Origin of the sequence: Brevibacterium sp. ACRRH, from assembly GCF_022346365.1 — a bacterium.
In the GTDB taxonomy this organism is placed as follows: domain Bacteria; phylum Actinomycetota; class Actinomycetes; order Actinomycetales; family Brevibacteriaceae; genus Brevibacterium; species Brevibacterium paucivorans.
Map to the genome: position 1 here is coordinate 345826 of NZ_JAKRMN010000001.1, position 57671 is coordinate 403496.

Genomic DNA, 57671 nt, shown 5'->3' on the forward strand with positions numbered 1-57671 from the left:
TTTCGGAACAGGCGAAACAGATGCTGGGAATGAAGAACCTTTCCGACTGGCACCCGCCTATCGTCGCTATTCTGTGGCGGGGTCTATATGCAGTAACGGGTAAGCTCGGTTCGCTCCTAGCCTTCCAGCTTGGTATCTATTTCCTGGCGGTGTTTCTGCTCGCCGTGTTTGCGCACCGCATTCTAAAAAGTAAGTGGGCGTCTTTGGCGATGATTGCGATTTCGGTTTCACCTTGGGCATACAGCCAACTGAATACGTTGTGGAAAGACACAATCATGGCGGCGGCTCTGCTTCTGGCGACTGGATGTTTGGCTCTGCTTGTTCCCAAGAAAAAGAAAACGTACTGGTTCGTTCTTCCCGCAGTTGCCCTTCTAATTTTTGCCACTTTGGTTAGGAAGAATGCTTTTGTTGCGGTTGTACCCATGTGTGTGTTTCTCGCATGGCGACTTGTGCCAGGAATACGGTGGCGTGTTGAACGAATAAGTCGACAAAAGTTGAATAGAAAAATCCGAGTTCGAAAAAGCGTTCTTGCCACTCTGATTTGTGTCGTTGCTATTGCTTCTGTCACGTCTGCGGCGCTCTGTGTCGATGCCGGTATTGCTCGCCACTGGAAGGTTCAACCGATGCATCAGGTCTACCAGGTCATTCTTGACGACGTTATGTTCTCGGTTCCTGAAAGTGAACTTAATGGATCAGCGGTGCCCCAGGAGCTTAAGGACAAAATTAATGAGGCCCGCCCCAAGTGTTATGAGAAAGGGGAGCCGTATGACGCTTACTGGAACTGTTACGGGAAAGGAATCGGGGGCGGAGCATACTCACCAATAGCTAACAGAGACGAGCTAAAACACCTGTGGCTTAATCACGTTATTACCCATCCCATGCGTTATCTCGAATACCGCTGGTCGGTCTACAAGTTCTATCTCACGACCTCGCAGCTGGAATATAACCCGAACCGCTTGTTCGGCACCGCAAAGAAGGTGGGCTTCGTAAAAGGGAACAAGAGATTCGAAAGCATCGTGTTTTCGTATATCCACGAGTGGGCTAAGAAAGATATCGCGTTTGTTTTCAAACCGTGGTTTTGGCTTCTGGCAGGAGCTCTCGTATCTATCTGTGCATGGTGGTCGGGCCGTAGCCGGGCGTTTGCCCTCATGCTGACAGGCTCAGCGTTCCTGTATGTTTTTGCGTACTTCCCGGTAGTCCCTGCAAACCACTTCCGGTATACGTATTGGCCCGCTTTGGCGGTTTCAGTTGCGTTTATAGCGGTCGTTGCGGGCGCAGTTAAAGCTTGGAAAGACCGTCACGAACGCGCTGGGGCACTTCACGCCGCACGAGACGATAAACCTGAACGACGGGTTTTGGAGTCCTCGAGCGCACGGTAGCGCGTAGCCCACGGTAATTCTGCTGAAGCGCGCCCCTCCGAATATCGGGAAGCTGTTGAGCGTGTGCTCGCTCCGCTAAAAGGCGCAGGGCGCGTGGCAAATCGTCGGTGAACTGCTGGAAATAATTGGATGCGAGCCAATCTTCAGACGGGAACCCAAAGTCCGACCGCTCTAGATCGCTCAACGGCTGCGCGATCCCAGAATCGGCGAACGCCTCATTGAGCATGTTTTCGTTGACCCCAAAGTCAGAAATAATGAGTGTTGCCAGGCCTCGGTCCAAGCTTTCAAGGGCTGCCGTCGACGATACTGTCGCCAGAGCTGTTCCTGGCTCAAGGAAATCTGACATGGGACCGACCTCAACTGACAGGTTCCCCGGTGTCACCTTTCCTTCACGCTCCAAATTCTCCAAGAGCGCGGTGTAGGAGTGTTCTTCGTGATGAGTCTCTTGTTCACCTGGCCGGCTACGCACCTTCACAACAACTGATGACTCCGGGAAATTACATGCGAAGCGGTTTAGAGACAACAAAATCTGCTCGCGTTCGTCCTTTTCTACGGGCACCTTTGCCTGTGGAGCAAAAACCAAGCGGGTCGGTATGTCACCGGGAGTGAACTCAGCACGAGGCGGTTGCTTCGATTTCAGCATGGGCAGACGAGCGACCACCACTTCGACAGGGAAGCGGCATTTGTCTAACACCTGCTCATATCGTTCCTTTTCAAATGCGGAATGCGTGATGAACATGTCACCAAGTCGCCTGTAACGTTGCCCCTTCGAGGTCGCCGGAAGTCCCACCCCTGGGAGCCCGGAAACGAGCCCCGGGCGGTGCGAGAGAAAGGCGGCAGTTGAATATATGACCTGCACAATGGGCCCAGTAGCAGCCGCGAGAATCACATCGGGCCGAAGGTTCTCTAGAGCGACTTTGAGCTCTGAATTCTTCACAACAGGGACATGCGCACTGCTGAAACCGCTTCCGGCCAACGCGTTTGCGATCTGCTCGCCAGTGGGCAGGATCGGGTTGTCAACCAGCCACACGTGGACATCAAAATCCTCACGTAGCTGGTCGAGGAGCGAAGCCGACCATTTCAGATAGGACTCTGAGTCGGAAATGGAAACGAGAACGGGTTTCTTGGTCGTACGTTCTGCTGTCTTGTTGAGCTCCATTTTCGTTTTCATCGTGACGATAGGCTTCCACCAGTCGTCAGGGACAAACGTGCTAGTAATCTTGGGTGCGCTCATCGTTAACGGCAACGTTTCGGCCGCGGTCGTGGGAAGCGAATAGACCTCAGAACCGGTATCTGCCTGCGAAAGGCGAATTTCCACCGGTAGTCCCGCTTCATAAACCGTAGCGCCCGGGATACTTCTGACACGATTCAGAAACGCAGAGCTTTCACGACGGTGTGCAATATAAGCGAACTGATCTAACCCGAGGTTTTCGAGCCAGCAAAAGTATGATTCCTCATCGATGAGACCGTCGGCGACCATTGCTGAACCAATGACAAACGGGCCCGAGGTGGGCAAGTCGTCCCAAGGAAAGGATCGGATCTTAGAGAAGCTGTGTGATTCGATGCGTACACCAGCGTTTTCTACTCGGGTATGGAGCGAATCGTTGAGGGAGAACGCTGTGAACCACGTGATATGGCCACGCTGTGCGTGTCTGTAGAGCACTCGAGAGGCTAAATGGCCCAGCGCGACGCGGGCGGCGGAATTTGAGACGCGCGAACGAACGAGTGGTGCCTTAGAAACCACATTTTCGAACGCTGTGACCGTCGCACGTCCATCGTCAACAACGGTCAGGTCAGGTATCTTTCCGCGAGAGCGGACCAGAAGCTGCTGAAACGATCCTGAGTTGAGGTCTCCCACGACCACGTTCCGAGCGGCAGTGAATGTCCGTGTGGGAGGGAGCCCCCACTTCACCGTGGTGTCTGAGAGAAATGACAAAGGCAACTTTTCAACGAAGTCACGCATAGTCGCGGAGTCGTAACAGAAAAGCGTCGAGGCTGTGTGGGTCTCCAGGGCCGCCAGAAACTGGAGCGGTGACTCAACAATCGCAATCATGTCAGTCCTTCGCTGTGGCCCGTTCGGCTTTTCGCCTCTTCTGGAAAGATTTGTAGGTTTCACGTGCGAGAGCTTTTCCAGCAGACAACGATTTGCGAAGTACCGTGCGAGGACGGTTGCGTTTCGGAAGTCCGCCAGGCAAGCCGAGCGCAGTGAGGCGACGTTTCTTAAAGTACTTCATCGTATTCGATCCGCGTCGCTTGCTTATGAAATCGTGGGCTGTCTCTCGCAGACGGAACGCAATTTTTGGTTGCATTGCGTAGGAAACGGAGTCGACGAGTGCTTGTAGCTCCTTGACCTGTTCAGCTGAGAGCTCCGCATTCGAGCCGTCGAGTGTCGCATCGGCAATCGTCACTGGAATGCGGTTGGAGTTCTGATAAGGCGTGATGCGCTCTAAGAGCAGGTCTGTCTGTACTGCCTTTGCCGGGATTCCGTACAAAGCGCGGGCGGTGACCAGTGCCGTTGAGAAACATCCGATCACTAAAGCCGGTTTGAGTACTGCGACAGCAACTTCGGCAATGACTGGGGAGTTGTACACAAAAAAGCCGATTCCCAACTCGTGGGCATGGGCGCTCAGTGCTTGCACCATGTCGGGTGGCGAAGCTGGATGCGGCTTGAACACCACGGCCGTCATCCCTGCCTCATGGGCAGCAGATACAAAATCACGGTGCAGGTCGTGTTCTTCTTGGGGCGTCAAGATTCCTAACGCAGAAAGATACTGGCCAAACGCCATGGCCGTAGTTGACGGGTCAAGCGCCTTGATTTCATCGCTGAGACCCAGATCAGTGTCACGCACGATCTCGTCAACGACATTGACAAACGCCTGGCGATCGAGCGCAATCGGAGTGATCTCATACTCGTTTAAGAGACGTGGTACGAGCCCTTCAACAAGTGGCAGATAATGCAACGACGACATTCGCTGTCCGTTAGTCAGCGGGATAAAGTTACGGGTTGGGCCGTAGCTCATGAGACCGTCCGAATGTACGCGAATCATTGCTGTGTGAAAGATACGGCCAAGCGCGATTGCAGGATTCACTTGGGGAGATTCCACAACAAGTTCAATGGTTTCGTCGCCAAGCTGCCAACGCGAGCGTAGCTCAGTTTCCCACAACGGCAGGTCTTCGTGCCGAGGTGCCCATGTGTTTGGGTGGTTAGGCGAAAGGAAGTCGTTCAGGTGGATCACACGGTCGAAGCGTGCCAGTAGTGAGGCAGCACCGGGTGCCTCATCGATAGGTGTCGCAGCTTCAAGGACCACGGCGTTGTTCGACAGGAGGAGAATGCGCTCGCTTGGGGTCTCAAAAAATGTGTCGGGAGCTCCGGGGCCTTCGAGCGATGCTGCTGGAGTTACCGCCGAGTCATACACGCCTGAGTCGATTCCGGCTGCAAGCCCTGCGACCTGAAAGAGGGTAGAGGCAAGGAAGATCTGCTTCACTTGATGAGCTCCTTAAGCGCGTCTTTTGTCACTCCGAGAGCAGGGAGCACTGCACGCTGTCGGTTGGGTTTGGACTGAGCGAACTCACGGAGAAGTACGTCTTTGGGAACCATGGCTGATACTGATCGGCTCTTCTCGTAGAGCTTGTTCTTCATCGCCTGCGGTGACAGGGAGAACCTATCGACTTGAGCTTGCACAATGGCGAGCCAGTTGCGGGCTGCTTTCTGCCACCACAAACTCGCGTCACGGTCGGCTTGCACGAGTCGGAAGATTCCTTCGAAAGCATCGGCGAACATTAACTGACGCTCATCAACGATCTGGGTAAGCGACCCTGCAACATTTCGTCGATACAGAATGCCTGGAGCGTCAACGGTGGCAAAAGAGTCGGCGTTCAGGTGCAGGTTCCAAATCCACTCGCGGTCTTCTGCCGTCATGAAGTCCTTGGGGAAATACAACATTCCTGAGTCTTTGACTCGGCGGTGGAAAATCCCGGCCCACGCATACGGATAGTCCACCATGGTGGAGTCGTGTACCGGCAAGATTCCATAACGGGGGTTGAGTGGCCGGTTGCGTAACGCCATGGGAGCGCGCTTCAAAGCACGCTTGTTGCCCGTGACAGTGGTGTGGTCGCATCGAATGAAATCGACGTCGAGTGCTTTTGCAGCGTCGAGAAGTGTGGGGAGATGATTGTCGGCTAGCCAATCGTCACCGTCGAGGAAAACGATGTAGTCTCCTTTTGCACGGTCAAGCCCCTGGTTGCGCCCATTCGCGAGTCCCACATTGGTTGCGTTTGTGACGACTTCAAAGTGGGGAAATTGCGAGCCGTATTCGTCCAACAACAGTGGGGTCTCATCCGAGGACCCGTCGTTAATGAAAATAATCTGTACTTTGCTCATATCGCCCTGTTTGTGGAGCGAAGTAAAGAGCGTACTCAGATATGGGGCCGCATTCATCGCGGGGATGATGAGCGAAAGTTCAGGTGTTGCCACGGTTCTCCTCGACATAGAAAGGTGCGGTCGGTAGAACCGACCGCACCTCATTCGTCATTTACTTGACGACGCGCAGGGAAGCAATCTTGGATTCTTCTCCTGGCATAACGCGCTTCTTACCGTCACCTAGAGCAGTGGTGACTTCGCGGATTTCTTCGCCCAACTTGATGAACTCGTCAGGCTCCATGGATGCCTTCTGGTCGGATCCCCACATTTCGTTGTCCAGGGTGATGTGACGCTCAACAGTCACAGCGCCCAGAGCAACGGCTGCAACGGAAATTGCCGTACCAATTTCGTGACCGGAGTATCCAACAGGAACACCGTAACGTTCACGCAGAGCAGGGATTGCCAGCAAGTTCACTTCCTCAGGAGGAAGCGGGTATGTGGAAGTTGCGTGCATGAGCACCAGGTTGTCCTTGCCCATGACCTCAACAGCCTTGTCGATCTGTTCCAACGTGGACATTCCGGTAGACATGATGACGGGCTTACCGGTGTCGCGAACAGCCTCGAGCAATGGAATGTCGGTAATGGAAGCCGACGCGATCTTGTAGGTCACCGCGTCGAACTTTTCCAAGAAGTTCACCGAGTCAATGTCCCACGGCGATGCGAACCACTGGAGGCCGAGTTCTTTTGCGTATGCGTCGATCTCTGCGTACTCAGCGTCTTCGAACTCCACCCGGAACTTGTATTCGAGGTAGGTCATTTCGCCCCAGGGGGTGCTCCGTGGCTTAGACTTCTGGTCTTCAGGCACAGCGACATCCGGGTTGCGCTTCTGGAACTTAACAGCCTGAGCGCCGGCCTTTTTGGCAACGTCCATGAGCTGCTTAGCGATTTCGACATCACCGTTGTGGTTGATGCCAATTTCACCAATGAGGTATACGGGGTGACCGGCGCCTACGGTGTGTTCGCCGATCGATACTGGTGTAATTTCAGCGGTCATTTCAGACTCTCGCTTCCTTTTGTGTTCAAGAACCGTGGGTTCCCAGTACAACTGTCATTGAGTGGCCTCAGGAATGCTCACCAAGTCGCAGACTTCGCGAACAGCCCCGTGACCGCCGTTCTTCTTGAGGATAAACCTGGCAGCAGCCAATACCTTGGGGTGCGCATCTGCTACTGCGATGGGCCACCCTACAGCACTAAAAGCTTCCAAGTCGTTAATGTCATTTCCTACATAGGCAACACGTTCAGGATTCAGACCCTTGTCCGCCATCCATTCCGAGATTACCTGAGCTTTGTTGTCAATTCCCTGTGCCACCTCGACACGCAGTTTTTCTGCGCGCTTGGTGACCACGGGATTGCGTTCTTTGGAAAGAATCAGGAACGGGAACTCAGCCTTGACGAGCCGGCTGACACCCATGCCATCGCCTCGGTGGACACGAACTGATTCGACACCGTTTTGATCCACATGCACGGCGTCATCAGTGTGTACCCCGTCAAAGTCGGTGACCAAAGCGTCGATGTCTAGGTGAGTCGTTTCCGTGCGCCCGGCTGCCATCGCGCGCAAAAGCGTCAGGTCAGACATGGTGTCGATTTCACGCGCGTCTTCTGGCGGAACTTCCTCGATCTCGACACGGCCAAAGAAGCGGTGGTTGCGTTCGATGAACCCTGCGGTGCGCATGACATAGAAAGCGCCGGTTTCGTTGAAGTGCTTTTGACGGTCTTGGCGCCGTGGACGGTAATCCATGCTGTGGCCCACAGCGACTGCATGGTGTGCTTCGTCCAAGGTCCAGAGGAAACTGTGGTCTTCAACAGCCGAGAACACAACGTCTGCAGCATTGCGCTGAACGCGAGCGATCGCGTTGTCCATGTTCTGTGGGTTGATGAACGGGGAAGTACACTGCATGAACACGGTGATGTCGAACTGCGTGCCCCGAAGCTTCTCCAGTTGCTCCAATGTGTAAATGAGCGCGGATTCACTGGTGGCAGTGTCACCCGAAATTGCGTCCGGGCGCCTGACTACAGTTGCGCCGTGACGTTCAGCTTCTGCAGCAATTCCGTCGTGATCAGTCGACACCACGACCAAATCGATTCCGTGGGTAGCGTGCGCAGACTCGATTGCACGTGCGAGCAAAGACTTGCCTGCAATCTTTTGCAGGTTCTTGAGCGGAACCCCCTTTGAGCCACCTCGGGCAGGGATAATCGCTACGGTACTAGGCGTTTTCTGTTGAGTAGTCACAGGCCTCCATTATGCGCAGAGTTTCCTTCACCATACAAGACCGCCGGCGCGCTCTATGGTCATGACATGGCCTTTTGCCCATTGCTCGGTCAAATCCACGACGGGTTGAACATGTGCTGTCGCCAGCTTTCATACGGCACGGTAGTGCCCGTGTACAACGGCCAAAAGTAAGCGAAAAGTAGCACGGCAACTGCGAGGAAAACGCCCACGAGGATGCGCCGGACGCGCAAAGAGACGGTGAGACGACCTCGGCCCCACACAAGCCCTGCACAGTACGTCACTGCCAGAACTACGAATGGCACCATGACGATTGTGTAGAAGGTAAAAATGGTGCGGTCTTGATACGTAAACCAGGGTGCCCACGTGGCGATCATGCCCGCAATAATGCCTCCGGCACGCCAGTCTTGACGGACTAACCACGCAAGAATGACGATCACCAACGCGATCGCGGCAACTCCCCACAGGGCAGGGTTGCCCACCGAGGTGATGGCCGCCGAGCACTTGTCCCAATCACAACCGTTCTGGCCGGGTTCGGGGGAGCGGTAATAGAAACTGGTGGGTCGCCATTGGACAATCCAGCCCCACGGGTTTGACGCGTACGGGTGTTCTGAACTCAAGCCCACGTGAAACTTGTACGCCGAATGGTGGTAGTGCGCCAGGGAAGGGATCCAGTCGGGGAGCCAGCTCCACCAGCCCTGATGCTCTTGTGCCCAGTGTCTGTCGTAGCCCTTGTTGGTAAAGATCCACCCCGACCAACACAGGACATACGTGACGAATGCCACGGGAACGAGCGACATGAAGGCAGGAACTGAGTCGCGTACCAGCATGCCACGCAACGGATACTTGACGCGGGCCAGGTAACGGTTCCGCACATCCCACACCACGATCATGATGCCGAACACGGCAAGTGCGTAGAGTCCGGACCACTTGACGCCCATCGCGCACCCCAGTGCCAAACCGGCGGCCAAACGCCACGGACGCCACCCCAGGTGAGGGCCGAAAGTCGAGAGATCTGCGGATTTCTTCTGCGAATTGCCGGTTGTCAGCTTCACCATGCGGGTTCGGGCGTAGTCACGGTCGATTACCAGCAGCCAAAACCCCAGGAGTACGAAGAACATGAGGAACAGGTCCAACAGCGCGGTGCGTGAGTGAACGAAATGTTCTCCGTCGGTCATGAGGAGGAGCCCCGCAATAAAGCCCATCCAAATGGAGCCGAATAAACGGATCGCTAAGCGCACAATGATGAAGACTGTCAGAGCGCCTACTATCGCTGCTGAAAATCGCCACCCGAATGACGAGTCCTGGCCAAAAATCATCTGCCCTACGGACAGCATCCACTTACCTAAAGGCGGGTGAACGACGTATCCGGGATCGTCCAAAGGCATGGGGTTGCCTGCGACGAAGTTGGGGTTTGGTTCCTCTGGCCACGCGCGCTCTGTGCCGTACTTCCACAGCGAGTACGCATCCTTGACGTAGTAGGTTTCGTCGAAGATCAGTTCCTTGGGGTGCCCCAGGCCAATCATGCGCAAGATTGCCGCAATGACAGCAAGACCCGTGGCAGTCGCCCAGCCAATAGGGTTGCGGAGCGCGTCATGCGAAAGCACGTGTTTAGTAGGAATTCGCTTAGAAGAAACCACGCGCCTAGTTTACGCATGTCACTTCCACTAGTCTTGGTTTTAGTAGTCTTAGGAAGGAAACTATGTCGTCGAACACTACCGGTTCTAGCGGGGGCTCGAGCCGCCCGTACAACGACCTCCCCTCGTACGATTCTGGCCCTTCGTCCAGCGGTCAGGGTCCCGCCAGCTTCAAGCCCGGGGCTTCGCACGGTTCAGGCGGTTCGGCGTACGGATCTGCGACTCCAGGGGCAGCGTCCTCTGGTTCACCGGCATACGGTTCTTCTTCCTACGGTTCGTCGCCCAGCGACTACGGCAGTAGCCAAAGCAGTACGTACGGTGGTGGCGACTACTCCTCGGGCAATTACGGGTCCTCGACAAGCGAACCAGCTAACCCCACTCCGGCTTACAACCCTACGCCCACGTATAACGCGCAACCAGCTCCCTACGGGGCGCCCGGGTACCCCGTGCGTCGCCCAACAAACGGTTTAGCTATTGCTGCCTTGGTCTTGGGGATCATCAGCATTTTGAGCACATATCCCATCGGAATCATTGGTATCGCTCCCGTCATCATGGGACATATTGCGCTTAAACAGTGCAAAGAACGTGACCAAGAAGGTAAGGGACTAGCAATCGCTGGACTCATCACCGGTTACCTTGCAATCGCCGGCTTTATTGTGATCGTTCTGTTCGTCATTTTGATGATTGGTCTAGCTGGCTTGTCGACCTACTGAAGTGTGAGAAACAGAAGACTACGAGTGACGACTCGCCAGACCTATATCTCACGGGTATGCACATGACTGACCCGGCTTTGGTGCTTGTGGGGACACCGATTGGCAATCTCGACGATGCCAGCCCACGGATGCGGGCAGAGATCGAAACAGCTGACGTCATCGCGGCTGAAGACACCCGTCGCTTTATGGGGTTGGCTTCCCGCTTAGGGATTACGTACTCCGGTACGTTAGTGAGCCTTTTTGATCACAACGAACGTTCCAAAGCCGGTGAGATTGCTCAGCAGGTGGAGAACGGCGCCAGGGTTGTGCTACTCACCGATGCGGGAATGCCAGCAGTGTCAGACCCCGGCTACCACGTGGTCAAAGAAGTCGTGTCACGTGATCTGCCCGTGACGGCGGTTCCGGGCCCGTCGGCAGTGTTTACCGCTATCGCCCTGTCCGGTCTACCGTCCGACCGCTTCACGTTCGAAGGGTTTGTGCCTCGCAAGGCCGGGGAACGCGGGCGCTTGCTAACAGATCTTGCCAGCGAACGGCGCACCATGGTCTTCTTCGAAAGCCCGCACCGGATCCAAACTACCCTGGCGGACTTTGTCACCTACTTTGGGGCAGACCGGCCCATGACCTTGAGCCGGGAGCTCACCAAAACATACGAAGAAACCCTGCGGGGAACAATCCAGAGTATCCATGAGCAAGTGGTTGCCAGGGACGGTCTGAAAGGTGAGCTCACGCTGGTGGTGGCAGGCGCGCCCGAGGTGAGTGCCACCTCGGCGGCAGACCTCACCGAAGACGTTGCCCAGTTAGTGGAGTCTGGCATGCGGGCAAAGGACGCGGCCGCCCACATTGCGAAGATCCACGGACTGAAATCCCGCGACGTGTACGAGGAATACATCCACACAAAGTGAGTGCATAGACTAGAAACCATGACGTTCTACATGACCACCGCAATTGCATACCCCAATGGTTCGCCACACATTGGGCACGCGTACGAATACATCGCGTCTGATACGATCGCTCGTTTTAAACGCCTGAGTGGTGAAGACGTGTTCATGCTGACTGGAACAGATGAGCACGGGCTGAAAATGCAGCAGTCGGCGCAGAAGGCTGGAATTACGCCACGGGAACTTGCAGATCAGAACGCGGCAGGCTTCCGCGCACTGCATGATGCACTGGGGTCGTCATATGACAGGTTCATCCGCACAACCGACGCTGACCACTACACAGCCAGCCAAGCGCTGTGGAAGAGAATGGAAGAGGCCGGGGACATTTACCTCGATGCCTACGCAGGCTGGTACTCCGTGCGCGATGAGGCTTACTACACAGAAGACGAAACCGAAGTGCGGGAAGACGGCGAACGCTACGCGATTTCCACCGGCACTCCCGTGGAATGGACGGAAGAAGAGTCGTACTTCTTTAAGCTTTCCGCTTACGAAGATCGGTTGTTGGAATGGCTGGACACGGTCGATGATTCAGGCAGGCACCCGGTGGGCCCCGATGTGCGCCGCAACGAAGTCGTGTCATTTATCAAAGGTGGCCTGAAAGACCTGTCGATTTCACGCACCACCTTCGACTGGGGTGTGCCGGTACCCGGCAACGACAAGCACGTGATGTATGTGTGGGTCGACGCTTTGACCAACTACCTCACGGGTGCGGGGTACCCGCAGGTGGATTCGGCTGAGTTTCAGAAGCGCTGGCCGGCCGAGTTGCATGTTGTGGGTAAGGACATTCTGCGATTCCACACCGTGTACTGGCCAGCCTTCCTGATGAGCGCAGGGCTGGAACTGCCCAAGCGCGTTCACGCACACGGGTTCTTGTTTAACAAGGGCGAAAAGATGTCCAAATCTGTGGGCAACGTTGTCGACCCGTACGATCTCATTGACGCATTTGGCCTAGACACGCTCCGTTACTTCCTGCTTCGCGAAATCTCCTACGGCCAGGATGGCTCATACTCAGCCGAGTCGATCATTGCGCGCAAGAACGCAGACCTGGCCAATGAGTACGGAAACCTGGTTCAGCGTTCCACCTCGATGATCGCCAAAAACCTGGGCGGAGTAGTGCCCGAGGTGGGTGAGGCTGATCTGACGGACGACGACCGTGCTCTGCTTGCACGCACCGACGGCCTGTTGGAACGTGTCACTGCGTTCGTCGACGTACAGGAACTGCACCGTTACGTGGAAGCGCTGTGGCGAGTGCTGGAAGAAACGAACCGCTACTTCTCGGCTCAAGAGCCGTGGAAGCTGAAGAAAACCGACCCGGACCGCATGGGTGTGGTCCTCTACGTCACGCTTGAAGTATTGCGCCGGGTGTCGATTCTGGCTCAACCAGTCATGCCCGAATCTACCGGGAAGGTCCTTACCCAGCTGGGAGTTGCCGAGGACTCGCGGACGTTTAACGACCTCGGCCAATGGTTGCCAGCTGGAACGGAATTGCCCGCACCGGCACCCGTGTTCCCACGGTACGAAGCCTCGAACGAAGGTGACGCTGGGACTGCAGGAGGGGCCAAGTAATGGCATCTCGCGCTGCTGGCGAATATCCACCGGTGCCGGAACCACTCGCGGTTCCGGCCGTGGACACGCACACGCACCTGGACATGTGTACGGGAACCCGTGGCCCTATCAAGTCAGGCGAACCTGCCCCGGAAGTCGAGCCCGAAGAAGACGAAACGTTCCCACCTTTGGACTTCTTCTACGACACGGCGATAGCCACGGGTGTGACCAGGGTGGTGCAGATCGGGTGCGAAATGGGTGCAGCCCGGTGGACGACTCGTGTGGTGGAAGAACAGGCGCAGGCTGGCCGCGACTGGATGCTGGGTGGGGTTGCGATCCACCCCAACGAAGCGCCCAGGCTGGCACGCGCTGGCATCTTGGAAGAGTCGCTGGACGAAATTGAAGAGTTGGTCACGTCCCATGAGCGCATGCGCGTTGTGGGGGAGACCGGGCTTGATTTCTTCCGCACGGATGCTGATTCCGTGCGCGATATGAAAGCGCAAGAGGAGTCGTTTAGGGCGCACATTGAGATCGCGCAAAGGAACGGGCTGACGCTCCAGATCCACGACCGTGAAGCGCACGCGGATGTGTTCCGGGTTCTGCGTGACACGGGTGTTCCGGACCGCACTATTCTGCACTGCTTTTCCGGTGACGTTGACATGGCTAGGGAGGCGGGCAAGTTGGGGATCTTCTGTTCCTTTGCTGGCAACGTCACCTTTAAGAACGCTCATGGGTTGAGGGAAGCCGCCGAGGTCGTCCCGCCTGATCTGCTCCTAACAGAAACCGACGCACCGTTTTTGACCCCGCACCCTCACCGCGGAAAGCCCGGTGGGCCATACATGGTTGCGCACGTGGTGCGGACGCTTGCCCAGGTGCGCGGAGTCAGCGAGGACGAGCTGGCCGAACGTGTCACCGCGAACGCCGTGCGTGCGGTCGGTCCGTGGGAGTTGAACGGCTGATTACGGGCCGAGGTCGTTGCTTCTCCTGACCATAGGGCAGGGGCCGGTAGTTGGGTGGCGGGGTGGCTGTGTAGCGCCGTTCGGTTTTCGAGACTCTCGGAGTGTCTGCGCGAAGAAACCTGAGAGCTTGCTTAAAGTTGGTTGTAACTTGCAAGCCTCCCGACTTCCCCCATGCAGGAGCACTGAATGAATAGAGCTGTCTGGATTGACGGTCTACGCGGCACCGCAATTTTGATGGTAATCGTGTGGCACGCTTCGGCATTTAACGCTATCGAGGTTAAGACCGGTTGGTACTGGGATTTATCTCAGCAGTTACGCGCCGTGCGAATGCCTGTTTTGTTCTTACTCTCAGGGCTTTTTCTCACGCGTTCGCTTAGCAAGCCATTGGCTACCTTCACCTATGGAAAGTTCGCTAACCTCGCGTGGCCGTTTGGGGTTTGGCTCATCATTCACGTGATGACTAAGCACGGGGTCTTTGAGCCACTTGACGCGAACCACTGGGGCGAAGGCAATTATCTGTGGTTTGTTTTTTACCTCATGATCTACTTTTGTGTTGCGCAACTGTTTAAGAATGTGCCTCCAGCTTTTATGGTGATCGTTTGTGTGCTGGGCGCAATGGCGATAGAAGGCGACAACTATCTTCTCAAGCTTGCGGTTTACGGAATGTTCTTCTATGGTGGCGCAGCTATCGGAAACGCTGTGCTGAAGATGAAAAGTGGAATAACACCCTCGCGGTTGATACTGCTGGCAACGATGGTGCTGTTGTTCATAGGTGTTCAAATTCTTGTGCCAAGCGAAGTGCCGACATTCCAAGTTTTAGTGCCGATTCCGTTCCTTCTAACGGCGATTCCACTCGTGACGATTGCTGTCCTGCTAGGTGTGATGTTTATGGGATCGCCCACATACCGTGCGGTGCAGTGGGTCGGACAAAACAGCATTGCTTTTTATGCCCCTCACGCCGCAATTATGCTAGTTGTGATGCCGGCGCTCAGAACTGCTGGGATGGGTCCCGTTGGTGTTGCGTGGGTGGCACTTGTGCTTTCGTTGGTAGTGTGTGGCCTTTTGGCCGCATTCCGAAAGAACCCCTGGGTCGATGCGTTGTTTGTGTTCCCGCTTCAGATTGTTCCGCCACGCGTGCGCTCGTTCTTCCGCGAAATTATGAGTGACCCGTCAGAACGCCATGAGGGGCCGGCGCGTCGCGCAGTGCGTAACGAAAACGCTCTGAGCTGAAAATTCGCTCAAGGGTAACGAAAAATTGGCACTCGAGTTGAAAGAGTGCCAACGGCGCAATAGAGTTTCAGTTAGCACTTGGGCAATGCGAGTGCTAACCGGACGGTGAGGTGAGTGTCGCACTCGGCGGCACCTAGAGACACCGGCAAATTGCACTAAAACTTGATGCTGATTCGGCACCCGCGACGACGAACAACATTAAGCGAGCTTGCCCAAAGAGCACACAAAACACATCTCGACACAGACTCAAAAGGAGACTGTCACATGTCGGTAGCTATCAAGCCACTCGAAGACCGCATCGTAATCCGTCAGCTCGAAGCAGAACAGACCACTGCTTCCGGCCTGGTTATCCCAGACACCGCTAAGGAAAAGCCACAGGAAGGCGAAGTTGTCGCAGTTGGCCCCGGTCGCGTTGCAGACAACGGAAACCGCGTACCTGTTGACGTGAACGTCGGCGACAAGGTCATCTACTCCAAGTACGGCGGAACCGAAGTGAAGTACCAGGGTGCTGAATACCTGGTGCTCTCGGCTCGCGACGTTCTCGCAGTAATCGGCTAATCACACCTTCACGCACTCACACTCATTAGAAGGAAGTGAAAAATGGCTAAAACTTTGCAGTTCAATGACGACGCTCGCAAGGCACTTGAACGCGGTGTAAACGTTCTGGCTGACACCGTCAAAGTGACACTGGGCCCACGCGGTCGCAACGTTGTTCTTGACAAGCAGTGGGGCGCACCCACAATCACCAACGATGGTGTGACCATCGCACGTGAAGTCGAACTCAACGACCCATACGAAAACCTGGGCGCTCAGCTGGCAAAAGAAGTTGCCACCAAAACAAACGACGTTGCCGGTGACGGAACCACCACCGCAACCGTTTTGGCTCAGGCACTCGTACACGAAGGTCTGCGCAACGTCGCAGCCGGTGCAGCTCCTGGACAGCTGAAGGCTGGCGTTGAAGCAGCTGTTGACGCAGTTGAAGAACGCCTCAAGGAAATCGCACGCGAAGTTGCTGACTCGAAAGAGATCGCACACGTTGCAGCGCTTTCGGCTCAGTCACCTGAAATCGGTGAACTGATCGCAGAAGCCTTCGACAAGGTTGGCAAAGACGGCGTCATCACGATCGACGAATCTCAGGCGTCATCGGTCGAGCTTGAGTTCACTGAAGGTATGCAGTTCGACAAGGGCTTCCTGTCGCCATACTTTGTGACCGACGCTGACCGTCAAGAAGCAGTTCTGTCAGACCCATACATCCTGATCCACCAGGGTAAGATCTCCAACATTCAGGATCTGCTCCCTGTTCTGGAAAAGGTGCAGCAGGCAGGCAAGCCACTTTTCATTGTTGCCGAGGACGTGGAAGGCGAAGCACTGTCCACCCTGGTTGTTAACAAGATCCGTGGAATCCTCAACGTCGCCGCTGTGAAGGCCCCCGGATTCGGCGACCGTCGCAAGGCGATCCTGGAAGACCTCGCAATCCTCACCGGCGGACAGGTCATCACCGCTGACATGGGTATGAAGCTCGACCAGGTCACCCTGGACCAGCTGGGTACCGCCCGCACCATCACCGTCACCAAGGACAACACCACTGTTGTCGACGGTGGAGGATCGCAGGACGACGTTGACGCTCGCACCGCCCAGATCCGTGGCGAAATCGAGAACACCGACTCGTCATGGGACAAGGAGAAGCTGCAGGAACGCTTGGCCAAGCTGGCCGGCGGTGTTGCAGTGATCAAGGTGGGTGCTGCCACCGAGGTCGAACTTAAGGAACGTAAGCACCGCGTCGAAGACGCTGTCTCCGCTACCCGCGCAGCCATTGAAGAAGGTGTAGTTGCTGGTGGTGGATCCGCTCTGATCCACGCAGCTAAGGTTCTTGACGGCAACGACCTGGGCAAGGACCACGACGCTGCAACCGGTGTCAACATTGTTCGCCGTGCAATCGTTCAGCCACTGCGCCAGATCGCAGAAAACGCTGGACAGGACGGCTACGTCGTTGCATCGAAGGTTGCTGAACTGGAAGCGGGACAGGGATACAACGCCGCAACCGGCGAATACGGTGACCTGATCGCTCAGGGAATCATTGACCCAGTCAAGGTGACCCGTTCGGCACTGCGCAACGCTGCATCCATCGCAGCTCTGGTTCTCACTACCGAAACACTGGTCGTTGAGAAGCAGGAAGAAGACGACGAAGACGATAAGTAAACGTCACTTCTAGAAAATCGGGCCTCAAGCATCACGCTTGCGGCCCGATTTTTGTCTCCCGTCATTTACCGCGCATATGCACGTATATTTACATAAAGCTATGACACTACGACGTTTCGTTTTTACTGTTTGGGAGGAAAAGACAATAGAGATAGAAAGACGAAACTGTGCTGTTTCTTGGTCGTGCTGTGGCGGGATTCGCCACCTCTGTCGCTCTCATAGCATCAGCGCTGGGCACCGCAGCCCACGCCAGCCCAACTGACAATACCTACACCGCATCATCTGCACCCGTCTGTGGCGCCGACGCCACCGGGCTTCGTGCAGACGTACCCAAAATCGGAAAACGCAACGTCGTTGAGACCGAACACGCTGACGCAGTTTCCATGTGCATTCGTGGCAGGAAAATGCACATGTTCTCCAAGGTCGACTGGGCGCCTTCCAATGGCAAGTACGAGCACGCACGCGAACCGGCCAACGAACTGCTCTTCCACGTCAACGACGCACTTAAAAGAAAAATACCTGCCAAAGGATTCGAGTTTACTCACGCGGCAGGAAAACAAGCATGGATGATCCCACAGGGCCAGAACCACGACGGCCTCTGGGCAGGCTGGAACACCCAAGACATCGCTGAAAAGGATGTCAAAGGCGGCAAAGTCACCATGCAGCTGAACCAAAAGAAGTCTCAAGCACCAAAGGGTGCCAACGTCGAGGTATTCCAAGACGGTTTGTTTGGTGGACCGCAACGAGTTTTCTCACTCACCGATCTCGAGCACTCCAGCTACGAACAGATCGCAAACGCCCACGTGCATGCTAATTGGGTTTTCACCAAACCGGGTGTCTACCGCCTTGTTTTCGAATCCAGCGCAGTAGTCGGTGGCAAACGCGTCACCGGCGAACAAGAATACGTGTTCGTCGTAGGTGACCTGAACAAAGCTGACCTTGAAGACCTAGACAAGCCTAAGCCCGCGCCTAAACCCACACCTCAAACACCAAAACCAACTCCCACCTCGGAACCAACGACACCACCTTCAGCGCCAGCCACTGATAAGCCCGCCCCCTCACCAAGCGGCAAACCAGAACAGCCGGCACCACAACAACCGGGTGTCACAATCGATGCGAAAGCTGACAAAGAGCAATACGCCGCCGGTGACACAGCGGTACTTAGCGCCACGGTGAACGGTGGCGACGAAAACGGGCTTGTGTCATGGGAACGCAGAGCACCTGGCTCAGACAAGTGGGAACCCGTTGAAGCGGCTCAAGGAAAAGAACTCCGCATCGAAAACCTCGAAGCTACTGACTCGGGCACCGCGTTTCGTGCCGTCTATGCCGGGGAAACACGGTCAAACGAAGTAGAGCTGAAGGTCGAACCAGGTGAATCCGAGGCCCCGCAGGAGCCCCAAGAGCCACAGGAACCAGAGCCTTCCACCTCGGAATCCCCATCTGACGAGGACGACTCTCAGTACGACTTCACACTCACCACGACCTTGGACCAAGACGAATATGTCGAAGGCCAAGACGCACGCGCAGAAGCCACCTACAGCCAAACCTCAGATAACGGCGGACAACCGCTTAAAGTCGCAGGAAAACTGGTGTGGGAAACCCGCGCGTCGGAGTCTGAAAAATGGATGGAATACAAGGACGGTAAGAAGGCAGTATCCTCACGCCAGATCATCATTCCGTCTCTGACTAAAGAGTTCGACGGCGTTCAGTTTCGTGCTGTACACACATCAGGCGACGAACGCGTCGAATCTGAACCAGTCACCCTTAAAGTCGGCTCAGGAGAGGACGCTGAGGGGAACGGCGGAAATGCCGACAACGCCAACGCCGGCAACAGTGGTGGCGCAGGTGCCAACAACAACTCGGCACCCGCACAGGCTCCCGTTGTATGTGTCCCAACCGACGCATCTGGTGCAGCCGGCCAGGGCACTGACGCCAGTGGCCAAAGCAACTCCGGTACAAGCCAAGGAAACAACGGCAGCACAGGCGGTGGAAGCGGCCAGCAGGCCCCTGCAGGCCAGCGTGTTCGCGTGACTGACGGTCACTTCGACTTTGGTGCCCGCCTCAACGGGAAGCGCGCAACCGCGGAAGTGAAAGACGACCGCACCTCGCCACCCGTGTGGCGCAACCCGTCCGACATGACGTTCGTCCTGGGAGACGCGTCGAAGAAGAAGGTCCCAGCCGAATTCGGATTCTTGGGCAAACCTGGAGCCGACATTTACATGATCGGCCAAACGCAGGAGTCGCAAGTTCCATGGCTGGGGTGGAACACACAAGACGAACAACTCGTGAATAACGCAACGAAAGTCACCATGCGACTCGACTCGCTCAACGGTCCCGGCAAACTCAACGTGTTTGTTGGTGGCGGTGGCCTAGGTGGCGGAAGCGTGAAACACGTGTTCCGTAACGCCGGGGACTCCTACGACATTCCTCTGCGCACACACGAACACGGCAACTGGGTGTTCTCGGCACCCGGTAATTACACCGCGACTCTGACGTTCACCGTGAAACTCAAGGACGGATCCACCAGCCAGGCCACCGGAACCCTGAACTTCGAAGTGGGGCAGTCTGCGAAGGCCGGGGCTGGAAACATCACCCCAACTGGCCAGTCGGCGCCCGATCAGAACGCTGACGCACAGTCAGGCGACCAGCAGGGCGGCCAGCCAGGTGACCAGCAGGGCGACCCGGCCACCTCGGACCAGGCAACCGCTGACGCCAACGGCGGTGACTCAAGCGCTCCCGTCAGCAACGCTGATGCCGGCAACATGGACAACTGTGCCCGCCCATCCTTGCCACGCACAGGTGTATCCGGAATATCCGCCGGTCTCATTGGTGGTGGTCTGCTCGTAGGGATCGGAGTCGTTGCCGTAGTTTCGCAACGTCGTCGCCGTTCATGATCAGGCGTACGTTCCTCGCGGTCAGCGCAGTCCTTGTGACGGTGCTGGCCGCGGGGTGTCAGGGGAGTGCATACACCCACCGGAACGCTGACCAGCTTCAGGTGGTTGCCACGACCGGCATCATCGCTGACCTGGTGAAGAACGTTGCCGGTGATGCGGCGAACGTGGTTCCGTTGGTTCCTGCCAACGCGGACCCGCACTCCTACGAACCCACCCTGCGCGATGTCCGCAACATCGTGTACTCAGACGTCGCTTTTTCCAACTACGTCATGCTGGAAGAGCACAAACTCATCAAGACCCTAGACGCGAATATCCCGTCTGACGCACCCAATATTGGGCTCGCAGAAGGCGCTACCAAGTATTCCGCGCGTGTCATCCCCTTGGTCGAAGACGTGACTCTTGACACCGTGTGGCTGGGGTTGCGCGTCTCGGGTGCCGGCAGTGAGTTGGGCGCTGACCGTGCCAGTGAAGTGCGGATGAAAATGACCGAGGTCGTTGCCCCTTCCGGGGGCACCGTCCACGGGTTTCTCACGCAAGCGTTAGGGCAGAACACCCTGTACTTTGACAGTTCAGACGGTGCAGGGGACTCTGACGTGGCGACACTGCCGGTCAATGCACACACCCACTTGAGCTGGGCGTTTTCCAAACCTGGAGTGTACAAGATCACCTTCGAAACGCATCTTGCAACCGACCCGGAAAACGAAACCTACATCGGAAAGGGTACGTACACCTTCGCCGTTGGGGTCGACCCTCACTCCGACCCACAGATGAAAAACAAACGCATCATTGACGAAGGCCACGCGGATCTCACCACCGACCTCGACACCAAACACCTCACCGTTTTTGCCGACTCGGAAAAGGAAACCAGCTCCGACCTCGGCGAAAACTCATACGAACGCAACGTTGCCGGCCACGACAGTCTGAACCCAGACGACACTGTCATTTCAGTGACCAACAAAGCGTGGCAGGAAATCCCACGCGGTTCGAAGTTCTTAGGCGAACCAGGATCGTCCACGTACCTGTTGCCCCAAGCAGTTCTAGGGAAGCACGTACACGGAGAAATGGACCCACACTTGTGGCATGACGTGAGCAACGCAATCGCATACGTCAAACTCATCCGTGACACGCTTGCCCACGCCGACCCAGACAACGCGGGCACATATGAGGCCAACGCCAAACGGTACGTGGACAGGCTAGACGCGCTGGACCGCGAAGTACGCGACACACTTGCGTCTATTCCCAAGGACAAGCGCCACCTCATCACCACGCATGACGCTTTCGCGTACCTCGGCGCAGCATACGACGTGGACATCGCCGGGTTCGTCACCCCCAACCCCGCTGTTGAACCCAGCGTCACGGATCGAATTCGGCTCGCCGACACCATTCGGAATCTCAAAGTCCCAGCGGTCTTCGTTGAACCGCAATTGGGTAGGTCACTCACTCTCAGAACAGTTGCGGACGAAGCGAATGTGAGCGTGTGTGACATCTACTCGGACGCGTTTGACTCCCGCGTCACCACATATGAAGAGCTCATGCGGTTCAACGCACAATCATTGAAAGGATGCCTGACATGAAAGCGATTCGGCTGACAGCGATCGCATGCACGTTACTAGCTGTAGGGGTAATGAGCCCCGCCGCGGTGACCGTTCCCTCCACCGTCACAGCGACCGCGGCTCATGCCACTGGAAACCAACCTTCGGGCAACGGTGCTGAAGACGAAGAAGAAAAGCTCAAACAGAACGTCTCCGATTCCGAAGAACTCAGCGAGGACCAGGCGACGATCGACGCCGGACACGTGGACATTGGCCCACGCCTCACCGACGGCAAGACCGAACTCGTGGCTCGCGACGACACCGCTAACCCACCCGTGTGGCGACACCTGGACAAAACCGTGCTCAAAGTCGTTGATCAAGGCGGCAAGATTCAGATGCCAGACGACGAGCAGTACTCGTTCATTCCAGCCAACGCGGGCGATGACGTGTGGGTGATCCCGCAGGTCGAACAACCCGGTGTCGTGTGGCTGGGGTGGAACACGCAGAACCCCAGCTTCGTCAACGAAGTCGACGGAAACGTCACCTTGTCTCTACGCGGAGTGCAGGGCCCCGGCGACATGGTGGTGTACCTGCAAAACGGCGGATTTGGTGCCCCACAGGTCGTGTGGGATGACCAGCAACGCGACGCCTCCGTGGACCTCAACACGCACACGCACGCCAACTGGGTATTCACCAAGCCGGGGGAGTATTTGGTGAAGATGTCCGTGAGCGCGAAAACCACCTCGGGCGAAAAATTAGAAGACACCCAAACCATTCGCCTTGCCGTGGGCGACCAAGCCGACGTAGACAAAGCCGCCAGCATGCAGTGGGAGGGCTCAGACGACTCTTCTAACGAATCCGGGCAGAACGAAAACTCGGAAGACAACACAGCCGCTGGGAAGTCGGACGGCAACTCTGCGCTACCACTGATCGCGGCGGGAGTGGGCGGCGTGTTCCTCATTGCCGTCATCTCGGTAGCGGTCATGTCAGCGAACGCACGCAAGCGCAAGAAGGCCGCAGGGATGGACGAGTGAGCGCACACGACACGACCACTGTTTTAGACGTCCGCGACCTGTGTACAAAACTGGGCGGGCGGTCGGTTCTTGAGAACCTTAACCTGGAGATCTCTGCGGGCAGTTTCGTAGGTCTCGTGGGTCCCAACGGGGCTGGAAAGACTACCTTGCTGCGCTCCATCCTCGGACTGATTCCGTGCCGCGGGAAGGTGACTTTGCAGGCCGAGGTGGGTGTTGGGTATGTGCCTCAAAAGCACGAGTTTGCGTGGGACTTCCCGATTTCGGTTGAAGACACGGTGCTCACCGGTAAGCGCTTCAAGTTGTGGCAACGCCCCACCGTCGAGGATTACAAAGCGGTCAATAACGCGCTCAAGCAAGTACATCTTTCAGAGGTCAAGGACCGTCCCGTTGCCGAACTGTCCGGGGGACAAAAGCAACGTGTCTTGGTGGCTCGCGCACTTGTCTCGCATCCGCAGCTGCTGGTGCTCGACGAACCCTTCACCGGTGTCGACGTGCCCACCCAGGAACTGCTCACTGACCTGTTTATCTCCCTTGCAAAGGAAGGCACCGTGGTGCTCATGGCCACCCACGATCTGGTGGCAGCCATGCACACGTGTACACACATTGCAATGCTCAAAGGCAACATCCGGGCGTACGACTCACCACACAACCTGACCGACCCGCAACTGTGGTGCGATGTGTTCAGTCTCAAACCGCAGTCACCTCTGCTGACAGCGCTGGGGGTGAGCGCATGAGCGTGTTCGACTTCTTCGCAGACCTCACCAACCCGCTTCTGGTTTTTCTGCCTAAGGCACTCATGGTCGCCACGATGGCGAGCATTCTGTGCGGTGTCGTGGGCTGCTTCGTGGTGTTGCGCGGCATGAGTTTCATTGGTGACGCGGTGGCTCACTCGGTATTTCCGGGGCTTGCCGTCGCGTTTGTGGTAGGCGGAAACCTGGTTGTGGGTGGCGCGATCGCCGGTGTTGTGACGGCACTTTTGGTGGCGATCTTTTCGCAGTTCCGCAGGCTCAAAGAAGACTCGGTCATTGGTGTGTTCTTCGTGGCGGCGTTCGCGTTGGGAATCGTCATCATTTCGCAGTCTCCCGGCTACGCAGGGTCGCTCACGGATTTTTTGTTCGGGTCGATCACAGGTATCCCCACATCAGACGTGTACGTTGTCGCTATCACTGCTTGCGTCGTGATCGCGGTTCTCATGGTTTTCTTGCGCGACCTTGTCACGGTGAGCATCGACCGTGAGTACGCGCGAGCGTTGGGGCTCCGCGTCTTCTGGTTGGACATCGTCCTCTACATTGCGGTGACCTTGGCAATCGTTGTCTCGATCAGGACCATTGGAAACATCCTGGTGCTGTCGTTGCTCATCACCCCGGCGGCAACCGCGAGGCTCCTCACCGACAAACTCTCCACCATGATGTTCCTAGCACCCGCGCTGGGAGCAGTGTCGGCGTTCATTGGGCTCTATATTTCTTGGACTGCTGACTTCCCCGTGGGCGGAACGATCGTCCTGGTGCTCACCAGCTTCTTCCTGCTCGCATGGCTGTTTGCCCCACGACACGGGATGGTGGCGCGTCTGTGACACGTCGATTTTGGGTAGCAATCTGTGCTGTGGTGTCGCTGGTGTTTGTGCCGCACGTGACACCTCAACCGGCGTACGCCAACGCAGTGTTTGAGGCACGTGACAACGAGCTCACGCTGAATCCGAAAGAGTGGAAGGCCACAGGGCCAGTGACACTGAGCGTGTCTGCCGGCGCGAAAGTCGCTGATAGCTCTGACGGTGCTGAACCCGCGGGTGACACTGACCCTCGCACCATTTCTGACGAAGTGACCTTCGACGGGGAACACTTGCCGTTTGCGGTACAGACGAAGCCGTCGAAACCGGTGAGTGTGCAGGTGAAAGCCACCCCTGGCACCTACTGTTTGAGCATCCACGCACACTCTCTTGGCAAAACGGAGCCACGGCAGCACACCCAAACCATCCGGGTTGAGTCCACAGACGACACCACCACGATCGACACCGACCCAGCAGACTGCCCAACCGACCTCGACGACAAACACCGCATCAAACCCCCTGAGCTTGGAGCCAAACAACACACGGTCAAGGCGGAAAACACCTCGGCGGGGTACCTTGCCAACGCCGATTTCGACGCACGCGGACTGGACGGGCGCGTGCGCATGGCATTCCGACACGACGGACACGGAACCATGGGCGTCATCAACCCCAACCGCACTAAAGGCGGGAACATCGCGGCCCGTGGGGACGCGTTCGCCTACGACATTTCGGCCCCAACAATTGAACCCTTGCACTTGACGTTTTCGGAGCCGGGAACCCACTGCGTCGCCTACTCCATGTACAGGGACGACGCCAAGAAACCGGCGCGCAACGGGATGCTGACGGTCACCGCAAAAGGGGCCGAGGTGGCTGACGACCAGGCAGCGGACGGCCAGGATGCTGGTGACGGGGATACGGACAACCGGGAGGCAGAAGGTCGGGTGGCGGACTCACAGTGCGCGCCCACAACCCCGGTCCCTCGGAACCCAGCCGAAAGCCCCTCCGACTCACACGACACGTCGACCGACGACAAAGACGCGGACAACGCAGACGCAACGGAACCTGGGGAGGAGGGTGACACCTCGGGCAACATGCCGGGCCAATACGGCGCCGCGCCGGGACTCCCCGGACTGACCGTGCCGACTCCCGCCGCACTGCCCTTCCAGCCAGTTGCTGCCAACGTGTGCGCACCGGCAGGTGAAGGACAAATGGTTGACGTGACTCAAGGTCAGGTGCTCATCAACCCCACCCAGGTCAAAGTGAACGGGGCAGAACGCGCACCCTCAACCGTCAACGTCACCGTGCCAGATTCAGCGCGCACCGCGTTCACACCTTCAACAACGCAGGACAAAGAATTCGCCACCCCCGGATCTCAGGTATGGGCAACCGGTGGCCAAAACGCGCCCGCAGTGGGGTGGAGCGCAAACGACCTGGACCCGGCGCTCGTGAAGTCCATGGAGGTGACGCTCACCCGCGTGAGCGGACCGGGGAGCGTCCTCATTCAGCAAAAAGATGCGCTGGGGAAGAACACCAAAAACCTTCGTCAGGGGTCACAGTCGACGGTCACACCTGGGCAGTTCAGCACCCCCACCTTCATGTTTAACCAACCAGGTGCGTATGACGTGGAGTTTGAAACGCTGACTCGTGAGGTTCACGGGCACGAACGCCGGGCCACTGTTCTCCTTCGGTTCAACGTGGGTAAGAAACTGCCTGCTCAGGTGGCCGGCTCGCCCCTGGGTGCGCTCATTGGTCACTGCCAAGCGGCCTCGATCACTGGGGACACGGTGCGTGGCAACCCGCCCGCGAAACCTCCCCAAGCGACCCCAGAAACGCCCTCGGTCGAAGGTCCATCGAACTGGTGGTGGGGAGTCTTTGGGGCAGCGCTCGCGTGCAGTGTTGCGCTGGCGATCCTGGCAGCCCGCGTGTGGGTCAGGGAGGACTCATAATGCACCGTGAAGACGAACGGTACGCCAGCAGCCTGCAGGACACCGTCGAAATCCCCAAGGTCACTACGAAACCCAAGGCCAGTACGAAAGCCAAGGCCAGTACGAAGGCGGCAACGACCTCGGCGGGGGTATCACGGTGGTGGGCAATCCCGCTCATGGCGATGTCGATTGCGATGGTCGTACTTGCAGGGCTGGTGTTTGTAAACCTCCGCGCGGACGGGGCGGACAGCCAGGCCGAGGAAGTTGTGGAGATTCCAGCGCCGGTTGCGCCTTCCATGCCGGCCGTTGACCCGGTGGCAGGTGGGGTTGCCGTCGATAACCCGTGGTTGCGCGAGACGAGTGAAAAATCGGGGATCCCCAAGCGCGTTCTGCAGGCGTATGTCGCGGCAACGGTGTGGGCTGCTCAGCGCAGTCCGCAGTGCGGGTTGTCGTGGAATACATTGGCTGGAATCGGCAAAATCGAGACCGATCACGGGCGCTACAAGGGTGCCAGCGTGAACGACTCCGGCGAGGTTACGCCCCACCTCTTTGGTGTTCAACTGCGTGGTGAAGGCACGGCGCATATCCGCGACACTGACGGCGGGCGACTCGACGGCGACCGCACACACGACCGAGCTGTGGGCCCCATGCAGTTCATCCCCACAACATGGAACCAGGTGGCGGTGGACGGCAACGGCGACGGCACAAAAGACCCGCACAACATTGACGACGCGACAGCGTCCGCGGCAGCTTTTCTGTGCGCGAACAACCGCAACCTGAGCGACCTGAACGGATACACGGACGCGATCAAGGCCTACAACCCGTCCGATCAATACGTGCGCGACGTAGCGAATGAAGCGCAACGCATTGCCCAAGTCGTGGGTCAGCCGGCGCAAAGCGAGCAAAACGGCGCAATATAATGCGTAGTCTCGCTCGTTTTGCGCCGTTTCGTCAGGCCGTTGAGCTGATGGGGCCCGAGGTGTCGGTAGGGTAAGGGGCATGAGAAGCCCGCTACGACCTCGGGAAGGGATCAGCGCAACCCGGTTGCGCGCACCTGGCGGCAATCAGACGCACTCCCGCCAACACGAACCAGTTCCCGCGACTGTCCGTGACTGGCTGTTAGCCGACTTCCCGGATTCGCGTGAGGAGCTCGACTACATCGCCGATCCTGCCGGAGGCGGGCTCGTAGACGAAAACGGCCGGCCGGTCACCCTGGAAACACCTGTGACCCCGGGTGGCTTCTACTTCTTCCATAGGGTCGTGCCACCGGAGGCGCGCGTGCCGTTCGACGTGACCGTGGTGCATGAGGACGAGCACCTGCTGGTAGTGGACAAACCCCACTTCTTGGCCTCGACTCCCAACGGGCGATTTGTGCGCGAATGCGTGGTCACGCGGTTGCGGGTAGAACGTGACGAACCGGACCTGGTGGCCATTCACCGGCTTGACCGTGTGACGGCTGGGCTCTTGATTTTGTCGCGCAATCCGGGCACGCGCGGGGCGTATCAGCGGCTTTTTCAAGACCGAAAAGTGGATAAAACCTATGAGGCCTTAGCGGTTCTTCCCGGCGACTTCGACCCGGCAGCGTTTCCGCTCGAGTGCGAGTCGCGAATCGAAAAAGACAAGGGAACACGTGGTGTTAAAAAAGTCGACGGGCCCATCAACGCGCGTTCTCGTATCGAGTTTTCACACGTGGTTGGTACGTATGAGGGTGATCCCGTTGGGCGGTTTGTGCTCACTCCGCACACGGGCAAAACCCATCAGTTGCGGGTTCACTTGTTAGGCGCTGGCGTGCCGATCCTGGGTGACCCCGTTTACCCGCACGACCTAGACCAGGACCCGTACGATTTTTCGCACCCCCTGCGTTTGTGTGCCGTTGGGCTTGAGTTCCGAGATCCGCTCAGTGGTGAGGAACGCCGGTTTACTTCCGGGATCCAGTTGAAGGTGTGATCGCTCTATCACAGCATTCCGCCAACCATTCCGGTGAAGTAGGGGACCAGCCAAATACCCCACACCACAAGCGAGAACTTGTGGAAGACTGCACGCGCACGGTCCGAACCTTTGATCATGACGTAAAGCGCCCACACAAAGTGGATGGCCATGAGCAGAAGCGCCAACGCTCCGGTGACCGCCATGATGAGCCCCAAGATCTGGGCGGCCTCGCCACCAAAAGAGAAAGAGTCGGACTGCGCGATTCGGCGCATGAACTCGGTTCCAGTTGCGTCGCACACCAATCCCAGCCCAAACAGGATCACATGGGGCCACGTGAGAACTTTTTTCTTATGTTCTGCCCACACACCCATGGTGTAGAAAACCAGGGCTGCAGTGATGAAAGCAATAGCAAAAATCAACATAACTTAAGTGTGCTCTTAGCCCCTCTCGAATCCATCGCCCAGCGGGTTGGTTGTCCCATCAACCAAATGGTTGAGCCACCTGTTTATAAACTCACACCCTCACGGTCATGACTGCCAGTCGAAAGCGTTAGGATTGCGGGTATTGGTAGGACAAAAGGGGAGGGACCCAATGAGCGAAGTTGAACAGCATTTCCGCGAAGCAGAGAATCCGTTTTCACTCACCGGTTTGACCTACGACGACGTCCTGTTGCTCCCCGGAGACACCGACGTCATCCCGTCTGAAGCTTCAACCCGCACCCGGTTGACTCGCGAACTCGACATCAACATCCCTCTGATTTCTGCCGCAATGGACACGGTGACCGAAAGCCGGATGGCTATTGCCATGGCACGCATCGGTGGAATTGGAATCATCCACCGTAACTTGAGCAAAGAAGACCAGGCAGCCCAGGTCGACTATGTAAAGCGCTCGGAGTCGGGCATGATCACCGACCCCGTGACCATCACCGCCGACAAGACCCTGCAAGAGCTCGACGAAATGTGTGGCCAGTACCGCATCTCGGGTCTGCCTGTTGTGGACGAAAACAACGTGCTCGTGGGAATCATCACCAACCGTGACCTGCGCTTTGTTCCTCGTGCAGAGTTCGCCACAAAAACGGTTGGCGAAATCATGACGAAGGCACCTTTGATCACAGCTCCAGTAGGCGTGAGCTCAGAAGAAGCCTTTGAAATCCTGGCTGAACACAAGGTCGAGAAGCTGCCACTCGTCGACGAGAACAATGTGATCCGCGGGCTCATCACCGTTAAAGACTTCGTCAAGAGCGAAGAGTACCCCCTGGCGTCCAAGGACTCCGAAGGCCGGCTCCTTGTAGGTGCCGCAGTAGGGTTCTACGGAGACGCGCTGGAGCGTGCCGGCCTGCTGGCCGAAGCTGGCGCTGACGTCATCGTGGTGGACACGGCTAACGGTCACGCACGCGGTGTCACGGACATGATCAAGACCCTCAAGGAGGACCCGGCTTTTTCGCACGTCCAAGTTATTGGTGGAAACGTCGCCACCCGCGAAGGCGCGCAAGCACTCATCGACGCAGGAGCCGACGCTATCAAGGTGGGAGTTGGACCAGGGTCGATCTGCACCACCCGCATCGTGGCAGGTGTAGGAGTTCCACAGGTCACCGCGATTCACTTGGCCTACCAGGCCGCACGCGAAGCCGGCGTTCCGGTGATCGGTGACGGTGGATTGCAGTATTCGGGTGACATTGGCAAGGCACTGGTCGCCGGTGCCGACTCCGTGATGCTCGGTAGCCTCCTAGCCGGATGTAAGGAATCCCCAGGTGAACTGCTCCTGGTGAACGGAAAGCAGTACAAAACGTACCGTGGCATGGGCTCGTTGGGTGCCATGGCGCCACGTAAGGGGCGTTCGTACTCCAAGGACCGCTACTTCCAGGCCGATGTCGCCACCGACACTGATCTCATCCCAGAAGGCGTCGAAGGTCGGGTCGCTTACCGCGGTGAACTCAAGAACGTCGCTTACCAGCTCACGGGTGGGCTGCGCCAAACCATGTTCTACGTGGGCGCGCGCACGATTCCTGAGCTCAAAGAGCAAGGACGCTTTGTGCGCTTGACCGCGGCTGGACTTAAAGAAAGCCACCCACACGACATTCAGATGACGGTGGAAGCGCCCAACTACCAGTCACGCTAAGAGCGGTTCGCGAAACTCACACACTGCATGTACAGTGTGGTGCAGACTCGGGGTGCCTGTACAGGCTGAGATCATACCCGTGAACCTGTTTGGTTAATGCCTGCGAAGGGAAGTCAGCGTGACGCTTGTATCTGAAAGTCGTACCGGAAACACCCCGGAATTCACTCCCGCGTTTCTCACCCACATGCGTGAACTCACGCCCCTGGTGCAATGCATTACCAACACTGTGGTGCAAGAAGTTGCCGCGAACATTCTGCTTGCAGCGGGCGCGTCACCTGCCATGATCGACCACGAAGCTGACGCAGCCGCATTCGCCAAAGTCGCCAACGGTGTATCGGTGAACTTTGGGACCCCCAGCTCGCACACGTACCTGTCGATTGACGCTGCCGTGCAGCAACGCACCGAGGACGGAACAACCTGGGTGCTAGACCCGGTTGGTCTGGGAGTGGCTCCGTTCCGAACTGCCCGGGTTTTCCGGGCTCTGAGTGAACGCCCCACCGTGGTGCGCGGCAACGCCTCAGAGGTGGCGGGGCTAGCCGGAATGGGTCAGGGCGCCCGAGGTATCGAAGCAGTGGACGATGTTGAGTCGGCTTTGCCTGCCGCGAGTAAACTCAGCAACGAATACGGTTCCGTTGTCGCTATTTCTGGCCCCACTGACGCAATCGTCACCACGATCGGCGAAACCACCTATGTCAGCCACGTTTCAGGCGGGTCCACCTACATGCCACTCGTCGTAGGAACCGGATGCTCCCTGGGAGCGCTCGTAGCAGGGTACGCAGGAACAGCCCACCACCTCCTCGGCGAATCAACTACCACGGAAGAAAAACTCACCCGCTACCACCAAGCCACCGTGACCGCGCACGCACACTTTGCGGCAGCCGGTCTGCGCGCACACGAACTGGCAGACGGGCCAGGTAGCTTCAAAGTTCATTTCCTGGACCAACTTCACGCAGTTACCGAAACTGATCTGCACGCAATCAACGTGACCACGGAGGAACTGTGACCAATCCGCGTTTGAGCGACATCGACGGGTCCCTGTACTTCATCACCGACACCAAAATGTGCGAACAAGCGGGACGCACGGTGGCACAAACGGTTGAACTGGCAGTAGCCGGAGGCGCGGGAATCGTCCAAGTGCGCGACAAGCACGCCACCGACGCAACCTTCGCGCACATCACTTTGAGCGTGCTCGAGGCAGTCGAAAACGCCCGCCACACTAACAACATCACCCGCCCAGTGCCCGTGTTCGTTAACGACCGTGTCAATGTCGCTGCCAGCCTCATTCACGACGGCCACGACGTCCATGTCCACGTGGGGCAAGATGACACGAGCGTGACCCAGGTTCGTGAACTCATCGGAAACACCCCGCTGGTAGGCCTGTCCGCCAACACCCCGGAAGACATCGAAGCCGCCCGCGCCCACGGCGACTTCGGCAACGGGGGAGTAGACCTCCTGGGCGTGGGCCCCGTGTGGGACACCGCAACTAAAGAAGGTGCCCCAGCCGGGCTTGGAGTCGACACACTCAAAAACCTCATTGCCACCTCGGCGATCCCGGCCTTTGCCATTGGCGGAATTACAGCTGAGCGGGCAGCGCAACTGACAGACACCTCGGTCGCGGGGGTATGCGTGGTATCAGCAATCTGCCTTGCCCCCGACCCGCAAGTCGAGGCACGCAAAATTCACCACGCATTCCAGAACTGACCCTCTGACCCCCTGTGGGGAACCCAAACCATCCACCCCACACGTAAAGGAGATCGACATGTCACGACCCCCTGTCGCGTTGAGTATCGCGGGAACAGACCCCTCCGGTGGAGCAGGCGTTCACGCCGACCTAAAAACCTTCACGGCCCTGCGCGCATACGGAACCTCGGTGATTACCGCGCTGGTCGCACAGAACACACACGGAGTCTCCCGCGTGTACGGGATCGACAACGACTTTGTGTCTGACCAGTTCGACTCGGTGCTGACGGACATGCCCGTTGACGCCACCAAAACCGGGATGCTGGGCACGCGCCAACTCGTGGAATTGGTTGCGGAACGTGCCGGCCGAGGTGGTTTAGGGTTCCTGGTCGTCGACCCTGTCATGGTGGCCACCTCCGGGCACCGACTGCTTGAAGAAGACGCCGTGGATGCCGTGCGCACGCTCATGGTGCCCGCCGCCCACGTCATCACGCCCAACCTTCCCGAAGCCGCGCTGCTCTTGGGTGACGACGTTGAGCCAGCCCGCGACCTCGACACCATGCGCTACCAGGCGCGCGAATTGATCGAACGCGGCGCCCGAGGTGTTCTGGTCAAAGGTGGGCACGGCGACGGCGACGAGGTACTCGACGTGTTGGCGCTCAACGACGGCACCAACGTCAACCTCACCGAATACCGCCACCAGCGCATCACCACCCCCAACACGCACGGAACCGGGTGCACGCTCTCAGCCGCGATTACCGCGCTCGCTGCCCGGCAGGTTCTAGAAGGAACCCTGGATGTTCCCGAGGTCGTTGGCACCGCCCTTGACTACCTCGCTCGCGCTTTGGAATCCGGCAAAGACTGGACACTGTCACTCGACCCCAACGGGGCCCACGGCCCCGTCGACCACATGGTGACGATCCCATCTCCGTGAAGTCTGACTGACAGCCTCCCTGAAACCCATCTCACTCAAACCCAACCCACTGAAAGGAACACTCATGACTACGACGACCTCGGCCGCCGAAATTGGTCGTGAACTACGTAACCTTTACGTTGCTGGCCCCCGCACGCAAGCCCTGTGGGACTCCTGCGACGACATCATCACCGCAACCGAAAACCTCACGTACCTGCAGGAACTTGCAGCCGGCGACCTGGACGCGCGCGCATTCACCAACTACCTCATCCAGGACGAAATCTACCTGGACGGGTACGCACGTACCATGCTCCTGCTGGGGCACCGGGCCGCTAACAACGAAGACATGCGGTTCTGGGCGACCTCGGCGGGAACGGCCGTTGCGGTAGAAAACGAAATGCACGAAGCGCTGCTCGAATCGACCGAATTTTCACAGCACATTGCCGAACTCAACGACGAGAACGGAAAACCAGTCGCTTCGCCCACGACCTTGGGGTACGTGTCATTCCTCATGGCAACCGCTACCACCGAACCGTACGAAGTGGGTGTGGCCGGCGTTCTCCCATGCTTCTGGGTGTACGCCCACGTAGGTAAGGTGCTCACCCGCCTGGTAGGCGACGGGATGGACGCGCACCCGTACAAGCAGTGGATCGAAGAATACGACTCAGAAGAGTTCGACGCCGGAACCCGCCAGGCCGTCGAAATTCTGGAACGCGAGCTGGAAAACGCACGCCCAGCAGAACGCGAAAAAATGGAAAAGACATTCCGCCAGGCGTGCATGTACGAACTGCACTTCTGGGCTTCTGCTCGCGTTGTAGAACGTTTTGAACTGGTGAAGTAAAAGTCCGCTAGAACCCCTCACTTTGCGTTGAGTTGCGCATACCATGAGTTCAACGCAGGTTGGCCAGGTCAAGGAGGGTTCATGAAAATCACCGGTGCGGTCCTACGCGAGATGCGAGCCCAACGCCCTTACGCGCAGTCCCGTCCACTCGACGTCACGACAGTGGAACTGGACGAACCCGGCCCGCACGAGGTACTCATCCGCATGACCGCAGCCGGGCTGTGCCACTCTGACCTGTCTGTGGTGGACGGTAACCGACCTCGGCCCCTTCCTATGTTGCTGGGGCACGAAGGCGCCGGGGTCGTCGAGCAGGTGGGCGCGGACGTCACCGAATTTGCCCCCGGCGACCACGTGGTGACGGTGTTCTTGCCTCGGTGCGGGCAGTGCGCCAACTGTGCGACCGACGGAAAGCTCCCGTGTACCCCGGGGACCGCGTCGAACAACGCCGGCGTTCTGCCTTTTGACGGAGACGTGCGCAGGCTCAGCGAATCCGGCGAAACCACCCACCCGCGAGCCGGTCACGCAGGCGAACCCATCAACCACCACCTGGGTGTGAGCGTGTTCGCCACCCATGCCGTGGTCAACGTCGCTTCGATCGTCAAGGTGGGTTCGGACGTCCCACCCCAGATCGCTGCACCTTTGGGTTGTGCCGTTCTCACCGGGGGAGGTGCCGTGCTGAACGCGGGTAAGCCCAGCCCTGGCGACGACATCATGGTGGTGGGCCTTGGCGGCGTGGGTATGGCCGCGTTGCTTACCGCGTTGAGCGTGGGGACTGGCGAGGTGATTGGCGTGGATGCCAACCCGGAGAAGTTGGAGAGGGCGCGCAAGTTGGGTGCGTCCCAGGTGTACACCCCGGCCGAGGTCGCAGAAGCTGGCGTCAAAGCCCCCGTTGTGATCGAGGCAGCTGGGCACCCCAAGGCGTTTGAAACCGCGTATTCAGCCACGGCTGTGGGCGGAACAACAGTGACGGTGGGTCTGCCTGCTCCTGATGCACTTTCGCAGATTCACCCGCTGACCTTGACCGCTGAAGCCCGCACCGTTGTGGGCTCATACTTAGGGTCCGCTGTTCCTTCACGCGACATTCCAAAGTACGAACAGATGTGGCGGGACGGGAAGCTTCCGGTTGAAGAACTGGTGTCTGGAATCGTGCGCCTGGACGACATCAACGCGGCCATGGATACGCTTGCAGATGGTCAAGCTGTTCGACAGGTGATTCTCTTTGACTGACCGTGAGATACCCTTGAAGGGTGAGTAACGAAGTTGAAATTGGTCGCGGTAAGCGGGGGCGTCGCTCCTATTCTCTTGACGACGTAGCGGTGATTCCCGCTCGGCGAACTCGCGACCCTCAAGACGTTTCGCTGGCATGGCAGATCGACGCCTACCACTTTGAGCTCCCGTTCATTGGCGCACCCATGGACTCGGTTGTGTCGCCCGCAACTGCGATTGCATTGGGTAAGTTCGGTGGCCTGGGCGTCCTGGACCTTGAAGGGCTGTGGACACGTTACGAAGACCCACAGCCGTACTTGGACGAAATCGCGTCGCTTCCGGAAAACCAGGCGACCGTCCGCATGCAAGAAATCTATTCTGAACCCATCAAGGCCGAACTCATCACGGCACGTTTGAAAGAAATCCGCGAAGCGGGAGTCACCGTCGCTGGTGCGCTGACTCCGCAACGCACGCAAGAATTCTGGAAGACCGTTGTCGAAGCCGGAGTTGACTTATTTGTGATTCGCGGAACCACGGTCTCCGCGGAGCACGTTTCAAGCGAAGCAGAACCACTCAACCTCAAACGCTTCATTTATGAACTCGACGTTCCAGTCATCGTCGGAGGTGCAGCCACGTACACGGCAAGCCTGCACCTCATGCGTACTGGAGCCGCCGGTGTTCTTGTCGGGTTCGGTGGCGGTGCCGCATCGACCACGCGCCGTACTTTGGGTATCCACGTGCCCATGGCTACCGCGATTGCCGACGTTCATGCAGCCCGCCGAGACTACATGGACGAATCGGGCGGACGCTATGTTCACGTGATCGCTGACGGCGGTTTGGGAACATCCGGTGACATCGTGAAGGCATTTGCCATGGGAGCCGACGCCGTGATGCTCGGTTCTACTCTTTCGCGTGCAGAAGAGGCACCCGGTCAAGGTTTCCACTGGGGAGCCGAAGCTCACCACTCGCACTTGCCACGTGGCCGTCGCGTCGAAATGGGTACGGTTGCGCCACTTGAACAGTTGCTCTTTGGCCCCGGCCACTCCGCTGTAGGTGAAGTTAACCTGGCCGGAGCGCTCCGCCGGGCCATGGCCACAACCGGTTACCTGGATCTCAAGGAGTTCCAGCGGGTTGACGTGACGGTTGCTCCGTACGTCTAAAAACATGTAAGGGTACTGTCGCTACATGTTGCGCTTGGCTTTCACCCCTAAATGGATCGGGGGGTTTGTTCTGGTCCTTGTTTTGGCGACCACTTTTGTGTTCCTGTCCATGTGGCAAGTAGACCGCGCACAACACAAGAACGACGCGCATACCAGCGCGTTTGCCAATGACAAGACGCCACTCAACGAAGTGGTGTCGGCACAGGTTCCCATGGCGTCGCGCGAAGCTGACCGCTTGGTAGAAGTGTCCGGCTCATATGTCCCGGAAGCCACGGTGCTGGTCGAAGGGCGCCACCAGGATGGCCAACGCGGATACTGGGTCGTCACCATGTTCGCAGTCGACAAGGCGCGTCTGGGCGGTGGCTTGAGCGGAAACAAGTCTGTTGCGATCCCTGTGATCCGCGGGTTTACCCCCGATGAAGCAACCGCGCGCAGCTCGCAAGCCCCAAGCGGGAAACACACGCTGGTCGCACGTATGGGCCCCACCGAAGCGCCTGAGCCAGCTGTGGGGGACAAGGTCGTGAGTACGGTTTCAACAGCGCAGCTGGTGAACTATTTTGACGTGTATTCTTACGGCGCGATCCTGTTCCCTGAACCGAACCAACGCGCTCAAGCCTCAGGGCCCGAACTTGAACACGTGACATTTCACGCGCAAGAATCCGGTGGTTTGGATGTGCAGTCAGCGTTTTATGCGGTGGAATGGTTAGTGTTCGCCGGGTTCGCGTTTTATATCTGGTGGCGACTCTTGCGTGACGCATACCGTCAACAAACGCACAACCAGCACCAAAACTTCGTTGTGGTAAAAAAGCCAGGGCAGAAAAACCTGGGCAACTAGCGTCGCGCTAGCTATTTGAGAGGACACACAGTGCAGGATCCGCAAGATCAACGACCCGAGTTTGACGAAAACTCGCACGATCCGGAAACGGTGTTTACGGTTTCGCGATACACCTCGGCCCGTAATGCGGAACGTTTCTACCGTGTCATGGCCCTGATTACGGGTACCATGCTGATGATTCTGACGCTTGAAATGATCTACAAGTACATCATTACCCCGCTGATGGGCGGTGACCCTTCAACCGCGCTCCTCATCGGTAACTTCAACCTGGGTGCGGCGATCGCGATCTCGCACGGATGGTGCTACGTGGTGTACCTGGTGGCCAGCTGGTGGCTGACGTCCTCCATGAAGTGGTCGCTTCGCCGGATGCTCGTGCTGGCTCTTGCGGGTGTTGTCCCGGTCATGTCGTTTATTTGGGAGCGCAAGGTTCACCACGAAGTTGAAAAGCGTTTGGACGAAGCTGTCGTGATTGCGCCGGCAGATTAATTTTCCTGGTATTTGCTCGATAGGATGACGGTATGCAACCTTCCATTCCCACTTCTTCACGCCCTGTCTTGGTGGTGGATTTCGGAGCACAGTACGCTCAGCTGATTGCGCGTCGCGTTCGTGAAGCTGGCTTGTTCTCTGAAGTTATTCCGCACACTGCTTCCGCTCAAGAGTTCGCTGACCGTGACCCAGTTGCCGTCGTGCTGTCTGGCGGGCCGTCTTCCGTGTACGCGGAAGGGGCTCCCAGTTTGGATCCCGAGGTGTATGAACTGGGTGTGCCCATGTTCGGCATCTGTTATGGGTTCCAGTCGATGGCTCACAACTTCGGTGGCAAGGTTGCCCACACGGGGTCGCGTGAGTACGGCTCAACGCCCTTGAGCGTGTCTGAGCCGTCCCAGCTGCTAAAGGGTCAGCCAGAAAATCAGACCGTATGGATGTCGCACTCCGATTCTGTGGCGCAAGCGCCTGAAGGTTTCACCGTTGTTGCGTCCACTCCGGGGGCTCCCGTTGCGGCGTTTGAATGTGTTGAGCGTAAACTCGCCGGTGTGCAGTGGCACCCGGAAGTGCTCCACTCCGAGTATGGCCAGGCAACCCTGGAAAACTTCTTGCACTCAATCGCTGGACTTGAACCTACGTGGACTGCTGGAAATGTCATTGACGAACAGGTTGAACTGATCCGCCAGCAGGTGGGGGACAAGCAGGTGATCTGCGCGTTGTCCGGTGGAGTCGACTCCGCGGTTGCAGCTGCTCTCGTCCACAAAGCGGTGGGCGATCAGCTCACGTGTGTTTTCGTTGACCACGGGCTGTTGCGAAAAGACGAACGCAAGCAGGTCGAACAGGACTACGTGGCTTCGACAGGCGTGCGGTTGGTGACCGTCGATGCCGCAGACCAGTTCCTGAATGAGCTGGCCGGTGTCACTGACCCTGAAGCGAAGCGCAAGATCATTGGGCGCGAGTTCATCCGTGTGTTTGAAACGGCCGCTGCTGACTTGGTTGCCCAGTCGCGCAACGACGCAGAACCCATCGAATTTTTGGTGCAGGGCACGCTGTACCCAGACGTGGTGGAATCCGGAGGTGGTTCGGGAACCGCCAACATTAAGAGCCACCACAATGTGGGTGGATTGCCTGAAGACCTCCAGTTCAAGCTGGTCGAACCCCTGCGCGCGCTGTTTAAAGACGAAGTCCGTGCGATCGGACGCGAATTGGGCTTGCCTGAAGTCATTGTGGGACGCCAGCCGTTCCCCGGCCCTGGTCTGGGTATCCGCATCATTGGTGAAGTGACACGTGACCGCCTCGATGTACTGCGTGAAGCAGACGCAATTGCCCGCGAAGAGCTCACGCGAGCAGGGCTGGATGACAGCATTTGGCAGTGCCCCGTGGTGCTCCTGGCCGATGTGCGTTCGGTGGGTGTGCAGGGCGACGGCCGTACCTATGGCCACCCCATCGTGTTGCGCCCAGTATCCAGCGAAGACGCTATGACAGCCGACTGGACTCGCGTGCCGTACGACGTGCTCTCCACAATTTCCAACCGCATCACCAACGAGGTGGACGAAATCAACCGAGTGGTCCTCGACATCACGTCGAAGCCACCCGGCACCATCGAATGGGAGTAAACCACAAAGCCCCAACCGTGGGCCCAAACTGAGGCACCCCGCGCCCCAGTTACATCTCCTGAACACTGTTCAGTTACACTGGGTGAGATTTCACCCAGGGTGGGTGAACCTGTGTACAAGGAGAATGAAATGTCTACTTCCACTTCGGCTGAAGCACGCCGCGCGCCACAAGCGCGTAGCGTGGGCATGGACGTCGCTTATATCGCGGTCTTCGCGGCCCTCATTTGGGTATCCGCGCTGATCCCGCCTATTCCGGTCGGCGGAGTCGGCGTACCAATCACGGTGCAAACCCTCACGATCGCGATCTCCGGAATGGTCTTGGGCGCATGGCGCGCATTCGCAGCAACCGGGCTGTACCTGGTGCTGGGCCTGATCGGACTTCCCGTGTTTGCTGGCGGTTCTGGGGGCCTGGGTGCACTCGCAGGACCCAGCGCAGGCTACCTGGTGTCTTTCCCATTCTTTGCAGGTCTCATTGGTCTACTGGCGCAGATGTCTGTTAAGAAGCTCACCGGTGTGAAACTGTGGCTCGCCCTGGTCGGTGCGGCTCTGGTTGCCCGTTACCTCATTGTGTGGCCCATTGGTGCGTTCGGTATTCACTTCAACGCTGACGTTCCACTGGGTGCAGCGTTCTTGGCGGACATTCCATTCTGGCCTGGCGACCTTGTGAAGAACATTCTCGCCGGTGCAATTGCACTCATGGTTCACCGTGCCTTCCCCACCGTGCTGGTGCGCCGGTGATCACGTTTGACGCCGCGCGGGTGGCGATCGACGAAGTTGGAGGGCCCGAAAGGGTCCTCCTTGACACCACCTCGGTCACGCTCACACAGCCAATGACGTCAGTCATTGGCCCCAACGGATCGGGCAAGACCACCTTCCTCCAGATGATCAACGGTCTGATGACACCCACCTCGGGCGATGTTCGCGTAGGTGAGCTCAGCGTCACGCAAAACCTCAAGGAAGTGCGCAAGCGCGTGGGGTTCGTCTTCAGCGACCCCGCCGCCCAGCTGGTCATGCCTACGGTGGTCGAGGACGTGCAGCTGTCCCTGCGCCACTTGCCCAAGGCTGAACGCAAACCGGTGGCCATGGCCATGCTCACCGAACTGGGCGTAGAGGACCTCGCCAGCCGTTCCGTGTACGAGCTGTCCGGTGGGCAGCGCCAGCTGGTCGCGTTGGCGACGGTGTTGGCGGTGGACCCCGAGGTTCTGGTGCTCGATGAGCCGGCGACCCTGCTGGACTTGAAAAACACGCTTCTTCTGCGGCGCACGCTACGTGATCTGGTGGACCGGCGCAGTGTCCAGGTGGTGTTTTCTACCCACGACCTGGATTTTGCGCTGGACGGGCATGAGTGTGTGTTTATCGACAGCGGGCAGGTGTGTGGCATGGGCGCCCCGGCCGAGGTGGTTGCCGAGTACCGAGCGAGTGTCGCATGAGGCGTCGGCAACAGTTTTTGGGGGTGTGCTCGCCCCGTCGCGGGTGGTTGCACGCGGCTCCAGTGGGCGTGAAATTCGCTTCACTGACGGTGCTGACTTTGGTGGTGATGCTGGCGCGCAACCCGTTTGTGAATGCTGGCCTCATCGTGATGCTGGTTCTGATTGGGTTGACAGCCAAGATGAGCCTGGGTCAGATTCTGGGGCCCATTCGACGGATGTGGCTCATTTTCTTGTTGCTGGTGGTAGTCCACGTGTTCTTGAGCGACTGGTGGAATGCCGCGCGCATCATCACGGTGATGATCACGTGCGTCGTGAGTGCTCAGATCTTCATGCTGTCGACGCCTTTGTCGATGTTGCTGGATCTTTTCAGCATGCTGGTGCAACCCTTGAAGCTCGTAGGGATCCGCCCGCAGGTGCCGGCGCTCGCAGCAGCGATCGCGGTGCGCAGTGTTTCTTACCTGGCAGACTTGGCCGACACGGCACAAGACGCGGCGAGCGCGCGCGGATTAGAAAATGATATCCGCGCCCGCACCGTTCCGGTCATGTTAGGCGCCGTGAAGTACGCACAAGACACCGGTCGCGCACTTGAAGCTCGCGGGATCCTGGATTAGTGCGGTCCTTGTCTAGCTGACGCGGTCCTGTGCCCAGCGAGGGGCGCCGATGAGCGACCGGCCGATCACCTGTGGGGCAGGCGAATCGATCGCTGAAGCGTAGTGACCCACCAGCTGTGAGCACACGCTCTTCCACGTACGTCCCAAGACCACCTTGCGAGCCGCTTCACCGAACGCTGCTCGCTTAGCGTCGTCACCTACCAGGTCACGGACGTGACGTTCCATCGCGGTGAGATCGCCTGGTGTGTACAGCCATCCGGTGCGGGAGTGGTCGACCAAGTCCAGTGGGCCACCTCGGGCTGGGGCCACCACGGGAACGGCGCTCGCCATTGCCTCTTGGATGGTCTGGCAGAACGTTTCAAACTCGCCTGGGGACACCATGACGTCAAAGCTCGCAACTGCCTGAGCCAAAGCGGCCCCACCCAGGAAGCCAGTGAAAACGGCGTTTGGCAGGAGTTGTTGCAGGCGGGCACGCTGTGGTCCCTCACCCACAATGACCAACTGAACGTTGGGAATGTTGCCCAATCGGACCAAGTCTTCGACCTGCTTCTCGACTGCTAGGCGCCCAACGAAACCAACGATCTTCTTGCCTTCAGGGGACATGCGAGCCCGCCACTCTTCCGAGCGGTGGCTGGGGTCAAAGCGGGTCGAGTCAACACCTCGGGCCCACAACCGCACATTAGCTACCCCGTGGCTTTGGAGCTGGTCGATCGTGAACGAAGACGGAGCGAGAGTCAGCGATGCGTGCTGGTGGATGTTGCGCACGTGGTTCCACATGAGGTTTTCCACTCCGCGCAGACCGTAGCGTGCGGCGTAGGCGGGTACTTCAGTCTGGTACACAGCTACTGACGGGATGCCCAGGTCCTGAGCTGCGAGCACACCGCGCCATCCCAGGACGAACGGGGAAGCCAGGTGAACGACGTCAGGGTCGTAGTCGGCCAGAATGCGACGGATGCGAGGAACGCCACCAGGAGCAACCCGAACCTTGCGGTACTTAGGCATCGCAAAAGAGGGCACTCGAACAATGCGAGCGCCCGAAAGTTCAGTGGGGGAGTCGTGGCGAGAGCCGGGGGCGATCACGATGACATCGTCACCTCGCTCCGCCAAGTGTTCAAGGACTCGAACGACTGTGTGAACGACGCCGTTGGTCTGGGGCAAGAAGGACTCAGCAATAATCGCAACTCTCACACCTGCATTAGATATCAGTGAAGTAACATAAAGACGGTGTCAGTACGAACAATGGCTAACTAAACGGTAAACTTAACCGGTGGGTAACAACGGGCGTGCGAACGTCGCGTTTGATCCCCGGTCGTATCCGTCGAAAGTGTCATTGAACTAAAGGAGCAAACGGTGGCGTGGGCTTTGGCAATTCTTCTGATTGTCCTGGTCATTGTCGCTGGGTCTGCGATCGTTCTTGTGATCCGCAACAACCAGCTGTCACTCGCCCGAGACCTGTGCCTAGAAGCGTTACGCCAGGTCAATGTGCAACGCGAACAACGTCACGCACTCGTTCCGGAATTTGTGAGCCTCGCGCGTGCGTGCCGCGGTAATAGCAGTGTTGATGTCGGCGACGGTGCGGCAATCGGCTCAACTGCGGAACGAGACGTGGCCTGCCGTGAACTTTCATCTGCCCTCACCCAGGCCGTCTCGGTGGGCACGGAAGAGCCCGCAACTCCAGGTGACACAACGGCCAGTGTGGGGCCAGCGGAAGACCAACTAACCTCGGCGATTGACGCATTAGCCCAGATTGCGAAGGTGCGAGGCGAAACCAACCAAACGCACGAACGGTGCCACGTCCAACTCCACGACCTCTACGAACACCTCCTCATGGTGGAGCACCGCCTGTCAGCGGCCGTGCGCTATTACAACCTGGTTGTTATGCAGTATTCGACGATGCGTTCCTCGTGGATCTCGCGCCCGCTGATGCGGGTGTATCGGAACTTCGCGCACATCGCTTACACGCCCAACGAACTTACCGATGACGTGCCCATCGCCAACCGCACATCCGAGCGTGAAAAAGGCACGGGGTACCGGCCAGGAAGCGTGTTCGGCTAAGTGACGGCTCGCAACGCTGAGGAGTCGCGCCAGACAGAGGTGCCGAGCCAGGCCGAGCAGCACCAACGCTTTCGGATCGACCTGGGGTACGTAGGCACCAACTTCCACGGGTGGGCGCTTCAACCCCATCTGCGGACCGTGCAAGGGGAACTAGAAACTGCGCTCGCCCGGATTCTCAACACCCCCGTTCGCGTGACGGTAGCAGGCCGTACGGACGCGGGAGTTCACGCACGCAGGCAGGTCGTCCATGTGGACATTGCGCAAGGTGACTTTCCGCGGTTGGTGGGGCAACCTCGGGCGCGGGGTGAGCAACGAACGCCGGCTCAAGGTTTGAAGTCTCGGTTGCGCGGTGTGCTTGCCCACCAGGACGCCAGCGACATCGTGATCCACGACGTCGCGGCCGTGCATTCCGATTTCGACGCCCGTTTTTCTGCTCTGTGGCGTTCCTACACGTACCGGTTGGCAGACCCGCAAGCATTTAACGACCCGCTCACCGCGGCCTTCACCGTGGCACACAGGATGGACCTGGATGTTGCTGCGATGAGTGCGGCTGCCCAGCAGGTGTGCGGACTGCGCGATTTCCTTCCCTTCTGCAAGCCACGCGAAGGTTCGACCACCATTCGCACGTTAGAAGAACTGCAGGTGGTGCGCGATGGCAGTGGCGTGATCGAGATCTTCCTACGCGCCGACGCATTCTGCCACCACATGGTGCGCGCCCTGGTGGGCGGCCTCGTCAAAGTGGGGGAGGGTAAGTGGGCGCCGGACGGGTTGGTTGGCATGTGCGAAGAAGCCCGCCGAGGTCGTTCCGAGTTCCCCATGTTTGTTTTCCCAGCTCACGGGCTGGTTTTGGAAGACGTGGGGTACCCCGAGCCTGGCGAGTGGGCGGTGCGGAATCAGCAAACCCGCGCACGGAGAGACGCTGAGTAGCGCGAGTTGGGGTGGCGCTGTGAGTTGTGCACGTGACCGGCTCACATAATTTACGCAGTCATTGCTGTGGTTTACCTCAAGTTCATGCTCCGCTGATAGGAATTGAGAACATTTGTTAATTTCACTCCCTTGATGAGGACATTATGAAGCGAACAACCCGCGCGTTTGCGGCTGTGTCAGCTCTCGCTGTCGTGTCGCCACTTGGAGCGCTCCCTGCGTTCGGTGTAGCCGACAAGGGCACCGAATTCCAGATTCTGAACATCACCGACTTCCACGGACGAATCGGCTCGGGTGTGGGTGCCGACCTCGCCGCCGCTGTCTCTGACAACCGCCAGGAAACCTCCACGTTCCTGTCTGCTGGTGACAACATTGGTGCATCCACCTACGCATCCTCCTCGCAGAAGGACAACCCCACCCTTGAGTACCTCGACGAACTGGGCCTTGATGCTTCGGCTGTGGGTAACCACGAATTCGACCGCGGATACGACGACATCACTAGCCGTGACACCAAGTTCCAGCACCTGGGTGCCAACGTTGTGAAGAAGGGAACCGACGAACCGGCGTTCCCCGCTTACACCACGTACGATGTCAACGGCGTCAAGGTGGCTGTTATTGGTGTAGTCACCAAGGACACCAAGGCTCTGGTATCGCCGGACGGAATCTCGAAGATCGACTTCATCGACCCCGTCAAGGCAGTCAACAAGGCAGCTAAAGAACTCGAAGCTTCAGACGAAAAGCCTGACATCACGATTCTGGAAGCGCACACCGGGCCTTCGTCCGCTGGCAGCATCAAAGAAGCTGTTGCTTCCAACGACGAGTTCGGTTCGCTGGTAGAAGAAGCTGACCCTTCTATCGACGCAATGTTCTTTGGTCACTCGCACATCGAGATGAACCTGAAGGCTAAGATTCCAGGCACCGACCGCACCCGCCCAGTGGTTCAGGCCGCTAACTACGGTGAAGCACTTGCTGATGTGCGCCTTACGTCAGAAGGTAACGGCGACTGGACCGTTAAGTCCTCTGAACTGATCGAAGTTGAAGGTGTTGGAACCGAACGCGATGACCGCGGAAAGGTGACCGCCTACAAGGACAACGTGCCTGCAGGTGCCAAGAAGATCATCGACGACGCAGAAGCGAAAGCTCAGAAGGTCGGATCGGTTAAAGCCGGTGAAGTCACCGAAGACATCACGCGTGCATTCAAAGAAGACGGTTCAGAAGACCGCGGTGCAGAAAGCACCCTGGGGAACCTGGTTGCAGACGCTCTGAAGGAAGGTGTCACGTACTCCAACCTGAAAGAAGCTGACTTCGGTATCACCAACCCAGGTGGTCTGCGCACTGACATGAAGATGGACGACTACTTTGGCGAAGGCAAGCTGAAGGAAGGCAAGGGTGTTGTCACCGACGGTGAACTCAACCAGGTTCTTCCGTTTGCTAACGACCACGGTGTTGTCACCATGAAGGGTGAAGACGTCATCGAACTCTTCGCTCAGCAGTGGCAGCCGGCTGAAGCATCGCGCCCATTCCTTCACTTGGGTATCTCGAAAGAACTGAGCGTTATCTACGACTCGAGCGCTGAAGACCCAGCTAAGCGGGTTAAGTCCGTCAAGGTCAACGGAGAAGACATTGACCCTGCAAAGGAATACCGTGTAGCTACCCTGTCGTTCCTGGCTAACGGCGGTGACAACTTCGGAGCCTTCGCAAAGGGTACATTCGAACAGTCCGGTCTGACCGACTTTGAAATCTGGCAGAAGTACTTCGAAAAGAACTCGCCGGTATCGCCTGACAAGAAGGAACGCCAAGCTGACTTCGCGAAAGACATTCTGGGTAGCGGAGACGCAACCGCAGAAGTTTACGCTCCAGACAAAACGAAGAACGACTTCTCGCTCAAGATTAAGTCGAAGGTCGAAGCTGAGAACCTGCTCTTCACGGTTGAAGCTCCTAAGGGCTTCGACGTGAAATGGGACGACGCCAAGGTTATTGAAGGAACTGAAAACACCGTTCGCGTCGACAAGGTGAAGGCCGGCGAAACTGAGGTGAAGTTCCACCTGGTTCGTAACTCCGACAAGACCGACGGTGCGAAAGAGTTCAACAGCACCCTGGTTGCCGACCCAGACGCTGAGTGGTGGGACAACAACCCACTCCCAATCATGCGTGAAACCAAGATGGGCTTCGTCGCTGAAGAAAAGCCAGATGACTCCTCAAACGGCACCAAGCCTGGTGACGACTCCTCGGGAGACATGGGTGACCCTGACAAGGGCGGCTCCGACGAAGGTACTGACGAAGGTACCGACAAGGGTGGCTCCGACGAAGGTACCGACAAGGGTGGATCTGACGAAGGTACTGAAGAAGGTACTGACAAGGGCGGATCTGACGAAGGTCAGGAAGAACCCGGTCAGGGAACCCTCGACAAGGACGGTTCCAACAACGCACAGGACGAACCAGCAAACAGCGGTAACGGCAAGCCACTGCCGCGCACCGGTATCGAAACCGCTGGCATGATTGCCGCAGGAATCGCGTTGCTGGCTGTTGGTGCAACCGCAGTTGGACTGACCCGCGCACGTCGTAAGTAACCGCACATAGGTGAGAGACACCTCGGCGAAGGTGGACCCACTCACCCCGTGAGCGAACACACGATTCGACCCCTCCCATGCATTTGCTTGGGAGGGGTCGAATGCATTAGATTAGGTAGTCGTTGCGTACGTCAATGCACATGCCACAAAACCTCTAGTCGCGTTGCAGGTTGAGGCGAAGGTGCTCTTCGTACAACATGACAGAACTGCACTGGCGATCTCTAAAGATCACGACCTTTGAGAACACGCGCGGTGCCGCACAAACTAGAGACGAAAAGAAGGCTACACTTGCGTACCTATACTCCGAAGCCCGGCGACATCGATCGCCAGTGGCACGTCATTGATGCCACTGACGTCGTTCTTGGTCGACTTGCTTCGCAGGCAGCTCGTCTGCTTCGCGGCAAGCACAAGGTGACGTTTGCCCCACACGTTGACACGGGCGACTACGTGATCATCATCAACGCTGAAAAAGTTGCTCTGACCGGCGCCAAGCTGGAACAGAAGCGCGCATACCGCCACTCCAACTACCCTGGCGGAATCAAGAGCGTGAACTATGCAGAACTGCTGGCTACCAAGCCCGTACTGGCAGTTGAAAAAGCCGTTGCAGGTATGGTTCCTAAGAACCGCCTCGGCCGTGAACAAATGCGCAAGTTGAAGGTGTATGCGGGTCCTGAACACCCACACGCATCACACAACCCGCAGACCTACGAAATCAGCCAGGTTGCGCAGTAAGCGCCCCAGGCACTGACAGGAGAATCATGGCTGAAAACATCAACGAAGAAGTCGAACTGACTGAATACTCGACCGAAACCCCTGCTGGCCAGGGCGAATCAGCATCCGGTGGCCGTGGACAGTCGCTCACTGCTCCAGGTTCCGGAGTTGGCCGTCGCAAGCAGGCTATTGCTCGCGTGCGCTTGGTTCCTGGCTCCGGCGAATGGAACATTAACGGTCGCGACCTTGCAACCTACTTCCCCAACAAGCTCCACCAGCAGCTGGTCAACGAACCATTCCGTCTGCTGGACCTGGAAGGCCGCTTTGACGTGTTCGTCCGCCTGCAGGGTGGTGGACCTTCCGGTCAGGCTGGTGCTGTTCGTTTGGGAATTGCTCGTTCGCTCAACGAGATTGACCGCGAAAACAACCGCCCAGAACTGAAGAAGGCTGGATTCCTGACCCGTGACGCTCGCGTACCTGAGCGTAAGAAGGCTGGTCTGAAGAAGGCACGTAAGGCTCCTCAGTTCTCGAAGCGTTAATACGTCTTACGCGCATGTGGCCCCGGTATGTACCGGGGCCACACGTGTTTATGGGTGCGCTTCTGGAGTGGGTGCTTAGGCAGACGCTGAACCAGAGGTTTGGGGTGTCTTAGATTTGGGTGCCCGAGGTGCCTCAGGCTTTGCGTCGTGAGTCGCCTGGGTGAGTGAAGCGTCGATGGTGGTGGCAACCATTCCGATGGCCAGACACCCTGTTGCCACGATCCAGACTCCCAGCACAAGGAAACTGCTCGTCACTGCCACAGTGAGGATCGCGATCACTCCCATAACCAATGGAAGCGCATAGCCCACCGGAGCGCCGTTGATACGGAGGTTAAGACCGAAGCAGGCGGCGCATATTAGCAAAATCGTGGGAGTGATGAAGGACGTAGCGGTAGGCATCGAGATCAGCAAAGCGCCAATGGTGGGGAGGACTATAGCCAGCACTCCCACCACGCGGGTGACCAGCAGGGCGATGCGTCGAACACGTTCCGAACGCAGTTCAATCGATTGCGAAAACGCGTACCCAGCAAGAACGAACGCCTGGCCGATAAAGAACAACCATTGTTCAGAATCAGCTTCGATGACAAGCGTAAACATACTCACAGCTACAAGAGCGAGCAAACTGCCCCCGGCCCAGGTCAAGCGGTGAAGAGAGTTCGTGAGGTGAAAAAGATACGGAACGCACGCAATCACCCCCGGTATGAGAGTCAGTAGTCCAACTCCAAAGCCATTGATAATTGGCGTGGACGTTTCTTGTGGATAGAACGACGAGGCACAAAAGATTGCAAGTGCTACCGATGCGAAGAGCGTCGTAACTGAGGTGAGAACGTATGACCGGCTCATGTTGCCTCTTTCTCGAGACTCGCGGATATGCGAGTGGTTAAATTTACTATCGCACCGAGTCACATGGCTTTTGTTTCAAAAGTGGTATCGGTTGGGTAAAGTTCCGTTACGTGTAACAGCCGGGCAAGTGGTAACCGAATTGTGTCAGTGCCTCTGGCTACACTTGAACAAACTGCAGTAGATGTGAAAGTGGGACTCATGGGTCGTCTGTTTGGAACCGACGGAGTACGTGGATGCGCAAACCGAGACATTACAGCACGGTTAGCTCTCCAACTGTCGGTTGCAGCGAGTCGCGTGCTAGGAAAGCCTGAACAATCAGGAAACCATCGTCCGCGCGCAATTGTTGGACGCGACACCCGAATCAGTGGAGACTTCTTGTCGGCTGCAGTAGCTGCGGGAATCGCTTCGACTGGTGTAGACGTGTGGGACGCAGGAGTCCTCCCAACCCCCGGTGTTGCCTACGCTGTGAAGGCCACGGGGGCAGAATTCGGTGTGGTTCTTTCCGCTTCTCACAACCCCATGCCCGACAACGGAATCAAGTTCTTTGGTCCTGGTGGAACCAAACTCGACGACGCTGTTGAAGACGAAATCACGGCCCTTGTCGACGTGAACTGGCAGCGCCCCATTGCCGAAAACGTTGGACGGATTCAGCGCTACCCGGCTGCTGCCGACGAATTTACAGAACACCTGGTCGCCGGTCTGGGCGACAAGGTGACACCACTTCAGGGCCTCACCGTTGTCGTTGACTGTGCCCACGGTGCCGCATCTATTGTGGGACCAGCGGCTTTGCGCCAAGCAGGTGCCGAAGTCATCGTGACCGCTGCCGAACCCACAGGTTTGAACATCAACGACGGGGTGGGTTCCACGCACATTGATAACCTCCAGCGTGCGGTCCTGGAACAGTCCGCCGATTTGGGTGTGGCATTCGACGGTGACGCCGACCGGTGCTTGGCAGTGGACGCCCGCGGACGTGAAGTCAACGGCGACCAAATCATGGGAATCCTAGCGATCGGTCTGAAAGAAGACGGGAAGCTCGCACACGACACGTTGGTGACCACCGTCATGAGCAACCTGGGCCTCCGCCTTGCCATGGAACGCTACGGCATTGACACCGTACAGACCGCGGTAGGGGACCGGTACGTGCTTGAGCGCATGAAAGCGGACGGTTACTCCTTGGGTGGTGAACAGTCCGGCCACATCCTCATGCTCGACCACGGTTCAACCGGTGACGGTGTCCAGACTGCTCTACACCTCATGCACCGTATGGCCACCTCGAAGCGCACACTCGCGGACCTTGCAGCAGAAATCCCTAACCTGCCTCAGGTCCTTATCAATGTGAAAGACGTTGACAAGAGTCGCACTGCAGACCCTGCCGTTGCGGCAGAAGTGACAGCCGTCGAAAACGAACTGGGAGCAACTGGTCGCGTCCTTCTTCGTGCTTCGGGAACCGAACCCGTTATCCGCGTCATGGTAGAAGCCGAAAGCGAAGAAGTAGCTCAGCAGCAGGCGCAGCGCTTGGCCGATGTCGTAAAGACTCACTTGGCACTGTAAATGACACCCAAGTTTGCGACCGCCATCGCAACAGCCGGAGCTACAGCCGTCGCGACTCTTATCGTTTCGGCTGTGTCGCTGGCACTCCGGCCCGTCACACAGGACGGTATCCTCTACGTATTCAGCCGTTTAACCACCTCGGTGTTGGTCGTGGGTGCAATCGCTACTGCCCTGGCGTTTGTCATCGGTTTCGTGCGCGCCAACTACCAGGGGCACCCGGCGGCGAACACGCCTGGACGTCCCAAATGGCTCGCACTCACCGCGTTGTTTGTTGCATTCGGACCTGCGGTCATCATGTACATGCTCACAGTCATGTGGCTCACCAACGCCATGTATGTAGGGGCGCTCGCCCTGTTGGTTGGTCTCGTTGCTGGGCCGCTCTTTGCGATCGCAATCCGCCCCATTGGGCGCCTCATTCGCGAGCCCGGGCCTTCGGGAAAGAAGTCGTAGACGGCACACTTTTAGCGGGCATTGCCGGCTGACGCTTGAGGCTTTCACGTGGTTTCTTGGTCCGCGAACTGCGTCTCATATAGCTCGGCATACCGGCCACCGGCCGACAGCAACTCGGAGTGCGAACCACGCTCCACAATGCGCCCGTCTTCCACCACCAAAATCTGCGAAGCCGAACGCACGGTAGACAAACGGTGAGCGATCACAATAGCCGTGCGACCGGTCATTGCCTCGTTTAACGCCTGCTGGACCGCCACCTCGTTGGTGGAATCCAAAGCACTCGTCGCCTCATCAAGCACCACAACCGGAGGAGCGGCCAGAAGCAAACGCGCAATCGTCAAACGTTGTCGCTCGCCTCCAGAGAGCCGATACCCGCGTTCGCCAATGACCGTGTCGACGCCGTCAGGCAATGCGTCAACAACGCCAGACATGCGGGCTCGTTGTAGGGCGGACTGGATTTCTTGGTCCGTGGCATCCGGTTTGGCAAGAACAAGATTTTCACGAATCGAATCGTGGAACAGATGCCCGTCCTGCGTCACCATGCCCACGCCAGCCTTGAGGTCGGCAAAAGCAACCTCGCGGGCATCTACACCGCCCAGTCGCACACAGCCCGAGGACGGGTCATACAAACGTGGCACCAAGGACGCGATCGTCGACTTGCCTGCCCCAGACGAACCCACGAGCGCAACCGTCGACCCGGCAGGTACCGTAAACGAAATACCGTGCAACACCTCGGCGGGTTCCCGCGTATCCAACGCAGTCACATCTTCCAACGACGCAAGCGACACCTGGGCGGCCGACGGGTACGTGAAATGCACGCGGGCGAACTTCACGGACAGGGCGCCTGACGGCAAGGGACGTGGGTGCTCAGGCTCAGTAATGACAGGTTTGAGGTCCAAAACCTCAAAGATCCGCTCAAAGCTCACCACGGCACTCACGAAGTCCATCCGCGCATTCGCAAGCATGGTCAGCGGGGCGTACAGGCGCGTCAGAAGCATCGCCAAGGTCACCACCATGCCCGCGTTGAGCTGACCCTTCACCGCCTCGAAACCGCCCAAACCGTACACCAAGGCCAGTGCCAAAGCCGACACCAAGGTCAGTGCCGTCACGAACGTGGTCTGCAACATGGCGGTGCGGACGCCAATCGCTCGGACCCGGTCAGCACGCTGAGCGAACTGCTCAGACTCCCGCCTCGGTGAGCCGAACAGCTTCACCAGTGTGGCACCTCCGGCGTTGAAACGCTCGGTCATGCGGGTGGACATCGCCGCGTTGAGGTCAGACGCCTCGAACTGAAGCTTGGCCAACTTCGACGCCAAGAACCGTGCCGGCAACAGGTAGATCGGTAGCAAAATGAGCGACAAAACAGTCACCTGCCACGAATACGCAAACATGACACCCAACGTGAGTAGGAGCGACACCAGGTTGGACGCAACGGACGGCAGTGTGTTCGCAAAGGCGCGCTGAGCTCCCATGACGTCGGTGCTCAAACGAGAAATCAAGGCCCCAGTGCGTGTCCGGTTAAAGAACGCCACTGGCATGGTCTGCACGTGGTCGAAAACCGCTGTACGCAAATCGAAAATGAGCCCTTCGCCCACTTGAGCGGAAAACCACCTGTTGATCAACGACAATGCGGCGTCCACAAGCGCAATGACACCCATCGCAACAGCAAGCCACACAATCGTGGACACCGGCCCACCTTCCGTGATCGCGTTGACCACGCGACCAGACAAAATTGGTGTGATGACGCCTACGAGCGCGGCCAGAGCGGAAAGCGCAATGTACGCCACCATGCGACCGCGATGACGGCGGGCAAACGTGAGGATCCTGCCCACCGTGGACCAGCTCACCGACTGCGACTTACCACCGTACTTCTGTGCAGCCGTGGCACGGCGCAACACCATGTGCGGCGAAATGTTCGACATTCAGATACCTAAAGCAGATCTCTCAAGCAGCCACGCTTACAACTTCCGCAACTGGATGCTCTTTACCTTGTGATCACTGGCCTTTTTCAGAATCAGGTCCGCACGACCTCGGCTGGGAAGAACATTCTGCGTCAAGTTAGGTGCGTTAATAGAGTCCCAAATTTCGCCTGCCAAGGTGACAGCTTCCTCGCGTGTCAGCTGCGAATACTTGTGGAAGTACGAGTCAGGGCGCGTAAACGCACCCTCCTGCAGGCTCAAGAAACGGCGGATGTACCACTCGCGGATGTCGCTTGTGTTGGCATCGACGTAAACGGAGAAGTCAAAGTAGTCGCTCACCGCTACACCAATCCGGCCGTCAGTACGTGGACGTGGAGCCTGGAGCACGTTCAGCCCCTCAACGATCACGACGTCGGGGGAACGGACGGTCACCTCGGCGCCCTCAATGATGTCGTACGTGTGGTGCGAATACACGGGTGCGCGTGCTTCCGGTGCGCCCGCCTTGATCTTCGCCAAGAACCGCAATAACCGCCTGCGGTCATACGATTCGGGGAAACCTTTTCGGTCAGCAATTCCGCGACGTTCAAGTTCCGCGTTAGGGAACAGGAAGCCATCAGTGGTGATGAGTTCGACGCGGGGAGTGTCGGGCCACCTGGACAACATTTCACGCAACACACGCGCCGTTGTCGATTTTCCAACCGCCACGGAACCTGCAACCCCAATGACAAATGGGGTGCGTTTGGGAGTCAGGTCCTTGCCCTTTTCGCGTAGGGGTGTGAAGAATTCGCGTGTCATCTGGTATTTGTTGCCACGGGCGGCCACGTACACGCTCAAAAGTTCAGACAGTGGAAGGTAGACGGAACGGACTTCGTCCAAGTCGATGCGTTCACCCAAACCGCGCACTCGCTCAACTTCCTTCTCCGTCAATGGCAAAGACGTCGACTCCGCAAGTCCTGCCCACGACTCCCGATCGAACAGCCAATAGGGTGACGGAAGTGAGTCCGAATCCGGTCGCAAACCGGCAAGTCGACGTGCGGGATCAAGATGGGTCAGCGCATTCATAGCCCACATTCTCCCACTTTTCCCACACCCTTCCACCTTTAACGTCACATTTCGGCTTGATCCCACTCATCCATGTCATGCTCTATTTCTCGACTGGCTACGTAATCGGTACGATTAGTCACATGTGTGGAATTGTGGGATATGTATCTTCTACCCGTGCCCAGTCTGTCAATGGAGCTGAGCAGGCAGTAACCAATCGCGACCATTCAGTCATCGACGTTGTTATGGGTGGTCTCAAGCGTATGGAATACCGGGGTTACGACTCCGCAGGTGTTGCGCTTGCGACCCCTGGACAGCCAATGTTCAGCGAGAAAAAGTCCGGTAAATTGTCCAACCTCAAGGACGCGTTGGAAACTCACCAGATTCCGGATGCCACAACAGGAATTGGCCACACACGCTGGGCTACCCACGGTGGACCCACCGACCAGAACGCGCACCCTCACCTGGCTGACGACGGTAAGCTGGCGCTCATTCACAACGGAATCATTGAGAACTTCGCGCCACTGAAAGAACGCCTTGAAGCTGAAGGCGCTCAGTTTGCTTCCGAAACCGACACGGAAGTCGCCGCTCAGCAGCTCGCCAAGAACTACCGGGAAACCGGCAACTTGACCGAAGCCATGCGCATCACCGCTTCCCAGCTTGAAGGTGCGTTCACACTCTTGGCTATTCACCAGGACGTCCCGGACACTGTTGTGGCCGCTCGTCGTAACAGCCCGCTGGTCATTGGTCTGGGCGACGGTGAAAACTTCCTGGGATCAGATGTTGCAGCGTTCATTGACTACACGCGCAATGCGGTTGAAATTGGTCAGGACCAGGTCGTGACCATCACGCCGGAATCAGTCGACATCATCGACACTGACAACAACCCGGTCGAAGGCAAGTCATACACGGTTGACTGGGACCCAGCGACCGCTGAAAAGGGTGGCTTTGCGTCGTTCATGGATAAGGAAATCCACGACCAGCCACAGGCTGTTGCTGACACTTTGCTGGGTCGCACCGACCAGAACGGCAATCTGCAGCTCTCAGAGATGAACATTGACGAATCGGTGCTGAAGAGCATCGACAAGATTGTTGTGATTGCGTGTGGAACGGCTGCCTACGCTGGCCAGGTTGCCCGCTACGCAATCGAGCACTGGTGCCGTATCCCCACCGAGGTCGAGCTGGCTCACGAGTTCCGTTACCGCGACCCTGTCGTCACTGAGAAGACCTTGGTTGTGGCGATCAGCCAGTCGGGTGAAACCATGGATACACTCATGGCCGTGCGTCACGCACGCGAACAGGGCGCTAAGGTGATTGCGATTTGCAATACGTACGGTTCCACCATTCCGCGTGAATCTGACGGCGTGCTCTACACCCACGCTGGCCCAGAAATCGCGGTTGCTTCTACCAAGGCGTTCTTGGCCCAGATCGTCGCCTGCTACCTGCTTGGTCTGTACTTGGCGCAGCTACGTGGCAACAAGTACCAGGACGAAATCAAGGTCATCCTGGACGAACTTGAAGAGATGCCTGGCAAGATCGAACGCCTTCTGGACGAAAACAAGCAGCAGGTACTCGACCTCGCGCAGTCCATGCGGGACACTTCTTCGGTCCTGTTCTTGGGGCGTCACGTGGGCTTCCCCGTTGCTATGGAAGGTGCGCTTAAGCTCAAGGAGCTCGCCTACATCCACGCTGAAGGCTTTGCCGCAGGTGAACTCAAGCACGGTCCTATTGCCCTGATCGACGAAGGTCAGCCGGTGTTCATCGTGGTGCCAAGCCGTGCTTCGCGTTACTCGCTGCACGACAAAGTGGTTTCCAACATCCAAGAAGTCCGAGCTCGTGGCGCCAAAACGATCGTGATCGCAGAAGAAGGCGACACGGCGGTGGAACAGTTCGCATCCGACGTCATCTACGTGCCTGCAACGCCTACGCTTTTGGCGCCACTGCTGACCACGATCCCGCTACAGATCTTCGCGATGGAACTGGCGTCTGCCAAGGGCTTGGACGTTGACCAGCCACGTAACCTCGCCAAGTCAGTCACGGTCGAGTAAACTTCAACAACACTTCAAGGCTGATTCGTAACCGTGGCCATCATTGGGATCGGAGTCGATATTGCCGATGTCGAGCGGTTCCGCGAACACATTGAACGGGTTCCGGAACTGCTGGACCGGCTACTCACGCCGGCTGAGCAGTTAAAGAAGAACGGCCAGAGACGCACCCCGGAGTCCCTGGCCGCCCGATTTTCCGCTAAAGAGGCCCTGGTGAAGGCCCTGCAGCTGCCTCAGATTATTCCGTGGCAGGAAGCTGAAATCGTGTCTGCGTTTTCGGGCGCGCCCAGTTTCCGGCTCTCCGGTTGGGTTCTTCAGCACTTCCGCGACATGGGAGGCGAGACGATCCACGTCTCAATTACCCACGACGCGGGCCGGACGGTCACGTTCGTCGTAGTTGAAGGGAACCCGGTGCGCAGTCACCCGCCCGTTGACCAGCCGGCTCCTTTGCTTCCAGGTTCGCCCGAGGCGTTGGCGGCTCTCGCTGAATTCCGCCAGCGTGCTGAAGAGAGTCGGGAAGCGCGTCGCAAGGCGCGCGAGGAAGCACGTCGTAACGCGGAGTAAGGTGCGCGAGCGCTGCCTTTACAGCTGGAAGGTCAGGCGCGCGCCACCTTCCAAGGTGTGCGACTCTCCGTTGACGAACACGCTCACGGAGTGGGTTTCGCGTGAACGAGACACCAGCGTGAGCTCAGTGTGCGTGACGTACACCTCGATGATCTGGCCCTGGAACAGAACTCGGAAACGAGCGTCGGCAACGTGTTTTGGCAGGTTCGGGTAGAACTCGATCCGGTTGAACCGGATGAGCACGCCGGCGAACGCGCGCACAATGACGTCGACGGTTCCCGCCATGGCACCCAGGTGGATACCTTCTGCGGTTGATCCCCACTGGGTGTCGTCAATGTCGATACGCAGGGCTTCTTGCCATTCGTTCCATGCGTCTTCGCGACCAATCATGCCCAGAACAGCAGCGTTAGCGACCCGGGACAAGCTGGACCCGTTGGTTGAATGTGCCACGTAGTAGTCGATGGTGCGTTCAACTTCTTCGTCGCTCATGTCGTAACCCATGCGGCGCAGTTCTTTGACCACGCCCGTGGGCCCCAACAGGTAGAACAACATGTTGACGTCAGCCTGTTTAGACAGTTTGTAATTGTTGGTCGAATCGTCTTCTGATTCCAAAATCAGATCCATACGCCCGATGTTTCCGTACCTGCGACGGTACGCGTCGAAGTCCAGGTCCTTGAGGTCTTCGTACCCCGCGAACTGGCTGATCCGCCCATCCGGTGCGAACGGCACGTACAAGCGTGCGGCCATGCGTTCCCACAAGGTGACTTCTTCTGGGTCGATGTTGAGCCTGAACTCCAGTTCATCGGCTTCGTGGGAGGACAGCACTTCAAAAATGCGCACCGCGTGGCGTGCCAGCCATGCAACCATGACATTGGTATAGGCGTTGTCGTCCACACCGGACCCAGGTGTTCCCGGGTACCCGTCGTGGTATTCGTCGGGTCCCATCACCTTGCGGATGTGGTAGCGGTCTTCGGCCGCGTCGTACTCGGTCATCGAGGCGAATAGGCGCACAATTTCGATGATGAGCTCACCACCCTGCTCCGCCAACCACTTGGTGTCGGCAGTCGCGCGGTAGTGCTGCCACGCGTTGTACGCCACGGCAAGCCCCACGTGGTATTGCCTGCGCGAGTTGTCTGGCATCCACCGGTTAGAGCGGTGGTTCCACAGTTCCTCGGGCGTTTCTTCACGCCCGTCTGAACCTGACTGCCATGGGAACTGAGCTCCCTTGAAACCGGATTCGCGTGCTAGCTGGCGGGCAGCGTCGAGCCTGCGCCACCTGTACATGAGCAGGGATTTGGAGATCTCGGGGAACCTCATGTTCAGCAACGGCATGACGAATACTTCGTCCCAGAAGATGTGCCCGCGGTACCCCTCTCCGGTCATGCCGCGCGCTGTAGTTCCCACGTCCTGTGCCACGGTATGCGGCGACATGGACTGGATGAGGTGGAACGTGTGCAGA

50 protein-coding genes and 1 riboswitch (2 of these 51 only partly in view) are annotated in these 57671 nt (G+C 57.9%); of the genes, 38 read left to right on the plus strand and 12 right to left on the minus strand.

The annotated features are described in order from the left end of the window. A protein-coding gene (locus tag MHX53_RS01600; protein WP_239271015.1) for a glycosyltransferase family 39 protein crosses the window boundary here: on the plus strand, nucleotides 1–1379 show its 3' portion. It extends 130 nt beyond the left edge of the window; the window shows 1379 of its 1509 coding nt (coding positions 131–1509); its start codon lies beyond the left edge, outside the window; the stop codon is at nucleotides 1377–1379. On the opposite strand, the gene MHX53_RS01605 is transcribed toward MHX53_RS01600, so the two are convergent. The 6 genes from MHX53_RS01605 to MHX53_RS11730 all read right to left on the minus strand — a co-directional run bounded on the left by MHX53_RS01605 (nucleotide 1279) and on the right by MHX53_RS11730 (nucleotide 9666). Beyond that, nucleotides 1279–3432: a DUF6716 putative glycosyltransferase gene (locus MHX53_RS01605; protein WP_239271016.1), complete on the minus strand. Its 2154-nt coding sequence runs from the start codon at nucleotides 3430–3432 to the stop codon at nucleotides 1279–1281. The genes MHX53_RS01600 and MHX53_RS01605 overlap by 101 nt on opposite strands. A gap of 1 nt (nucleotide 3433) precedes the next feature. Next, entirely contained in the window at nucleotides 3434–4864 is a 1431-nt protein-coding gene (locus MHX53_RS01610) for a polysialyltransferase family glycosyltransferase (RefSeq protein WP_102239133.1), read from the minus strand. Beyond that, nucleotides 4861–5853: a glycosyltransferase family 2 protein gene (locus tag MHX53_RS01615; protein ID WP_239271017.1), complete on the minus strand. Its 993-nt coding sequence runs from the start codon at nucleotides 5851–5853 to the stop codon at nucleotides 4861–4863. Before MHX53_RS01615 ends, MHX53_RS01610 begins: the two co-directional genes overlap by 4 nt. 58 nt (nucleotides 5854–5911) lie before the next feature. Continuing rightward, nucleotides 5912–6793, minus strand: a complete 882-nt coding sequence (locus MHX53_RS01620; protein ID WP_102239135.1) for an N-acetylneuraminate synthase family protein — start codon at nucleotides 6791–6793, stop codon at nucleotides 5912–5914. A 54-nt stretch (nucleotides 6794–6847) separates the two neighbouring features. Then, the gene (locus tag MHX53_RS01625; protein ID WP_239271018.1) at nucleotides 6848–8029 is read right to left on the minus strand and encodes an acylneuraminate cytidylyltransferase; all 1182 of its coding nucleotides are present in this window, start codon (nucleotides 8027–8029) and stop codon (nucleotides 6848–6850) included. Nucleotides 8030–8118: 89 nt separating this feature from the next. After that, nucleotides 8119–9666 (minus strand): phospholipid carrier-dependent glycosyltransferase, encoded by a 1548-nt coding sequence (locus MHX53_RS11730; RefSeq protein ID WP_239271019.1) that lies wholly within the window; start codon nucleotides 9664–9666, stop codon nucleotides 8119–8121. Nucleotides 9667–9728: 62 nt separating this feature from the next. Here MHX53_RS11730 and MHX53_RS01635 point away from each other — a divergent pair, with 62 nt between their 5' ends. The 15 genes from MHX53_RS01635 to MHX53_RS01705 all read left to right on the plus strand — a co-directional run bounded on the left by MHX53_RS01635 (nucleotide 9729) and on the right by MHX53_RS01705 (nucleotide 28125). After that, entirely contained in the window at nucleotides 9729–10376 is a 648-nt protein-coding gene (locus MHX53_RS01635; protein ID WP_239271020.1) for a DUF4190 domain-containing protein, read from the plus strand. 62 nt (nucleotides 10377–10438) lie between these two features. Continuing rightward, nucleotides 10439–11278: a 16S rRNA (cytidine(1402)-2'-O)-methyltransferase gene (gene rsmI, locus MHX53_RS01640; protein WP_239271021.1), complete on the plus strand. Its 840-nt coding sequence runs from the start codon at nucleotides 10439–10441 to the stop codon at nucleotides 11276–11278. Between the two features lie 18 nt (nucleotides 11279–11296). Next, complete coding sequence (gene metG, locus MHX53_RS01645; protein ID WP_239271022.1) at nucleotides 11297–12880, plus strand: methionine--tRNA ligase; 1584 nt, start codon at nucleotides 11297–11299, stop codon at nucleotides 12878–12880. Next, nucleotides 12880–13818 (plus strand): TatD family hydrolase, encoded by a 939-nt coding sequence (locus tag MHX53_RS01650; RefSeq protein WP_102239139.1) that lies wholly within the window; start codon nucleotides 12880–12882, stop codon nucleotides 13816–13818. Before metG ends, MHX53_RS01650 begins: the two co-directional genes overlap by 1 nt. Nucleotides 13819–14004: 186 nt before the next feature. Further along, nucleotides 14005–15048 (plus strand): acyltransferase, encoded by a 1044-nt coding sequence (locus MHX53_RS01655; protein ID WP_102239140.1) that lies wholly within the window; start codon nucleotides 14005–14007, stop codon nucleotides 15046–15048. A 264-nt stretch (nucleotides 15049–15312) separates the two neighbouring features. Continuing rightward, nucleotides 15313–15606, plus strand: coding sequence for a co-chaperone GroES (gene groES, locus MHX53_RS01660; protein WP_102239141.1), 294 nt, complete (start codon nucleotides 15313–15315; stop codon nucleotides 15604–15606). A 42-nt stretch (nucleotides 15607–15648) separates the two neighbouring features. Beyond that, nucleotides 15649–17247, plus strand: a complete 1599-nt coding sequence (groL, locus tag MHX53_RS01665) for a chaperonin GroEL (RefSeq protein ID WP_239271024.1) — start codon at nucleotides 15649–15651, stop codon at nucleotides 17245–17247. A gap of 167 nt (nucleotides 17248–17414) precedes the next feature. After that, nucleotides 17415–20141 (plus strand): choice-of-anchor M domain-containing protein, encoded by a 2727-nt coding sequence (locus MHX53_RS01670; protein ID WP_239271025.1) that lies wholly within the window; start codon nucleotides 17415–17417, stop codon nucleotides 20139–20141. After that, the gene (locus MHX53_RS01675; RefSeq protein ID WP_239271026.1) at nucleotides 20138–21715 is read left to right on the plus strand and encodes an anchored repeat ABC transporter, substrate-binding protein; all 1578 of its coding nucleotides are present in this window, start codon (nucleotides 20138–20140) and stop codon (nucleotides 21713–21715) included. The genes MHX53_RS01670 and MHX53_RS01675 overlap by 4 nt, the downstream gene beginning before the upstream one ends. Then, complete coding sequence (locus MHX53_RS01680; RefSeq protein WP_239271027.1) at nucleotides 21712–22707, plus strand: choice-of-anchor M domain-containing protein; 996 nt, start codon at nucleotides 21712–21714, stop codon at nucleotides 22705–22707. The genes MHX53_RS01675 and MHX53_RS01680 overlap by 4 nt, the downstream gene beginning before the upstream one ends. Next, nucleotides 22704–23441 (plus strand): anchored repeat-type ABC transporter ATP-binding subunit, encoded by a 738-nt coding sequence (locus tag MHX53_RS01685; protein ID WP_102239146.1) that lies wholly within the window; start codon nucleotides 22704–22706, stop codon nucleotides 23439–23441. The genes MHX53_RS01680 and MHX53_RS01685 overlap by 4 nt, the downstream gene beginning before the upstream one ends. Then, a complete protein-coding gene (locus tag MHX53_RS01690) occupies nucleotides 23438–24280 on the plus strand; it encodes an anchored repeat-type ABC transporter permease subunit (protein ID WP_204514833.1) in 843 nt (280 codons plus the stop codon). The genes MHX53_RS01685 and MHX53_RS01690 overlap by 4 nt, the downstream gene beginning before the upstream one ends. Next, nucleotides 24277–26199 carry a hypothetical protein gene (locus tag MHX53_RS01695; protein ID WP_239271028.1) on the plus strand — a complete coding sequence of 641 codons (1923 nt, stop codon included), beginning with the start codon at nucleotides 24277–24279 and terminating at the stop codon, nucleotides 26197–26199. Before MHX53_RS01690 ends, MHX53_RS01695 begins: the two co-directional genes overlap by 4 nt. Continuing rightward, entirely contained in the window at nucleotides 26199–27098 is a 900-nt protein-coding gene (locus MHX53_RS01700) for a lytic murein transglycosylase (RefSeq protein ID WP_239271029.1), read from the plus strand. The genes MHX53_RS01695 and MHX53_RS01700 overlap by 1 nt, the downstream gene beginning before the upstream one ends. Nucleotides 27099–27177: 79 nt before the next feature. Next, nucleotides 27178–28125 (plus strand): pseudouridine synthase, encoded by a 948-nt coding sequence (locus MHX53_RS01705; RefSeq protein ID WP_239271030.1) that lies wholly within the window; start codon nucleotides 27178–27180, stop codon nucleotides 28123–28125. A gap of 8 nt (nucleotides 28126–28133) precedes the next feature. Here MHX53_RS01705 and MHX53_RS01710 read toward each other — a convergent pair whose 3' ends face one another. After that, nucleotides 28134–28529 (minus strand): HsmA family protein, encoded by a 396-nt coding sequence (locus MHX53_RS01710; RefSeq protein ID WP_204514829.1) that lies wholly within the window; start codon nucleotides 28527–28529, stop codon nucleotides 28134–28136. A gap of 169 nt (nucleotides 28530–28698) precedes the next feature. Here MHX53_RS01710 and guaB point away from each other — a divergent pair, with 169 nt between their 5' ends. The 13 genes from guaB (at nucleotide 28699) to MHX53_RS01775 (ending at nucleotide 41000) form a co-directional block, all read left to right on the plus strand. Then, on the plus strand, nucleotides 28699–30225 hold the full coding sequence (gene guaB, locus MHX53_RS01715) for an IMP dehydrogenase (RefSeq protein WP_239271031.1): 1527 nt from the start codon (nucleotides 28699–28701) through the stop codon (nucleotides 30223–30225). A gap of 38 nt (nucleotides 30226–30263) precedes the next feature. Continuing rightward, a riboswitch (TPP riboswitch) is annotated at nucleotides 30264–30353 on the plus strand. Then, nucleotides 30344–31228 (plus strand): hydroxyethylthiazole kinase, encoded by an 885-nt coding sequence (gene thiM / locus MHX53_RS01720; protein WP_239271032.1) that lies wholly within the window; start codon nucleotides 30344–30346, stop codon nucleotides 31226–31228. (Overlaps the previous riboswitch by 10 nt.) Beyond that, on the plus strand, nucleotides 31225–31926 hold the full coding sequence (gene thiE, locus MHX53_RS01725) for a thiamine phosphate synthase (protein WP_239271033.1): 702 nt from the start codon (nucleotides 31225–31227) through the stop codon (nucleotides 31924–31926). The genes thiM and thiE overlap by 4 nt, the downstream gene beginning before the upstream one ends. 58 nt (nucleotides 31927–31984) lie before the next feature. Continuing rightward, complete coding sequence (gene thiD / locus MHX53_RS01730; protein ID WP_239271034.1) at nucleotides 31985–32839, plus strand: bifunctional hydroxymethylpyrimidine kinase/phosphomethylpyrimidine kinase; 855 nt, start codon at nucleotides 31985–31987, stop codon at nucleotides 32837–32839. A 64-nt stretch (nucleotides 32840–32903) separates the two neighbouring features. Next, the gene (locus tag MHX53_RS01735) at nucleotides 32904–33659 is read left to right on the plus strand and encodes a TenA family protein (RefSeq protein WP_239271035.1); all 756 of its coding nucleotides are present in this window, start codon (nucleotides 32904–32906) and stop codon (nucleotides 33657–33659) included. Between the two features lie 81 nt (nucleotides 33660–33740). Continuing rightward, the gene (locus MHX53_RS01740) at nucleotides 33741–34886 is read left to right on the plus strand and encodes an alcohol dehydrogenase catalytic domain-containing protein (RefSeq protein WP_239271036.1); all 1146 of its coding nucleotides are present in this window, start codon (nucleotides 33741–33743) and stop codon (nucleotides 34884–34886) included. A 20-nt stretch (nucleotides 34887–34906) separates the two neighbouring features. Next, nucleotides 34907–36025 (plus strand): GuaB3 family IMP dehydrogenase-related protein, encoded by a 1119-nt coding sequence (locus MHX53_RS01745; protein ID WP_204514822.1) that lies wholly within the window; start codon nucleotides 34907–34909, stop codon nucleotides 36023–36025. Between the two features lie 25 nt (nucleotides 36026–36050). Beyond that, nucleotides 36051–36860, plus strand: coding sequence for an SURF1 family protein (locus tag MHX53_RS01750; protein WP_239271037.1), 810 nt, complete (start codon nucleotides 36051–36053; stop codon nucleotides 36858–36860). A 30-nt stretch (nucleotides 36861–36890) separates the two neighbouring features. Further along, a complete protein-coding gene (locus MHX53_RS01755; protein WP_102239159.1) occupies nucleotides 36891–37346 on the plus strand; it encodes a DUF3817 domain-containing protein in 456 nt (151 codons plus the stop codon). A gap of 32 nt (nucleotides 37347–37378) precedes the next feature. Next, nucleotides 37379–38959 (plus strand): glutamine-hydrolyzing GMP synthase, encoded by a 1581-nt coding sequence (gene guaA, locus MHX53_RS01760; RefSeq protein ID WP_204514819.1) that lies wholly within the window; start codon nucleotides 37379–37381, stop codon nucleotides 38957–38959. Between the two features lie 129 nt (nucleotides 38960–39088). Next, nucleotides 39089–39697: a biotin transporter BioY gene (locus MHX53_RS01765; RefSeq protein WP_239271038.1), complete on the plus strand. Its 609-nt coding sequence runs from the start codon at nucleotides 39089–39091 to the stop codon at nucleotides 39695–39697. A 92-nt stretch (nucleotides 39698–39789) separates the two neighbouring features. Continuing rightward, nucleotides 39790–40389, plus strand: a complete 600-nt coding sequence (locus MHX53_RS01770) for an ABC transporter ATP-binding protein (protein WP_275433476.1) — start codon at nucleotides 39790–39792, stop codon at nucleotides 40387–40389. A 68-nt stretch (nucleotides 40390–40457) separates the two neighbouring features. Beyond that, complete coding sequence (locus MHX53_RS01775; RefSeq protein WP_204514816.1) at nucleotides 40458–41000, plus strand: energy-coupling factor transporter transmembrane component T; 543 nt, start codon at nucleotides 40458–40460, stop codon at nucleotides 40998–41000. 12 nt (nucleotides 41001–41012) lie between these two features. Here the strand turns inward: MHX53_RS01775 and MHX53_RS01780 are convergent, their stop codons facing one another. Beyond that, nucleotides 41013–42188 (minus strand): glycosyltransferase family 1 protein, encoded by a 1176-nt coding sequence (locus tag MHX53_RS01780; protein WP_239271039.1) that lies wholly within the window; start codon nucleotides 42186–42188, stop codon nucleotides 41013–41015. A 162-nt stretch (nucleotides 42189–42350) separates the two neighbouring features. On the opposite strand from MHX53_RS01780, the gene MHX53_RS01785 reads away from it, so the two are divergent. The 5 genes from MHX53_RS01785 to rpsI all read left to right on the plus strand — a co-directional run bounded on the left by MHX53_RS01785 (nucleotide 42351) and on the right by rpsI (nucleotide 47799). Then, a complete protein-coding gene (locus MHX53_RS01785) occupies nucleotides 42351–43055 on the plus strand; it encodes a hypothetical protein (RefSeq protein WP_239271040.1) in 705 nt (234 codons plus the stop codon). Further along, nucleotides 43056–43982: a tRNA pseudouridine(38-40) synthase TruA gene (gene truA, locus MHX53_RS01790; protein WP_239271041.1), complete on the plus strand. Its 927-nt coding sequence runs from the start codon at nucleotides 43056–43058 to the stop codon at nucleotides 43980–43982. A 143-nt stretch (nucleotides 43983–44125) separates the two neighbouring features. Then, complete coding sequence (locus MHX53_RS01795) at nucleotides 44126–46549, plus strand: bifunctional UDP-sugar hydrolase/5'-nucleotidase (protein WP_239271042.1); 2424 nt, start codon at nucleotides 44126–44128, stop codon at nucleotides 46547–46549. Between the two features lie 288 nt (nucleotides 46550–46837). Next, nucleotides 46838–47281: a 50S ribosomal protein L13 gene (gene rplM / locus MHX53_RS01800; RefSeq protein ID WP_102239166.1), complete on the plus strand. Its 444-nt coding sequence runs from the start codon at nucleotides 46838–46840 to the stop codon at nucleotides 47279–47281. Between the two features lie 26 nt (nucleotides 47282–47307). Continuing rightward, nucleotides 47308–47799, plus strand: a complete 492-nt coding sequence (gene rpsI / locus MHX53_RS01805; RefSeq protein WP_204514811.1) for a 30S ribosomal protein S9 — start codon at nucleotides 47308–47310, stop codon at nucleotides 47797–47799. 75 nt (nucleotides 47800–47874) lie between these two features. Here rpsI and MHX53_RS01810 read toward each other — a convergent pair whose 3' ends face one another. Further along, the gene (locus MHX53_RS01810; protein WP_239271043.1) at nucleotides 47875–48642 is read right to left on the minus strand and encodes a hypothetical protein; all 768 of its coding nucleotides are present in this window, start codon (nucleotides 48640–48642) and stop codon (nucleotides 47875–47877) included. 198 nt (nucleotides 48643–48840) lie between these two features. Here MHX53_RS01810 and glmM point away from each other — a divergent pair, with 198 nt between their 5' ends. After that, nucleotides 48841–50193, plus strand: coding sequence for a phosphoglucosamine mutase (gene glmM, locus MHX53_RS01815; protein ID WP_239271044.1), 1353 nt, complete (start codon nucleotides 48841–48843; stop codon nucleotides 50191–50193). Further along, complete coding sequence (locus MHX53_RS01820) at nucleotides 50194–50643, plus strand: hypothetical protein (protein WP_239271045.1); 450 nt, start codon at nucleotides 50194–50196, stop codon at nucleotides 50641–50643. It abuts the gene before it with no gap. Nucleotides 50644–50687: 44 nt separating this feature from the next. Here the strand turns inward: MHX53_RS01820 and MHX53_RS01825 are convergent, their stop codons facing one another. Both MHX53_RS01825 and coaA read right to left on the minus strand, forming a co-directional pair. Further along, entirely contained in the window at nucleotides 50688–52565 is a 1878-nt protein-coding gene (locus tag MHX53_RS01825; RefSeq protein WP_239271046.1) for an ABC transporter ATP-binding protein, read from the minus strand. Between the two features lie 36 nt (nucleotides 52566–52601). Next, a complete protein-coding gene (coaA, locus tag MHX53_RS01830) occupies nucleotides 52602–53633 on the minus strand; it encodes a type I pantothenate kinase (RefSeq protein ID WP_204514806.1) in 1032 nt (343 codons plus the stop codon). Nucleotides 53634–53746: 113 nt separating this feature from the next. Between coaA and glmS the strand changes: the two genes are divergently transcribed. Both glmS and MHX53_RS01840 read left to right on the plus strand, forming a co-directional pair. Next, nucleotides 53747–55651 carry a glutamine--fructose-6-phosphate transaminase (isomerizing) gene (gene glmS, locus MHX53_RS01835; RefSeq protein WP_239271122.1) on the plus strand — a complete coding sequence of 635 codons (1905 nt, stop codon included), beginning with the start codon at nucleotides 53747–53749 and terminating at the stop codon, nucleotides 55649–55651. A 33-nt stretch (nucleotides 55652–55684) separates the two neighbouring features. Beyond that, the gene (locus MHX53_RS01840) at nucleotides 55685–56212 is read left to right on the plus strand and encodes a holo-ACP synthase (protein ID WP_239271047.1); all 528 of its coding nucleotides are present in this window, start codon (nucleotides 55685–55687) and stop codon (nucleotides 56210–56212) included. A gap of 18 nt (nucleotides 56213–56230) precedes the next feature. Here MHX53_RS01840 and MHX53_RS01845 read toward each other — a convergent pair whose 3' ends face one another. Next, nucleotides 56231–57671, minus strand: partial view of a beta-phosphoglucomutase family hydrolase gene (locus tag MHX53_RS01845; RefSeq protein WP_239271048.1) — the 3' portion only. Its footprint extends 1790 nt past the window's final position; 1441 of the gene's 3231 nt are visible here — the last part of the coding sequence; its start codon lies beyond the right edge, outside the window; it ends in the stop codon at nucleotides 56231–56233.

Bases quoted from the DNA above. Each gene is read 5' to 3' on its own strand.
- MHX53_RS01605 (WP_239271016.1), bottom strand. From the start codon at position 3,432: ATGATTGCGATTGTTGAGTCACCGCTCCAGTTTCTGGCGGCCCTGGAG.
- MHX53_RS01620 (WP_102239135.1), bottom strand. From the start codon at position 6,793: ATGACCGCTGAAATTACACCAGTATCGATCGGCGAACACACCGTAGGC.
- MHX53_RS01635 (WP_239271020.1), top strand. From the start codon at position 9,729: ATGTCGTCGAACACTACCGGTTCTAGCGGGGGCTCGAGCCGCCCGTAC.
- rsmI (WP_239271021.1), top strand. From the start codon at position 10,439: ATGACTGACCCGGCTTTGGTGCTTGTGGGGACACCGATTGGCAATCTC.
- metG (WP_239271022.1), top strand. From the start codon at position 11,297: ATGACGTTCTACATGACCACCGCAATTGCATACCCCAATGGTTCGCCA.
- MHX53_RS01650 (WP_102239139.1), top strand. From the start codon at position 12,880: ATGGCATCTCGCGCTGCTGGCGAATATCCACCGGTGCCGGAACCACTC.
- MHX53_RS01655 (WP_102239140.1), top strand. From the start codon at position 14,005: ATGAATAGAGCTGTCTGGATTGACGGTCTACGCGGCACCGCAATTTTG.
- groES (WP_102239141.1), top strand. From the start codon at position 15,313: ATGTCGGTAGCTATCAAGCCACTCGAAGACCGCATCGTAATCCGTCAG.
- groL (WP_239271024.1), top strand. From the start codon at position 15,649: ATGGCTAAAACTTTGCAGTTCAATGACGACGCTCGCAAGGCACTTGAA.
- MHX53_RS01675 (WP_239271026.1), top strand. From the start codon at position 20,138: ATGATCAGGCGTACGTTCCTCGCGGTCAGCGCAGTCCTTGTGACGGTG.
- MHX53_RS01680 (WP_239271027.1), top strand. From the start codon at position 21,712: ATGAAAGCGATTCGGCTGACAGCGATCGCATGCACGTTACTAGCTGTA.
- MHX53_RS01690 (WP_204514833.1), top strand. From the start codon at position 23,438: ATGAGCGTGTTCGACTTCTTCGCAGACCTCACCAACCCGCTTCTGGTT.
- MHX53_RS01700 (WP_239271029.1), top strand. From the start codon at position 26,199: ATGCACCGTGAAGACGAACGGTACGCCAGCAGCCTGCAGGACACCGTC.
- MHX53_RS01705 (WP_239271030.1), top strand. From the start codon at position 27,178: ATGAGAAGCCCGCTACGACCTCGGGAAGGGATCAGCGCAACCCGGTTG.
- MHX53_RS01710 (WP_204514829.1), bottom strand. From the start codon at position 28,529: ATGTTGATTTTTGCTATTGCTTTCATCACTGCAGCCCTGGTTTTCTAC.
- guaB (WP_239271031.1), top strand. From the start codon at position 28,699: ATGAGCGAAGTTGAACAGCATTTCCGCGAAGCAGAGAATCCGTTTTCA.
- thiD (WP_239271034.1), top strand. From the start codon at position 31,985: ATGTCACGACCCCCTGTCGCGTTGAGTATCGCGGGAACAGACCCCTCC.
- MHX53_RS01735 (WP_239271035.1), top strand. From the start codon at position 32,904: ATGACTACGACGACCTCGGCCGCCGAAATTGGTCGTGAACTACGTAAC.
- MHX53_RS01740 (WP_239271036.1), top strand. From the start codon at position 33,741: ATGAAAATCACCGGTGCGGTCCTACGCGAGATGCGAGCCCAACGCCCT.
- MHX53_RS01750 (WP_239271037.1), top strand. From the start codon at position 36,051: ATGTTGCGCTTGGCTTTCACCCCTAAATGGATCGGGGGGTTTGTTCTG.
- guaA (WP_204514819.1), top strand. From the start codon at position 37,379: ATGCAACCTTCCATTCCCACTTCTTCACGCCCTGTCTTGGTGGTGGAT.
- MHX53_RS01765 (WP_239271038.1), top strand. From the start codon at position 39,089: ATGTCTACTTCCACTTCGGCTGAAGCACGCCGCGCGCCACAAGCGCGT.
- MHX53_RS01770 (WP_275433476.1), top strand. From the start codon at position 39,790: ATGACGTCAGTCATTGGCCCCAACGGATCGGGCAAGACCACCTTCCTC.
- MHX53_RS01795 (WP_239271042.1), top strand. From the start codon at position 44,126: ATGAAGCGAACAACCCGCGCGTTTGCGGCTGTGTCAGCTCTCGCTGTC.
- rpsI (WP_204514811.1), top strand. From the start codon at position 47,308: ATGGCTGAAAACATCAACGAAGAAGTCGAACTGACTGAATACTCGACC.
- MHX53_RS01810 (WP_239271043.1), bottom strand. From the start codon at position 48,642: ATGAGCCGGTCATACGTTCTCACCTCAGTTACGACGCTCTTCGCATCG.
- glmM (WP_239271044.1), top strand. From the start codon at position 48,841: ATGGGTCGTCTGTTTGGAACCGACGGAGTACGTGGATGCGCAAACCGA.
- MHX53_RS01820 (WP_239271045.1), top strand. From the start codon at position 50,194: ATGACACCCAAGTTTGCGACCGCCATCGCAACAGCCGGAGCTACAGCC.
- MHX53_RS01825 (WP_239271046.1), bottom strand. From the start codon at position 52,565: ATGTCGAACATTTCGCCGCACATGGTGTTGCGCCGTGCCACGGCTGCA.
- coaA (WP_204514806.1), bottom strand. From the start codon at position 53,633: ATGTGGGCTATGAATGCGCTGACCCATCTTGATCCCGCACGTCGACTT.
- glmS (WP_239271122.1), top strand. From the start codon at position 53,747: ATGTGTGGAATTGTGGGATATGTATCTTCTACCCGTGCCCAGTCTGTC.